The organism is Streptomyces sp. NPDC037401 (assembly GCF_055602345.1).
On record NZ_JBVJWO010000038.1, the window covers coordinates 1 to 55,125 of the forward strand.

Here is a 55,125-nt window from a genome sequence, read left to right on the forward strand (position 1 = left end):
CTCTTCCTCTCCCCGCCCCCCCCCCAGGCCCCCCCCCCCCCCCCCCCCACCTCTCCCCCCCCCCCCCCCCCCCCCCCCCCCCCCACGACCACTGTGGCTATCCCACCTGTGGCTATCGCGCCCGCGCCGCCGCTCATGCGACCGGCAGCTTCGGTGCGTCGACCGGGAGCTTCGGGGCTTCCACGGGGAGCTTCGGTGCCTCCACCGGGAGCGCGGGCGGCTCCACGGGGAGCGGCGGCACCGGCACCGGGGCGTCCACCGGCAGCTTGGGCAGCGTGGGCAGACCCGGCAGGTTGGGCAGCGGCAGACCCGCGCCGAGGACCAGCGCCACCACCGTGTTGACGAGGCCGGTGACCACGTCGGTCGCCTTGCCGGTGACGTCGGAGACACAACCGCACGGCCCGGCGGCCTTCGTCAGCGCTTCGACGGACTTGAGCAGACCGTCGAGGGCGCCGGTGACCAGGTCGAGCGGAGCGGCCGCCCTGGCCGCGACGGGCAGCTTGGGCGCCTCCACCGGCAGCTTGGGCGCCTCCACCGGCAGCTTGGGCGCCTCGACCGGCAGCTTCGGGGCTTCCACCGGGAGCTTGGGGGCCTCGACGGGCAGCTTCGGAGCCTCGACCGGGAGCTTCGGGGCTTCCACGGGCAGTTGCGGCGTGTCCACCGGAAGCTTCGGCGGCTCCACGGGCAGGGCCGGCGGGTCGACGGGCAGGGCCGGCGGGTCGACCGGGAGGTCCACGGGCGGCTTCGGCAGCTCCACCGGCGCCTTCGGCAGCGATGCCTTGAGCTTGTCGACGGCCGCCTTGATCGCCGCGAGGTGCTTGTCCAGGTCCGCCTGCGGGAGCTTGCCTTCGGGTGCCTTGAGGACCGCCTCCAGCAGTTCGGTGACCGGTTTGAGCACATCGCCGACGGCACCCAGCGACTGCACCTGCTGGAGCAGCGCCTCCGTGCCCGGGATCTGCTTGGCCTTCGCGGCCTGCACGGCCGACTGGACCGCCGCGGTGTGCCGGTCGGGCGCGTTCGCGGCACCGGCCAGACCGGGTGAGGCACCCAGCAAGGCCATGGACACCACGGCGGGGACGACGAAGCGGGTTGTGGGACGCAACTGCTTCTCCTTCACGGGAGTGGGGACGGGGACTACCCCACCCACTACTGATCAGCCGTCAGCTGCCCGCAACCGGAGCCCGCTCCCGCTACTGCACCCGTGAGTGCCCGTCACCCACCTCGCCGCACGAGCCGCTTCAGCCCGAGCACCACCACCGTGGCCACCGCCAGCGCGATCGCACCGACGGTGAAGTTCCCGCCTTCGACGGCCGCCTGCCCCTGCGTCTGCCCCTGTCCCTTCGACGCGCCGCCGGAACCGGACGCCCCGGCCTTCCCCGCGTCCCCTTGACCGTCGCCCTGCTTCTCGCCCGGCTCCCCGCCCGTCTTCTCCACGGGCACCGCCACCACCCGGCTCCCCGCGCCCTCCGAGCCGAACATCAGCGCCGAGCCGTCCGGCGCGTACGCGACCGACTCCGCCTGCGCCTGGAAGGGCGCGGACTCGCGCGTGGGCTCGCCCGACGGCCTGCCGCCCCGCCACGCGTACGTCTCGGCGAAGAAGTAGCCGCGCACCGTCAGCCGCTTCCCGTCCGGCGAGAACGCCCCGTCCGTCACCCACGGCAGGTCCGCCACCCGGCGGAACACGTTCGGCCCCGAGGTACTCAGCCGGGCCGGGCCCTCGTACAGCCCGCCCCGGTCCTCGTTCTTGCTCGCGATGTACACCCGGCCCGTCACCGGATGCACCATCAGGCCCTCGGCGTTGCGCGCCCCGTCGGCGTAACGGACCGTGAACTGAGTGGCCTTGACGGTCACGTTCCCCAACTCGGCCGGTTCCGGGAGCCGGTAGATCCAGACGCGGTCCCAGGAGCCGTCCTTGTTGTCGCCGATGTCGCCGACGTACAGATTCCCGTCCGGGCCCAGCGAGACCGCCTCCACGTCACGCGGGCGGCCGACGCCCGTCATGGTGATCCGGGCCACCGTCCGCCCGGTCGCCGAGTCGACCCCGTACAGATAGGGGCCGTCCGCGCTGTCGTTGTGCGTCCAGTACACGCCGGGGTGCGCCCTGCTCGCCGCCAGGCCGCTGGACTCCGTGATCCGCGGGTCCGCGATCGTGAAGGAGGAGGTGCCCGGCCCTTCGGCCGCCGCGGCGGCCCCGGCCGGCACCCACAGGAGTCCGGGCACGGCGAGGAGGGACAGGACGGCGGCACTCGGTACGGGTCGCAGGCGCATACCCCCCAGACTGCCACCCCCGCCGCCGGCGAACCCCGCGTGGTCAGGCTCACAGCAGCGCGCGTCTGCCGATCCCCGCGCATCCAGGATGATGACCGGATGCGTTTCATGTTCGTCGGGGACTCCATGACCATCGGACGCGCCGGCGACTACACCTGGCGCTACCGCATGTGGCAGCACCTCAATGCCAGTTTCGGCGGCCCGTACAAGATCGTCGGGCCGCGCACCGAGGTGTACGACACCTTCGCCGACGCGCCCGTCTCCCAGGAGTACGCCGACTCGGCCTTCCCCGCGCACGCCCGCCGCCACCTCGCGGGCTGGGGCGAGGGCTGGCAGCACATGGCCCCGCTGATCGGCGAGACCGTACGGACGCACAAGCCGGACGTGCTGCTGATCTCGCTCGGCCTGATCGACCTCGGCTTCTACACGGCCGCGGACGAGACCGCCGAGAACGCCCGCCGCTTCGTGGCGGAGGCGCGCGCGACCCGTCCCGGGATCCGCATGGTCATGCTCCCGGTGATACCCAACGTCCGCGCCGAGTCCGACGAGCCGTTCGCGGCGGAGTGCGCGCGCTTCAACGAGCTGCTGGCCAAGGCGGTCGCCGACCTGTCGACGCCCGCCTCGCCCCTGCTGCTGGCGGCGCGCCCGAAGGACTACGACGTCCACTACGACACGTACGACGGCACGCACCCGAACGCCTCGGGCGAGTGCCGTCTGGCGGGCGAGTTCGCCGATGCCCTCCACCAGGCCTGGGGCATCGGCGCCCCGTACGAGTTCCCCGCCTGAGCCCCCCGGGGCGGGGCCTGGAACCACTACGGGTCCGCAGGCCCGGACCGCCGCGGACCTCAGTGGTCCGGATCTCCGAACCGGTAGTGGTTCCCAGGCCGACCGTGAATGCGGCGACCGTCACAGCGGCCGGCGCGCTCCTGCGGAGACCGCGCTGTGGTCCGTGCACGTTCTGTACCCCCGTGTGTGGTGCTGATGGTCTGCCGGTGAGACCGCCGGGGGGTTCGGATGGTTGTACGGACGCAGACGCAGACGGCTACGTGCTCACCAGGCGAAGGCCTCCGGCGAGGGACCCGGGCCGGGGAAGATCTCGTCCAGCGCCGCCAGCACCTCTTCGCCCAGCTCCAGCTCCAGGGCGCGCAGGGCGCTCTCCAGCTGCCCGGCCGTACGCGGCCCGACGATGGGACCGGTGACTCCGGGCCGGGTCAGCAGCCAGGCCAGGGCCGTCTCCCCGGGCTCCAGACCGTGCTTGTCGAGCAGGTCCTCGTACGCCTGGACCTGTGCGCGCACCGTGCTGTTGGCGAGCGCGTCCGCCGATCGCCCGCCGGCGCGGCGGCCGCCCTCCGACTCCTTCTTGATCACTCCGCCGAGCAGTCCGCCGTGCAGCGGGGACCAGGGGATCACCCCGAGCCCGTAGTCCTGCGCGGCCGGGATGACCTCCATCTCGGCGCGCCGCTCGGCGAGGTTGTACAGGCACTGCTCGCTGACCAGTCCGACCATCCCGCGGCGGGCCGCCGTCTCGTTCGCCTGCGCGATCTTGTAGCCCGGGAAGTTCGAGGACCCGGCGTAGAGGATCTTGCCCTGCCGGATCAGTACGTCGACCGCCTGCCAGATCTCCTCGAACGGGGTCCGGCGGTCGATGTGGTGGAACTGGTAGACGTCGATGTAGTCGGTCCGGAGCCGCTTGAGGCTGGCCTCGACGGCCCGGCGGATGTTCAGCGCGGACAGCCGGTCCTCATTGGGCCACGTGTCGCCCTCGCGGGACATGGAGCCGTAGACCTTGGTCGCGAGCACCGTCTTCTCGCGCCGGCCGCCGCCCTGGGCGAACCACGTGCCGAGGATCTCCTCGGTGCGGCCCTTGTTCTCACCCCAGCCGTAGACGTTCGCGGTGTCCACGAAGTTCAGGCCCGCGTCGAGCGCGGCGTCCAGGATCGCGTGGCTGGCGGGTTCGTCCGTCTGGGGGCCGAAGTTCATCGTGCCGAGTACGAGTCGGCTGACCTTGAGTCCGGTGCGTCCGAGCTGTGTGTACTTCATGGGGCACAAGCCAACTGCTTCGAGCGCACTCGAGGCAAGGGTGCCCGGGAGTGACGGGTTACGGGTTACTGGCCGACCGCGGCTGCCACGGCGACGACGACGAACATGAGCACGAGTACACCGGCCATTACGCGGTTTCTGGTCTTCGGATCCACGTATCGAGCGTAACGAACCCCTCGGGTCACTCGTGCCCGGCCCCTTCCAGGGGCCAGGAGCCCACGACCTCGTACCGCGGCTGCTCGCCGGGCACGCCGCTCACGGGCAGGTTGCTGCGGACCAGGCTCACCTCTGCGACCTGCCAGGACGTGCCCTCGAAGGCGGCGAGCCCCTCGGTGTACGGGTGCAGGGGGATGTCGGTGCGGCTGCGGGCGACGGTGAGGTGCGGGGTGTAGCGCCGGTGCTGGTCCATCGGGATCCCGGACCGGCGCGCCGCGGCGTCGGCGCGGTCGGCGAGCAGCCGCATCCGGTCGAGCCCGCCGGCCGCGCCGACCCACAGGGCGCGGTGGCCGAAGTGGCCGGAGCCGTGCAGCCGCAGCGGGAAGGGCTCGGTGCGGTGGGCGGCGCGGGCGAGGCGGACGTGCAGCTCGTCGAGGAGCCCCGGGTCCACCTCGCCCATGAAGGCGAGGGTGAAGTGCCAGCCCGGCTCGCCGGTCCAGCGGAGGCGGTCGTCGGGCGGCAGCTCCTGCCGCAGGCCGGCGAGGGCGGACCGCAGTTCGGCGACTGCGGCCGGGGGCGGCAGGACGGCGGCGAACAGTCTCATGATCCGAGGTTAGGGCCTGACCCGTCGTCGCCTCGGCGTTCTGCCGGATCAGGCCCCCGGCTGCTTCGTCCTACGCCGCCGCCAGCACCTCCGGGGCGGTCCTGCGCGGTACGAGGGCCACGTGGGGGTGGCCGGGGCGCAGGTCCACGCGCAGGCGCAGGCCGCCGACCCGGGCCAGTACGAGGCCGACCGCGAGGGCCGCCAGTACGGACGCCAGCCCGCCGGCCGCCATGCCGATCCGGGCGCCGTACGTGTCCGTGATCCAGCCGACCAGGGGCGCGCCCAGCGGGGTGCCGCCGGTGAACACCATCATGAAGAGGGCCATGACCCGGCCCCGCATCTCGGGGTCGGTGGCCATCTGCACGCCGGAGTTCGCGGTGACGTTCACCGTGAGCCCGAACATGCCCAGGGGCACGAGCAGGGCGGCGAAGACCCAGAAGCTCGGCGCGAACGGCGCCAGGGTCAGCAGCGCGCCGAAGGCGACGGCCGCGGCGACGAGCACCCGCAGGCGTGCGGTGCCGCGCCTGGCGGCGAGCAGTGCGCCCGCGAGGGAGCCGGCCGCGAGCAGGCTGTTGAGCAGTCCGTACGTGCCGGCGCCGCTGTGGAAGACGTCGTCGGCGAACGCCGACAGCCAGACGGCGAAGTTGAAGCCGAAGGTGCCGATGAAGCCGATGAGCACGATCGGCCAGATCAGTTCCGGGCGCTGCGAGACGTACCGCAGGCCTTCCCGCAGCTGGCCCTTCGCGCGCGGCACCTGCTCGACGCGGTGCAGCTCGGCCGGGCGCATCATCAGCAGGCCGGCGATCGGTGCGAGGAACGACAGCCCGTTGAAGAGGAAGGCGTAGCCGCTGCCGACGGCGGCGATCAGCACGCCGGCGACGGCGGGGCCGACGAGCCGGGCGGACTGGAAGTTCGCGGAGTTCAGCGAGACGGCGTTGGCGACCTGCGCCGGGCCGACCATCTCGTGCACGAACGACTGCCGGGCCGGGTTGTCCACGACGGTGACGAGTCCGGCGAGGAAGGCCGTCAGGTAGACGTGCCAGACCTGGACCTGTCCGGACAGGGTCAGGGCGGCGAGGGCCAGGCCGGTCAGGGCCATCGCGGACTGGGTGGCGATCAGCAGCGGCCGCTTGGGCAGCCGGTCGGCGAGTACGCCGCCGTAGAGCCCGAAGAGCAGCATCGGCAGGAACTGGAGGGCGATCGTGATGCCGACGGCGGAGGCGGATCCGGTCAGCGAGAGGACGAGCCAGTCCTGCGCGATGCGCTGCATCCAGGTGCCGGTGTTGGAGACGACCTGGCCGGTGGCGAAGAGCCGGTAGTTCCGGATCTTCAGCGAGCTGAACATCGAGTTCTTGCGCGCGGTGCCCGTGCGGGCGGGTGGGGTAGGGGTGGGTGTCGGTCCGGGGGCGGAGTCTGCTCCGGTTCCCGTACTCAAGGGCGTTCGCCTCCTTGTGTGCTGCTTACAGGTGGGCGAGCTTCTCCAGGACGGGTGCGGCTTCGCGGAGCTTGGCCCATTCGTCCTCGTCGAGCTCGGCCGCGAGCCGGGCCAGGAAGGCGTTGCGCTTGCGACGGCTCTCTTCGAGCATCGCTTCGGCCTCCTCCGTCTGGCTGACCACCTTCTGGCGGCGGTCGTCCGGGTGCGGCTCCAGCCTGACCAGTCCCTTGGCCTCCAGCAGCGCCACGATGCGGGTCATCGACGGGGGCTGGACGTGCTCCCTGCGGGCCAGCTCACCGGGGGTGGCCGAGCCGCAGCGGGCGAGGGTGCCGAGGACCGACATCTCGGTCGGGCTCAGCGATTCGTCGACGCGCTGGTGCTTCAGGCGCCGGCCCAGCCGCATGACGGCGGAGCGGAGATCGTTCACGGCGGCTGCGTCGTCGCCATGGGAAAGGTCACGCATGTTCCTTAGCGTAACTCATTACTCAGTCTAAATACCACGGGATTCCCCGGAGCCCCGTGCGCGCGGGGCCCGACCCACCCGCCGGCGCGCATCAGCGGCCCGTCTGCACGTGTCACCCGTACGGGTGAGAGACCGCCGGAAAGTGACGCACCGTACGCCTGTCTGCCCCGACCCTGTCCGCATGGGGACACACGTGCTCAGCATGCGGATAGACGGGGAGCTGCTGGACCGGCTCCGGCACCACGCCGCAAAACGCGGAATGAGCGTCCAGGACTACGTGGTCCGGACGCTCATTCGCGATGACTTCGACGAGCGCTTCAAGGCGGCGGTCGACGAGACGGAGAAGTTCTACGGGCTTACGTGAGGCCGAGGGCCGGCATCGCGTAGTAGAAGACGAACACCGCCGACACGACGTACATCGCCGCGGGGACCTCACGGCCCCGGCCGGTCGCCAGCCGCAGCGCGCAGAAGGCGATGAAGCCGGTGCCGATGCCGTTGGTGATCGAGTACGTGAACGGCATCATCAGCATCGCCAGGAACGCCGGCACCGCGATGGTGAAGTCGCTCCAGTCGATGTCCTTGACCGAGCCCGCCAGGATCAGGAAGCCGACCGCGACCAGGGCCGGGGTGGCCGCCTGGGACGGGACCATCGTGGCCAGCGGGGTGAGGAAGAGCGCCACGGCGAAGAGCGCGCCGGTCACGACGCTCGCCAGGCCCGTACGGGCACCCTCGCCGACTCCGGCCGTGGACTCGACGAAGCACGTGTTCGCGGAGGCGGAAGTGGCGCCGCCGGCCGCGACGGCGATGCCGTCCACGATCAGGACCTTGTTGATGCCCGGGAAGCCGCCGTCCTCCTTCATCAGCTTGGCCTCGTCGCCGACGCCGAGGATCGTGCCCATGGCGTCGAAGAAGCAGGACAGCAGCACGGTGAAGACGAAGAGCAGGCCGGTCAGCAGGCCGACCTTCCCGAAGCCGCCGAACAGGCTGACCTCGCCGATCAGTCCGAAGTCCGGCGCCGCGACCGGGTTGCCCGGCCACTCCGGGACGGTCAGGCCCCAGGCCTGACCCGGGAGCGCGGCGATCAGCTGGATGGCGACCGCGATCACCGTCATGACGACGATGGAGATGAGGATCGCGCCCGGCGTCTTGCGGATGATCAGCGCGAGGGTCAGCAGTACGCCCAGGACGAAGACCAGGACGGGCCAGCCGTGCAGGTGGCCGTTGCTGCCGAGCTGGAGCGGGACCGTGGTGTGCGCGGCGTCCGGGATCCGGGAGACGAAGCCCGAGTCGACCAGGCCGATCAGCATGATGAAGAGGCCGATGCCGATCGCGATGCCCTTGCGCAGGCCCAGCGGGACGGCGTTCATGACCCGCTCGCGCAGGCCGGTGGCCACCAGCAGCATCACCACGAAACCGGCGAGCACCACCATGCCCATCGCGTCCGCCCAGCTCATCCGGGGGGCGAGCTGGAGGGCCACGACGGTGTTGACGCCGAGACCGGCGGCCAGCGCGATGGGGACGTTGCCGATCACGCCCATGAGGAGGGTGGAGAAGGCCGCGGTCAGCACGGTGGCGGTGACCAGCTGGCCGCCGTCGAGCTGGTGGCCGTACATGTCCTTCGCGCTGCCGAGGATGATCGGGTTCAGCACGATGATGTAGGCCATCGCGAAGAAGGTGGCGAAGCCGCCCCGGACCTCGCGGGCGACCGTGGAACCGCGCTCGGAGATCTTGAAGTAACGGTCCAGAGCCGTCACCCCCTGCGGGGACGGGGGCTCGGGGGCAGTCGCCGCAGCGGCGGGGGCCGAGGTGCTCATTCGGTCCTCAATGTGGTTCGTTTGGTGGGTTCGTACGATCGAATCCCGTCACAGGCAAACCGTTTCAGTATGAACACATGAACGAGAGCCAGTCCATCTCCGCGCGTAGACCCCCGCGGACGCCACCTAGACTGGCCGTATGGCGAAGTGGACCCCCCAGCACGAGGCACCCGAGCCCCTCGAGGGGCCCGTGGTCGCGACCATCACCGGCGGGACGATCCTCTACTTCGTCCTCTTCCTGGCGCAGCTGCCGTTCTACGGCTGGTTCGCCGAGCACGGACACCTGTGGTGGCTGTGGACCTTCGCGGCCGGCGGCGGCCTCGGCCTCATCGGCATCTGGTACGTCCGCGGGCGCGACGCCGCCCTCAAGCGGCACGCGGCGGAACAGGCCCTCGCGGGAGAGCAGGACCACGCCGCCGGACAGCCCGGCTAGCTCCGGCGGCGGCCGGCCCCGGGCGCACCCCGGCCGGTCCGGGTGGCACCACCGGACCCCCGGACCACCCGAGGGGCTACCAGGGGAGGACTTCCCCTCATCCCCTGGTCGGATCTTCCGGCCACTCGGCGGGTGAAGCGTTCGAACCGCCCGTACCGTCGAATGCATGACCCAGCGGGCGAAGATCAACACCGAAGGACCGGAGCCGGGCGGAGGCACCGGAACCGCCTCCATCGACGCGGGTGCGGAGCTCGACCCGGTGCATCCGGTCGCGCCACCCGCCCCCCGCTTCCGGCCCGGCGGCCTCGGCACCGCCGAGGTGGCCGAACGCGTCGCCCGCGGCGACGTCAACGACGTCCCCGTCCGCAGCAGCCGCTCCACCGCCGACATCGTCCGCGGCAACGTCTTCACCCGCTTCAACGCCATCATCGGCGTCCTCTGGGTGATCATGCTGATCGTCGCGCCGATCCAGGACAGCCTGTTCGGCTTCGTGATCATCGCGAACACCGGCATCGGCATCATCCAGGAGCTGCGCGCCAAGAAGACCCTCGACGGGCTGGCCGTCATCGGCGAGGCCAAACCCAGCGTCCGCCGCGACGGATCGTCCGTCGAGCTCTCCACCTCCGAGATCGTCCTCGACGACGTCATCGAACTCGGCCCCGGCGACAAGGTCGTCGTCGACGGCGTGGTCGGCGAGGCCGACGGACTGGAGATCGACGAGTCGCTGCTGACCGGCGAGGCCGACCCCGTCCTGAAGAAGCCCGGCGACCAGGTCATGTCCGGGTCGTTCGTGGTCGCCGGCGGCGGCGCCTTCACCGCCACCAAGGTCGGCCGCGAGGCCTACGCGGCCCAGCTCGCGGAGGAGGCCAGCCGCTTCACCCTGGTCCACTCCGAACTGCGCAGCGGCATCTCCACCATCCTCAAGTACGTCACCTGGATGATGATCCCGACCTCCATCGGCCTGATCATCAGCCAGCTCGTCGTCAAGGACAACAACCTCCGCGACGCCATCGCCCGCACCGTCGGCGGCATCGTCCCGATGATCCCCGAGGGCCTGGTCCTCCTCACCTCCGTCGCCTTCGCCATCGGCGTCATCCGCCTCGGCCGCAAGCAGTGCCTGGTCCAGGAGCTCCCCGCCATCGAGGGCCTCGCCCGCGTCGACGTGGTCTGCCTCGACAAGACCGGCACGCTCACCGAAGGCGGCATGGACGTCACCGAGCTGCGCACCCTCGGCGGTGCCGAGCCCGCGTACGTGAAGAAGGTCCTCGGCGCCCTCGGCGAGTCCGACCCCCGCCCCAACGCCAGCCTCCAGGCCGTCATCGACGCCTACCCCGACAGCGACGAGTGGCGCTGCACCGAATCGCTGCCCTTCTCCTCCGCCCGCAAGTACAGCGGCGCCAGCTTCAGCGAGGGCGACGGCGAGAACTCCACCTGGCTGCTCGGCGCCCCCGACGTCCTGCTCGCCACCGGCGACCCGGCCCTGCAGGAGATCGACCACCTCAACCAGCAGGGCCTGCGCGTCCTGCTGCTGGCCAGGTCGGCCCGCGAACTGGACGACCCCCAGGTCGCCCACGGGGTGCGCCCCACCGCACTCGTCGTCCTCGAACAGCGGCTGCGCCCCGACGCGGCCGACACCCTGCGCTACTTCGACGAGCAGAACGTCCACGCGAAGGTCATCTCCGGTGACAACGCCGTCTCCGTCTCCGCGGTCGCCGGGAAGCTCGGACTGCCCGGCGCGGAGAACACCGTCGACGCCCGGCAGCTGCCCACCGAGCAGTCCGCGATGGCCGACGAGCTCGACAGGAACGCCGTCTTCGGCCGGGTCACCCCGCAGCAGAAGCGGGACATGGTCGGGGCGCTCCAGTCCCGCGGCCACACGGTCGCGATGACCGGCGACGGCGTGAACGACGTCCTCGCGCTCAAGGATGCCGACATCGGCGTCTCGATGGGCTCGGGCTCCGAGGCCACCCGGGCTGTCGCCCAGATCGTGCTGCTGAACAACAGCTTCGCGACCCTGCCGTCGGTGGTCGCCGAGGGCCGCCGGGTGATCGGCAACATCACCCGGGTGGCGACGCTCTTCCTGACGAAGACGGTCTACTCCGTCCTCCTCGCCGTCCTGGTGGTGTGCTCGCAGGTGGAGTATCCCTTCCTGCCCCGCCACCTCACGCTGCTGTCCACGCTCACCATCGGCGTCCCGGCCTTCTTCCTCGCCCTCGCGCCGAACAAGGAGCGCGCCAAGCCGCACTTCGTGAAACGCGTGATGCGGTACGCCATCCCCGGCGGCGCCATCGCCGCCACGGCCACCTTCCTGACGTACCTGGTCGCCCGCCACCACTACACCGGCGCGGGCTCCCTCGAGGCGGAGACCAGCGCGGCGACCCTGACGCTGTTCCTGGTGTCGATGTGGGTGCTCGCGATCATCGCCCGGCCGTACACCTGGTGGCGGGTGGGCCTGGTCGGCGCGATGGGCTTCGGGTTCCTGCTGGTCCTGGTCGTCCCGTGGCTCCAGGACTTCTTCCAGCTCAAGCTGGTGGGCACGACGATGCCGTGGACGGCCGTGGCCATCGCGGCGGCGGCGGCCGTCCTGCTGGAGTTCTCGTTCCGCTGGGTGGACCGCAAGTTCCCCGCGTGAGCCGCGTGACCCGCCCGGGCCGTGCGACCCGCGTGAGCTAGTCGAACCACCGGTCCCGGGCCAGTTCCTCGGTCCGGGACGGGTCCTCCAGGAGGGCCGCCACCTCGAACCGGCGGGGCCACTGCCCGGCCGACCAGGCCAGGCCCGCCGCCACGCCCTCCAGGGTGGCCGCGTGCAGCACCCCGTCCGCCGTCACGCGCCAGTCCAGCTCGGTACCGCCCGCGACCAGCTCCTCGTGCTCCACGTACGAGGCGGGCGTGGCGGGCCCCAGCAGGATCCGGACGGCGTCCGGGACCTCGTGGGTCTCCCCCGGGGTGCTGACCTCGGCCGGTACGGTCTCCGACAGCCGCCGCACCTGCAGCAGCTCGGCGAGGTCGGCCGCGCCCGTCGGCGCGACGGGCAGCAGCGGCAGGTCCGCGGCCAGCGGCAGCAGGTCGGGGGCGTCCGCGACGACGGCGTCGGCCGCGTCGACGACCCGCACCTCGCCGTTCACGACGGCCCGCAGCTCGTCCGGCAGGGTGACCTGCTCCGGATCGAGGTCGGCCAGCGCCCCGTACAGGGCGTGCAGCTGGCGCGCGGAGACCTCGCGGTCCGGGTCGCCGAGGCGGCCCAGCAGCTCGGCGGCGCCGCCCGGCTCGTCGAGGAGGGCGGCCACGGAGGTGCGGACGCCGAGGGCGCGCAGCACCTGCTCGTCCTCGAATCCGGTGGCGTCGGCGGAGGTGTAGAGGCCTTCGAGCAGCGGGTCGCCGCCCGCGGCGCGCAGACCGGCCGGGCGCCGGCCGTCGAGCACCGGGTGGTCGCGCAGCCACCAGGCGGTGTACGGGCGGACCGTCTGCGTGGTGCCGTCGGGCAGCAGGACCCGGACCGGCTGGGTCAGGGCGTCGCGCAGCGGGGGCTGGGCGAGCAGCGCGAGGGCCTGCGGCCAGGCGTCGTCGTCGACGAGGTCGAGGTCGCGTACGGCGACGATCTCGGTGGCGACGGGCGGTACCGGGGTGTCGGGCAGCTGGTCGAGCACGTCCTCGCACCAGACGTCTACGGCGTCGAGCAGTCCGGCGTCGTCGGGTTCGGCGAAGTCGCCCTCGCGCGGTTCCAGTTCGTCCGGGTCGAGGACGACGTCGGTGGCGCGGACCAGCTGGAAGTTGGCGAGCACCCCGCAGGCGGTGAGGGGCTGTTCGCCCCAGCGGTCGGCGAGTTCGGCGTCGCACAGGGCGAGTTCCCCCTCGCGCATCACCCGGGCGAAGGGGCTGCCGGGCAGGACGAGTTCGCCGGCGGGGGCGGGTTCGCCGTCCTCGTCGGGGAGGGCGAGCGCGGCGAGCCAGGGTTCGTCGCCGGCCTCCAGGCCCGCGTCCCGGGCCAGCCCGAGGACGATCTCGGCGAGTTCCTCCGGGTCGAGGGCGTCTTCCTCCCAGATCTCCCCGGCGTCCAGGGACGCGGCGACGGCGGCCCGTACCTGCGGGGTGGTCAGTACGGCCCGGGGGCTCGCGGGCAGCGCGCCGAGCTTCTCCAGCAGCGGGTGGGCGGCGTCCGGGTGGGCGACCTTCAGCCCGAGGCGGGCGAGGGAGGCGGGGGTGTCGGGGCCGGGCAGCAGGACGTGCCTGGGGCCGATGGTGGTGCGCCCGTCGGCGAGCGGTACGGGCAGTCCGGAGAGCCGGTCGGGGTCGACGCCCGCGAGGCTGTCGTACAGGCGGTGCCACCAGTCGGGGGTGCGCTCGATGCCGGCGATCCGCTCGATGGCGTCGCCCAGCGGGAGGCGGCCGACGCCGAGGGTGCGCAGCTCGGTGCGGCGCTCCAGCCCGGCGGGGAGCAGGGTGGGCAGTACCTCGGCGAGGACCCGTACGGTGTCGGCGCCGGCGCCCTCGACGACCTCGGCCTCGAAGGGACGCAGGGCGGCGCGCTCGCCGGTCTGTTCGGCGTCCTCACGCTGCTCGGGGGGTGCGGCGGGGGCCAGGAAGGCGGTCCGGGGCAGCCGGGCGATGATCTCGGACCGCAGGGCGCCGTCGAGTTCGCCCTTGCCGAGCGGGCCGGGTACGAGGTCGACGAGGGCGGTGCTCACCGGCTCCCAGGAGCCGAGGAGTTCGGCGTAGGCGTCGGCGGCGCGCTCGACGAGGAAGTCGGTGAGCGGTCCGGGTGCGGGGTGGCGGCGGGCGGTGTCCAGGGGCAGCGACGCGATGAGCAGGGCGGGGATGCCGAGGGGCTCGTCGGTGGGGGTGGGGGCGTGGACGACGGATGCGGTGCCGGGCCGTACGGGGGCGCCGTCGGCGCCCACGGGCACGGACCAGGACACCGTCCAGTGGGGCCGCAGCCGCTCTTCGACCGGGCGGTCGGCGAGCAGGGCGGGCTCGATGGCGCCGGTGTGGCGCACGGTCCGCCAGCGGGTGGTCTCCCCGGCGCTGTCGTCCACGGCGGTGTACGGGCCGTCTTCGCGGCGGCTCAGGGTGCGGGTGCCGTCGGGGGTCTCGACGACGACTTCGCGGAGCCCGGGCAGGGTGAGCAGCAGGGCGTCGTCGATGCCGGCGAGGAGGCGCTGCACGAGGTCTTCGGCGCCGCCGTCGCGCAGCGGCAGGATGACGACGGTGTCGTAGCCGTCGGGGGCGGTGCCTTCGGCCGGCAGCGGCAGGCGCAGCAGGGGGACGTGGCCGTCGCGGCGGCGCAGCTCGTCGCCGAGGCCGGGGCTGAACTGGGCTGCTTCGCGCGCCGCCTCCCGGGCTTCGGCGAGGGACCAGCGGACACCGCCGTGGCGGCCGACGACGGCGGGTTCGTCGCTGACGGCGAGGACGGCGGCGAAGCCGACGCCGAAGCGGCCGACGGAGGCGGGCTGGGCGGGAGTTCCGGGGGCGTCGCGCTTGGCGGAGGCCCGCAGGGTGGAGAGGGACTCCACGCCGGTGGCGTCGAGGGGGGCGCCGGTGTTGGCGACGGCGAGGACGCCGGGGCGCAGGGTCAGCCGGAGCCGGCCGGGGACGCCGGCGCGGGCGGCGGCGTCGGCGGCGTTCTGGGCGAGTTCGACGACGAGCCGGTCTCGGTAGCCGCCGAGGGCGAGGTCTTCCTCGGCGTTGGCGTCCTCGCGGAAGCGGGCCGGGCTGGTGGCCCAGGAGTCGAGTACACCGCGGCGCAGTCTTGCGGTGGCGAAGGGGTCGACGCCGCTGCCGTCTTGCGCTGCCGTCGCTCTCACGGTGCCTCCGTTCTCGCCCGGGGCTGGTTCCCCGCGCCCCGAAGGTACCGCGCGCCCACCCCACCCCCCGGTCACGGGTCCGCGCCCGGACGCCCCGTTCCCCCGCGGGGCGGGGGCGCGCCGGGGGCGCAGGGCGGCGCAACGCCCGCGGCACACCCCACCCGGCCACCGCCGCCGTCGCCGGACGAGCCCGCGCGGCACGGACGCCCGCCCCCGGACGCCGACCGGCCTGGGCGGCGCGCCCGGCACGGGGGGAGGGCGCGGGAACGACCGCGCAGCCGCCGACGGTGGGCCGCCGCCGCCCACTGGGGGACCTCAGCCGTGCCCACCGGCCCGCACGGGTGGTGAGGGTGGGTATCCCAGCCCGCGCGGAGCGCGGGCGCAGCCCCACCGGCCCGAATCGTTCCGACGGTCCGCCAGATGCGTGTGGCGGCACGGAAGATACGTGCCGGGGCCCGCATTCCACCGGGCGGCAGGCCCGGCACGCACGGCGGTGCGGCAGGTGTGCGCCCGCGCGGGTCTCACCGGCGGGCGGACGGCACGCGACGCGGGTGCGGGGTCCCGTCCGCGCCGGATGAGCGCGTACGGCGACCGGACCCGCGCCGGATGGCGCAGGGCCGGGGCGAACGGGAGGGGCGGCTCGTTGCGTTCGGCGGGCGGTGTCACCCGTCCGGGTGGGCTCGCTACGAGTGGCCGAGGTCCGCTTCGGCCGGTTCCGTGGCCGGGACGGAGCCCGTGTCGGGGGCCGGGCGCAGCGGGAAGTCGTCGGCGCGCATCGAGTCGAGGACCGGCGGTGCGGGGCGCGGCGGCTTCGGCATGACCGCGGCCTCCGAGTGGCCGCCGCAGCCGTACGCCAGGGAGACCAGCCGCCCGTCCGCCGGGCCGAATTCGTTCGCGCAGACACCGAACGCCTGGCCGAGCGATCCGCCGATGCGGACCAGGAAGCCGCAGGAGACGCAGGATGCGGGCGCCGCCTGTGCCATCGGCGTCTTCGCGCCGAAGGACTCGTCCCAGCGGTCCGCCGCGGTGTGCAACCCGTACCGGGACAGCACGCGGGCCCGCCGCATGCCCAGTTCTTCGGCGACCGCGGTGATGGAACCCCGCTCGGGTACCACGATCCGGTCGGTGACCTCGGCGTCCTCGGCCTCGACGAGCTCGGCCATCTCCTCGGAGACGAGGGAGTTCGGCGGCGGGGCGTCCTCGCCCGAGTAGCCGGGCTCCAGGCGCAGGTCCTCGGCGTCCGTGGGCAGCAGGTCGCCGGGGCCCATGTCACCGGGCCGCAGCCGCTCGCTCCACGGCACCCACTCGGGGGCGAGGAGCGCGTCGGAGCCGGGAAGCAGCACCGTTTCGTCGAGGGTGACGACCTTCGCGCGGGAGGCGCGGGCCACGGTCACCGCCCAGCGCCAGCCGCGGTAGCCCGCTTCCCGGCACTCGAAGAAGTGGGTGACTACACGGTCACCCTCCGCCACCACGCCGACGTGTTCGCCGACGACGCCCGGCGCGGCGGCTTCCTCCGCCGCAGCACGGGCGAGGTCGACCGCTTCGGCGCACAGGCGGTCGGGGGTACGGCTTCGCGTGGTCGCAGCACTCACTGGTCTCGTTCTCTCCTACGCCGTCTCACGAGTGCGCCGTCCGTCTGTCGTCGTAACAACCGTCGGTCCAGTCCGTACGTGGCGCGGGCGGAGCGGACCAGAGGGCCGCGTCGACGTCCGCGCCCGATCGGCCTCGGGCACACCTACTGCGTCCCATTCTGCGGGATCGCGGAGAGGCGCGCGGCCAAGAGCAACCGCCGGTGGCGCGCTACGCACGCTACCTCCTTCCCAGCCCTGGGCCCACCTGCACGTCCGATTCGCGGACTGCGGGACCGCCCGAATCGTGCCGAGACGGGTCTGCGGGGGTGGCTTGGGGCACTATGGCCAGGTGGCAGCCGCACGGTCTTCCGACGACGGCTCGGGCCGGGCCCGGCGGGCCGGACGGGCCTTGGGGCATGCCCTGCACCTACCGGTCACCGGTACGGCACGCCAGATCCGCAAGGCCACGCACGCCCACGGCGCCGGGGAATCCGGGCTCGGCAGGCTGATCGAGCTGCACGCCGTGAACGGCGCCGGCGACATGATGGTCACCGTCGCGCTCGCGTCCACCGTGTTCTTCTCGGTCCCCACGGACGAGGCGCGCGGCCGGGTCGCGCTGTACCTCGCGATCACGATGGCGCCGTTCACCCTGCTCGCCCCCGTCATCGGTCCCCTGCTGGACCGGCTGCCGCACGGCCGCCGCGCGGCGATGGCGGCCGCGATGCTGACCCGGGCGGTGCTGGCGGTCCTGATGTCGGGCGCGGTGGCGACCGGGGGGTTCGAGCTGTATCCGGCGGCGCTGGGCGTGCTGGTGGCCTCGAAGGCGTACGGCGTCGTGCGCAGTGCCGTAGTGCCGCGGCTGCTGCCGCCCAAGTTCTCCCTCGTGAAGGCGAACTCCCGGGTGACGCTGGCCGGGCTGCTGGCCACCGGCATCGCCGCGCCGATCGGCGCCGGGCTGCACCAGATCGGGCCGCAGTGGCCGCTGTACGGGGCCTGCGCGGTGTTCCTGGCCGGGACCTTCCTGGCCTTCACGATGCCGCCCAAGGTGGACTCGGCGAAGGGCGAGCGGCGGGCCCGGCTGTCCACGCACGAGCAGCGCTCGCCGCGGCCGTCGTTCCGTACGGTCAGCCGGTCGGTGCTGTGCGGGCTGTGGGCGAACGCCGCGATGCGCGGGCTCTCCGGCTTCCTGATCTTCTTCCTGGCCTTCCTGCTGCGCGAGCACCCGCTGTCGGGGCAGAGCGCGGCGGTGTCGCTGGGCATCGTCGGGGTGTCGGCGGGGCTCGGGAACGCCTGCGGCACGGCGGTCGGCGCCTGGCTGCGGGCCCGTGCGCCGGAGGCGATCGTGGCCTCGGTGCTGTGCCTCACGCTGGCCGCCGCGATCGTCGCCGCGGTCTTCTTCAGCGGGATCCTGATGGCGGTTCTGGGCGCGACCGCCGGCTTCTGCCAGGCCCTGGCGAAGCTGTCGCTCGACGCGATGATCCAGCGGGACGTGCCCGAGCAGGTCCGCACGTCGGCGTTCGCCCGGTCGGAGACGTTGCTCCAGATGGCGTGGGTGCTGGGCGGCGCGATCGGTCTCGCGCTGCCGCTGAACGGCACGGTGGGCATGTCGGTGGCCGCGGCGATCGTCGCCGCCGGCACCTCGATGGCGGTCCGCGGCTTCCTCTCGGCGCCCCGCCACCCCGGCGCCGGGAGCGCGCCCCGGCCCCGGGTGGCGTAGCCGTACGGCGGCCCCGGGTGGGGCATGGGAAGGGAAACGCAGCTCGCAGCGGCACCCCGTGCGCCGGGGCGGGGGCGCGACCGATAGCCTTCGGCTCATGACCGCACCGCTTTTCTCGGGTAGGGGCCGCCGCAGCGTCGCGGCCCTCGGAGCCGTGTCCGCCGGCCTCCTCGTCCTCTCCGCCTGCGACAAGCCGACGCCACTGGCGACGGTGACGGTCGGCACCTCGTCGGTGTCCGCCGAGGCCAAGTGCCAGAAGGGCAAGGACGCGGGCGAGCTGACCGCTGAGAAGGTCCAGGAGTGCCTCAGCAGCCTCAAGGCCACCAAGACCATCGAATACTCGCGCGGTGACACCCTGCGCCTCGGTGTCGAGCCGGACGTCGTCGAGGACGGCAAGCAGTGGCAGGCGATCCTCGACGGACAGCCGATCACCGAGCCCTCCGGCAACACCTACCGCAGCTTCCCCGGCGCCGACGTCTTCGCGACCGGCGGCCAGGGCGAGGCCCCGGAGTCCAAGAAGCTCGCCTTCGTCCAGCTGAGCAAGGACGGCAAGCCGCAGTCCGTGTGGACCTTCACCCTCAAGCTCAAGAAGTGACCACGTGCACGCACTCGTCGTGACGGCGGTGGCGGCGGAGGCAGACTCCGTCGCCGCCGGTCTGAGCCCGGTCCGCGATTCCGCAGGACCGGCCGGCGAGCCGCGTGCACTCCCGGGCGGTTACCTCATCAACCGCCTGGACCTGCCCGGCGTCGCCGTCGACCTCCTCGTCGGCGGCGTGGGGCCGGCGGCCGCCGCGGCCGCCACTGCCACCGCCCTGGCGGCGGCCCCCCGGCCGTACGGCCTGGTCGTCTCCGCCGGGATCGCCGGCGGGTTCCAGCCCGCCGCGCCCGTCGGCTCCCTCGTCGTCGCCGACGCGATCGTCGCCGCCGACCTCGGGGCGCAGACCCCCGACGGCTTCATGACGGTCGAACAGCTCGGCTTCGGGCACGCCCTGCACCTGCCGCCCGCCGAGCTCGCGGCCCGTGCCGCCGAGGCCACCGGCGGGCTGCTGGCCCCCGTCCTGACCGTGTCGACGGTCACGGGCACCGCCGCCCGCGCGGCGGAACTCGCGGCCCGCCACCCCCAGGCCGGCGCCGAGGCCATGGAAGGGTTCGGAGTCGCCGAAGCCGCCGCGGCCCACGGCCTGCCGGTGCTGGAGCTCCGCGCCGTCTCGAACGCCGTCGGGCCCCGGGACCGTTCCGGCTGGCGGATCGGCGACGCGCTGGCCGCGCTCGGCAAGGCCTTCCACCAGCTCGTACCCGTGCTCCAGGGCTTCCAGGGACTCCACGGAGGGAACCGCCATGGCTGACGCGCTGCGGATCGCGTACTCGCCCTGCCCGAACGACACCTTCGTCTTCGACGCCTGGGCGCACGGCCGGATCCCGGACGCTCCCGCCCTCGACGTCACCTTCGCGGACATCGACCTCACCAACGCGTGGGCGGCCGAGCCGGGCGGTTCGGACTTCGACGTGCTGAAGGTGTCGTACGCCGTGCTGCCGTGGGTGCTCGACGAGTACGCGCTGCTGCCGTGCGGCGGTGCGCTCGGCCGGGGCTGCGGCCCCCTGGTCCTGACCCGGGAGCCGGGCGCGGACCTGACGGGCCGGACGGTGGCGGTGCCGAGCGAGCGGTCGACGGCGTACCTGCTGTTCCGGCTGTGGGCGGCGGACGTGCTGCCGGACGGCGTCGGCTCGGTGATCGTGATGCCGTTCCACGAGATCATGCCCGCGGTGCGGGACGGCCGGGTGGACGCCGGCCTGGTGATCCACGAGGCCCGGTTCACGTACCGGGACTACGGACTGCACTGCCTCGCCGACATGGGCGAGCACTGGGAGTCCACCACCGGGCTGCCGATCCCGCTCGGCGCGATCATCGCGAAGCGGTCGCTCGGCACGCAGACCCTGCACGCGCTCGCGGACGCGGCCCGTACGTCGGTACGGATGGCCTGGGACGACCCGGAGGCCTCGCGGCCGTACGTACGGGCGCACGCGCAGGAGCTGGACCCGGCGGTGGCGGACCAGCACATCGGGCTGTACGTCAACGAGTTCACGGCCGGCCTCGGGGATTCCGGGTACGCCGCCGTGCGCGGGCTGCTGACCCGGGCCGCGGCCGAGGGGCTCGTACCGGCGGTGCGGCCGGACGCCCTCGCCTTCCCGTGACCGGCGCGGGCGCTTCGCCTCAAACACGTGTGCCCCGCCACACCTTCGGGTGGCGGGGCACGTCCGTGTGACGCGGGCGTCCGGCGGGCGGCTAGACGTCCAGCTGGTCGGCCACGGCCCGCAGCAGGCCGGCGATCTTCGCGCCCTGCACCTTGTCGGGGTACCGGCCGCGCTCCAGCATCGGCGTGATGTTCTCCAGCAGCGTGGTGAGGTCCTGGACGATCGAGGCGAGCTCGTCCGGCTTGCGGCGCTGGGCGGCGGCGACCGACGGGGTCGGGTCCAGCACCGTCACGGAAAGGGCCTGGTCACCGCGCTGTCCGGCGACGACACCGAACTCCACGCGCTGGCCGGGCTTGAGGGCGTCTACCCCGGCAGGGAGCACTGAGGAGTGGACGAAGACGTCGCCGCCGTCGTCCCGGGAGAGAAAGCCGAAGCCCTTCTCGCTGTTGAACCACTTGACCTTGCCGGTAGGCACGTCTGTTCCTCGTCCTTGTGCTCGTCGGGGTCCGTTTCGCCGTAAAACGGCTCTGGACAGCAGTACAGCGGGTCATGGTGACCCGCCACCTCCAGGCTAATGGTCCAGAGCCCGGTGACAAGACGTCTCCGGGTCCTTCCTGCGGGCTGCTCCGGTCAGGGAACTACCCTGGTCGGGTGACTGCTACTCCTGTTTCCGACGAACCCCGCCCCGGCGACGCGCTCGTGCGGGCCGGCGGCATCGTCTTCATCGTCGGGGCGGTCGCCACGCTCGTGACGATGGCGCCGCTGTTCCTGGGCACCGAGCCGTTCCCGCCGGTCGCCTACGCCGTGTGCATGCTCATGGGCGTCGGCTTCGCGATCTCGGGCGCGGGGGTCCTGCGGTCGGCCGCGGCCCAGCGCCGCGAGGCCCGGATCACCCAGGCCGCGCAGGGCGGCTAGGGCTTTCCGGGCAGATCGCGTCCGGGCCGTGGCGGCGCTACGCCGTCACGCCCACGTGGGCGGCCAGCCACTCCGGAAGTGCCGTCAGGTCCTTGAGGACCACGTCGGCACCGGCCGCGCGCAGCTCCGTCTCCGAGCAGGGTCCGGTCGGCACCGAGACCGCGAGCGCACCCGCCGTGCGGGCCCCGCGGACGTCGCCGACGTGGTCGCCGACGTACACCGAGGCGCCGTACTCGCGCAGCGCCTCCGCCTTGGCCTCCGCCCACAGCCAGCCGATCACGGCGTCCGGCCGCATGCCGAGGTGCTCGAGGTGCAGCTTGGCGTTCGGCTCGTGCTTCGCCGTGACGACGATCGCGCGGCCGCCCAGCGCGCGGACCGCTTCGATCGCCTCGCGGGCGCCCGGCATCGCGGGCGTCGGGCCGATCGCGTGTGTGGGGTAGATCTCGCGGTAGCGGTCGGCCACTTCCGGGATCCGGTCCTCGGGGAACCAGTACGCCAGCTCTTCGTCCAGCGGCGGCCCCAGCCGCCCGATCGCCGCGTCGGCGTCGATGTACGTCCCCGTCTCCGCGGAAAGCTCCAGGTAGGCGGCCTTGATGCCGGGGCGCGAGTCGATCAGCGTCATGTCGAGGTCGAAGCCGACCGTGAACGGATGGCGGGCTGCGGGGGCGTCGGTCGCGGTGGCGGCGTCGGGGCTCATACCCGCCATTGTGCCGAGGCGCGTGTCGAACGGGGGAACGTGCTCCGAGCATTCGTTTACCGGACTGCGACGTGCGTGAGGCGTGAGGCGTGGGCCGCAGCCCCGGGTGTCCGGAGCGCCCGGGTGTCCGGAGCGCCCGGGGTGCCCCCGGTCAGCGCCGGCGGGCCCGCCAGACCAGGTAGAGCGCGGAGGCCACCGCCGCACCCCGGACGATCCACGGCCACATCCCGCTGAACGCCGCCTCCGCCTGCCCGTCCGCCAGCTCCTCGCCCCAGCGGCCGTCGGCCCGCCCCCACAGCCAGACCACCGCACCGGCGAACACCGCGCCCGGCAGCCCGAACACCACGACCTTCTTCTCGGTGGGGCCGAGCACCCTCGATGCGTACGCGACGAGCCAGCCCAGCGCGAGCACCATCCAGGAGCCGCTGACCGCGCCGCCCACCAGGACCGCCGCGGCCAGCAGCAGGAACGCGTGCGGCTTCGGGCGGGGCGCGGCGGCCGTCTCGGCAGCGGGCGCGGGGGCGGCGGGGGCCCCTGCGGCCTTCACCTGGCGGCGGCGGTCGCGCAGCGCCCGGGCGACCGTCCGGGCCCGGCCGACGGGTTCGGCGGCCGTCTCCGGGGCCGCGCCCGCGGCCTTGCCCGGGGCTTCCTCCGTGTCCTCTCCGGCTTCAGCGGCTTTCCCATCTGCCTTGTCCGCTTTCCCGGTGGAGTCCCCGTCCTCCTCCGCGGGCGGCTTGCGCAGCAGGTCCGCGATCTCGATGCCGCCCGCGAAGCCGGGTACGTCGAGGCCGGCGCCGAACGGCACGGGGTCCACCCGCCACCAGTCGGGCTCGCCGCGCCCGGAGCCGAGTTCGTCCTCGCCCGCCAGGTGCGGGGGCAGCGCGGCGGTGCTCGGCCGGGGCTCCGGCACCGGGGGCGTCTTCCGGAACAGGCGCGGGCCGCGCTGGACCGGCACGGCGGGCGTGCCGGAAGCCGACGGCGCCCGGGAGGCGGGCCCGGAGGCGGAGCCCGGACGGGACGCCGTCGCCACGCCGCCGGCACCTGTACCCGTACCGCCGTCCGTACTGCCGCTCGCGCCGCCGCCCGCCGCGGCCGCCGCGAGGACCTCCTCGGGGCTGCCCATCCGCTCCAGGATCCGGCGCACCGCCGCCGGCGTGTCCGGGTCGTACTTGGCGCGCTGGCGGTCGATCTCGTTGCGGAGGGTCGACACCAGCCGCATCCGGTCCCCGGACGGCAGCTGCTGACGCTGCGCCAGATCGCCGACCCTGCTCAGGTAGTCGTAGACCAGCTGGTCGCTCTCGATCCCCACGCCCCCGCTCCCTCCCCAGCGCCGTCTCGCGCCAGACCCGACGTTAGCGCGTACCGCCCGGGGACAGGGGCTAACGTTGGCCGGATGGACCAGGAGGCGAACGTGTCCGAAGGAAGCAGCTCCCCGGCCGGTTCCCCCGGCGCAGCCGGCGCGGACGGCGCGGACGGCCGGTCCGGCGCACCCGCCGCGGGCGGCGCCGCACCGCGCTCCCTCGCCGAGGCGCTGCGCGCCCGAGACGACGCCTCCCTCGCCGGCCTGCTGCGGGCCCGCCCGGACCTGCTCGGCCCGGTGCCCGGGGACCTGACGCAGCTGGCCACCCGCGCGGGCACCCGTGCGTCGGTGGTGCGCGCGCTGGAGCGCCTGGACCGGTTCGCGCTGCAGACCGCCGAGGCGCTGGCCGTGGCCCCGGACCCCTGCCCGTACGACGTCCTCGAAGCGCTGCTGACGGGCGACGAGGACACCCCGACCGAGTCGGGGACGGGCACCGGAACGGGCACGGGCACGACCACGGCGGACATCCGCGGCGCCCTGCCCGCGGCCGTCGCGACCCTGCGCGACCAGGCCCTGCTGTGGGGGGACGACCAGCGGCTGCGGCTGGTGCGCACCGCCCGCGAACTGCTCGCGCCGTCCGCCGCCCGCCCCTCCCCCACGGGCCTCGGCCCGACCGTCGCCGAGGCCACCGCCGGGATGTCGCCGGGCCGCGTCCAGGAGATCGTCGCCGCGGCCGGACTCCCCGCCACGCACGATCCGGTGTCGGCGGTGACCGCGCTGACCTCGCTGTTCAGCGACCGGGACCGGATGTCGGCGCTGCTGGACCTCGCGCCCGCCGAAGCCCACGTGGTGCTCGGGCGGCTGGTGTGGGGACCGCCGTACGGCGAGGTCACCGCGGACCCGGCGCCGCCCGTGCGCTGGCTGCGCGACCGGGGGCTGCTGCTGCCCGTGTCCGCGCGGACGGTGGTGCTGCCCCGCGAGGTCGCGCTGTACCTGCGCGGCGGCCGGGCCCACCGCACGCCAGAGCCGCTGGCACCGCCCGTGCCGGCCGGGCGCGAGCACCGTCCACAGCTTGTGGACGCCAATGCGGCCGGCCAGGCGCTGGCCTCCATCTCGACCGTCGAGGAACTGCTCGGGTCCTGGGACCACGGCGGGCCGCTCGTCCTGCGCGCCGGGGGCCTGAGCGTGCGCGACCTCAAGCGCACGGCGACCACCCTGGACGTGCCCGAGTCCGTCGCCGCCTTCTGGATCGAACTCGCCCATGCTGCGGGGCTGCTGGCCAGTGACGGGCAGGCCGACGAGCGGTACGCGCCGACGCCCGCCTACGACGACTGGCTGGAGCTGCCCCCGCACGACCGGTGGGCGGTGCTCGCCGCGGCCTGGCTGCCCGCGACCCGCACCAGCGGACTGGTCGGCGAACAGGACGCCAAGGGGCGCACCCTGTCCGTCCTCGGCCCGGACCTGGACCGCTCGGCCGCGCCCGAGGTGCGGCGCCGCGTGCTGTTCCTGCTGGCCGCCCTGCCGGAGGGCGGCGCCCCCGACCGGGCGGCCGTGCTCGCCCGGCTGGCGTGGGAGCGGCCCGTGCGCGGCGGCAGCGACCTGCGGGCCCGGCTCGCGCATTGGACCCTCGACGAGGCCGAACTCCTCGGCGTGACCGGGCGGGGCGCGCTGGCCGCGCACGGCCGCGCCCTGCTGGGGCCGGCCGCACCGGACCCAGCGGCGGCACCGGCCGGGGCACCCGCGGGGACGCCCGCGGACACGGCGGCGGACACGGCGGCGGACCGGGCGCGGCAGGCCGCCGCACTCCTCGCCCCGCTGCTGCCCGAGCCCGTCGACCACGTCCTGCTCCAGGCCGACCTGACGGCAGTGGCGCCCGGTCCGCTGGAGCGCCATCTCGCGGACACGCTGGCCGTGCTGGCCGACGTGGAGTCCAAGGGCGGGGCGACGGTGTACCGGTTCACGCCCGGCTCGGTGCGCCGCGCCCTGGACGCCGGGCGGACCGCCTCCGACCTCCAGGACTTCCTGACCACGCACAGCCGCACGCCCGTACCGCAGCCGCTCGCCTACCTGATCGACGACGTGGCGCGGCGGCACGGGCACCTGCGCGTGGGCTCGGCTTCCTCGTACGTCCGCTGCGACGACGACTCGGTGCTCGGCGAGATCCTCGCCGACAAGCGGTCGGCGGGGCTGGGGCTGCGGCGGCTCGCGCCGACCGTCCTCGCGTCCACGGCCGAACCGTCCGCCCTGCTCGACGGGTTGCGTTCCCTCGGCTACGCCCCGGCCGCCGAGTCCGCCACCGGTGACGTGCTGGTCTCGCGTGCCGACGCCCACCGCACCCCGCCCCGCACGGCGCCCGTGCCGGTCCCCGAGGGCCCGCCGGTCCCGGACGCCACGCTGCTGTCGGCGGCCGTGCGGGCCATCCGCGCCGGCGACGTGGCGGCGAACGCCGTCCGCCGGGAGACGGGCCCCGCCGCCGCCACCCCGGGCGAACTCCCGCGCACGAGCGCGGCCGAGACCCTGGCCACGGTCCAGGCGGCGGCCCTGACCGGCACGGCGGTGTGGATCGGCTACGTGAACGCCGACGGCGCGGCGAGCCAGCGGGTGATCGCCCCGGTGCGGGTGGAGGGCGGCTTCGTGACGGGCTACGACCACACGGCGGACGAGGTCCGCACGTACGCCCTGCACCGGATCACGGGCGTCGCGGAGCTGGCCGAGGACCAGGTGTAGCCGGGCCCGTCAGCGGGGTGCGTACGCCACCCGCCGCGGGGCCGGCCAGCTGACCCCGTCCCAGCCGGGTGGCTGCTGATGATCGCTCATGCGCGCGAGCCTAGGCGGCGGTTAATTCACTGGCCACGGCATTTCCCCGGCCCGCACCCTGGGCGCATGTCAGAACAGAACCGTCAGATCCGCGCCCTGCACACCGACACCACCGTCACCGTCTACCAGGCCTACGCCCCGCACCTCGGCCTGCCCGCCGCCCGTGACGGCCGCTTCCCGGCGGCCTGGAAGCGCGAGCGCATGACGTGGATCAAGCCGTCGTTCCTGTGGATGATGTACCGCTGCGGCTGGGGCACCAAGACCGATCAGGAGACCGTGCTCGCCGTCGAGATCACCCGCGAGGGATTCGAGCACGCCCTGCGCCGCTCCTGCCTGTCCCACTACGAACCGGACCTCCACGCCGACCAGGCCGCCTGGAAGCAGCAGCTCGGCGAGAACCCGGCCCGGGTGCAGTGGGACCCCGAGCGCGATCTGCACCTGAACCCGCTGCCGTACCGGTCCCTGCAGCTGGGCCTGTCCGGCGAGCTGTCCCGCGCGTACGCCGACGAGTGGACCGTGTCCATCCGGGACGTCACCCCGCTGGCGCGGGAGGTCCACGCCCTGGTCCGCGCGGGCGAGGACGAGCGCGCCCACGCCCTGCTGCCCCGGGAGACGGCGTACCCGGCCGCCGACGCACTGCTCGCGCATCTGCGCTGACCGGCGGCGCGGTACGGCACACTGGAGGTTTGGCCGTACGCACCCGGACGGCCGCCCCGTGCCGGAAGGGATGCACGCCAGGTGAATGGTCCGCTGATCGTCCAGAGTGACAAGACGCTGCTCCTCGAAGTCGACCACGAACTCGCAGAAGCCTGCCGCCGCGCCATCGCGCCCTTCGCGGAGCTGGAGCGCGCCCCCGAGCACATCCACACCTACCGCGTCACGCCGCTGGGCCTGTGGAACGCCCGCGCCGCCGGGCACGATGCCGAGCAGGTCGTCGACGCGCTCGTCGAGTACTCCCGCTACCCCGTCCCGCACGCCCTGCTCGTCGACATCGCCGAGACCATGGCGCGGTACGGCCGCCTGACCCTCAGCAAGCACCCGGTCCACGGGCTGGTCCTGACCAGCACCGACCGGCCGGTGCTCGAGGAGATCCTGCGCTCCAAGCGGATCGCGCCGCTGGTCGGGACCCGGATCGACCCGGACACGGTCGCCGTGCACCCCTCCGAGCGCGGCCAGATCAAGCAGACCCTGCTGAAGCTGGGCTGGCCCGCCGAGGACCTCGCCGGGTACGTGGACGGCGAGGCGCACCCCATCGAGCTGGCCGAGGACGGCTGGTCGCTGCGCCCGTACCAGCGGCAGGCCGTGGACGGCTTCTGGCACGGCGGCTCCGGCGTCGTCGTCCTGCCCTGCGGCGCGGGCAAGACCCTCGTCGGCGCGGGCGCCATGGCCGAGGCGAAGGCCACCACGCTGATCCTGGTCACCAACACCGTCTCGGCCCGCCAGTGGAAGCACGAGCTGGTCAAGCGGACCTCGCTCACCGAGGACGAGATCGGCGAGTACAGCGGCACCCGCAAGGAGATCCGCCCGGTCACCATCGCCACGTACCAGGTGCTGACGACCAAGCGGAAGGGCGTCTACCCGCACCTGGAGCTCTTCGACTCCCGCGACTGGGGCCTGATCGTCTACGACGAGGTGCACCTGCTGCCCGCGCCCGTGTTCAAGTTCACCGCCGACCTCCAGGCCCGGCGGCGGCTCGGGCTGACCGCGACGCTGGTGCGCGAGGACGGCCGCGAGTCCGACGTCTTCTCGCTGATCGGGCCGAAGCGGTTCGACGCGCCGTGGAAGGAGATCGAGGCGCAGGGCTACATCGCGCCCGCCGACTGCGTCGAGGTCCGGGTCAACCTGACCGAGAGCGAGCGCCTCGCGTACGCCACCGCCGAGACGGAGGAGAAGTACCGCTTCTGCGCCACGACGGCGACGAAGCGCAAGGTGACGGAGGCTCTGGTCAGGAAGCACCAGGGCGAACAGACCCTGGTCATCGGGCAGTACATCGACCAGCTCGACGAGCTCGGCGAGCACCTGGACGCCCCCGTGATCAAGGGCGAGACCTCCAACGCACAGCGGGAGAAGCTCTTCGAGGCCTTCCGGCAGGGCGAGATCAACGTGCTCGTGGTGTCCAAGGTCGCGAACTTCTCCATCGACCTGCCCGAGGCCACGGTCGCGATCCAGGTGTCGGGCACGTTCGGCTCCCGCCAGGAGGAGGCCCAGCGGCTGGGCCGGGTGCTGCGCCCGAAGGCCGACGGCCACGAGGCCCGCTTCTACTCGGTCGTCGCCCGCGACACCATCGACCAGGACTTCGCCGCCCACCGGCAGCGCTTCCTGGCCGAACAGGGCTACGCCTACCGGATCATGGACGCGGACGAGCTGCTGTCCGGGAGCTGACCGGTCCGGGGCGGTCGGCGCTGGGCGGGGATCCCACTCCCGGGGTCCCGGGCGCCGGCCCGCCAGGCGACGGCCACCAGCAGCGCGAGCACCGGCAGCGGGTACGGCGAGGACAGCGCGTGGAGGTACCGGTCCGGGTCCGGATCCCAGGGCCGGGCCCCGCGCAGGGCGTCGGGGAGCTGCCGGGTCCAGAAGCCGTGGGACGCGGCGGGCAGGACGAGCACGCCGAGTGCCACGGTGCCGCCGAAGGCGGCGAGGCCCGTCAGCGCGGCCCGGATGCGGCCGGTGACGAGGAAGTAGCCGAGGAAGACGACCGGGGTGAGGCTGATCCCGGTGGCGACGCCGAGCGCGAAGCCCTTGCCGAGCGCGCCTTCGGCACGGCTGAGGTCCCAGAGCACCAGGCAGGCGAGGGCGACGCTGGCCTGCCCGAGCAGCAGGCCCTGGACGACGGTCTCCAGCCACAGGGCGGCGGTGGTCGCGGCGATCACGGGCCACGGGCGGGTGGCGGGCCGGGAGGGCCTGAGCGACCCGGGGCCCCGGGGGGACAAGGGCGGCAGGGGCGCCGCGGCAGGCAGGGTCCGCCGGGCGGCGGGGGACGGCGCGGGCGGCCTCACGAACCGGCGCGAGAGCAGCACCAGCAGGGCGAGCAGCGTGGCGTTCGCCGCGGCGACAAAGGCCGGCAGCAGGCCGGCGGGCAGCCAGGCGACCGGCAGGAACAGGATGGCGGCGAAGGGCGGGCAGCCGGCCGGCGGCTGCCACCCGGCGGCGTGGAACCCGGCGGCGTGGAACCCGGCGACCGGCAGCTGGGCGTCCGCCGCGGGGACCAGTGCCTGCTGGACGATGACCAGCGCGGCCGATGCGAGGAGCAGCCCTGCCGGCAGCACGCCCGCGAGGGACGGCAGCCGGTGGAGTGGCAGTGGGCTCCGGATCACGCGCGTGACCCTAGTGGATCAGCGAGGTGACCCGCCGGTACGGCGTTCCGCTTGCCCGGCGTCGCGAGATCCGGCGCTGCGAGATCCGGCGGCAGAGGGGCGGGGCGTCGGAAGGCCGGGGCGTCGGAAGGTCCGGCGTCAGCGCCGGACGATGCCCGCGTCCTCGGCGTACTCGCCGAGCAGGACCACGCTGAAGACGGCTCCGGCGAAGACCTTGGCGGCGCGCAGCGCGCTGCCGACGACGTGGCGGGGGTGGGTCTCGGAGGTGGCGGTGGCGCCGCTCGGGCGGCCGCCCTGGATCGGGGTGAAGGTTGCGGTGCTCATGTATCCATGGTGCGTTTCCGGCGCGGATATCACATCGGTCTCCGGGCGGAACCACGGACCTGCGGGTGTCCTCCTCACGTCCCATGGCATCCCCTAGGAGACCCATCGCAGGTCTCATACCCCAGGACCTCACTCCAGGGGCCCAGCTCCCGGCTCCCGGTTAATCCGTTCGCCTCCGTGCGCCGCGCTGACTACAATCTCCGCTCTTGCCGCCTCCCACGCACGCACGGGGAGAGCCGCCGCCCGGACGGAAACCGGCCGGCTCCTGTCGAAGACCTGATCCCGAGGACCGATCTCCCGAGCTGGAGGCAGACCGTGCCCGCGCACGCCCCCGAAGACCTGCACGACGACCCCGCGCACCTCGCCGACCCGCTCGCCCGCGAGCGGGCGCACCTGGCCGCTTCCCGTTCCGCCCTGCGCGCGATGCGCGAGGACGTCGAGGCGCTCGACATCCGGGACGTCACCGCGAACTGGGTCAACTCCCTGGTCCTGCAGGCCCAGATCGACGACCGCATCAAGGCGCTCGCGGACCTCGCGCACACCCCGCTCTTCTTCGGCCGCCTCGACTACCTGCACGCGCCGGGCGCGGACCGGGCCGAGGGCGCGGAGGGCGAGCAGTTCTACATCGGGCGCCGCCACGTGCACGACGCCGGGGGCGACCCGATGGTGATCGACTGGCGTGCTCCGGTCTCCCAGCCGTTCTACCGCGCCTCCAAGAAGGACCCGCAGGACATCGCGCTGCGCCGGCGCTTCGGCTACACGGGCGGCGAGCTCACCGCGTACGAGGACGAGCACCTCTCCGACCCGGCCGAGGCGGCCGCCGTCAGCAAGCTGCTCCAGCAGGAGATCGAGCGGCCCCGCGTCGGCCCCATGCGCGACATCGTCGCCACGATCCAGCCGGAGCAGGACGAGATCGTCCGCTCGGGCCTGTCCGGGTCGGTCTGCGTGCAGGGGGGTCCCGGCACCGGGAAGACCGCCGTCGGCCTGCACCGGGTGGCGTACCTGCTCTACGCGCACCGCGAGCGGCTCGCCCGTACCGGCACCCTGGTCATCGGGCCGAACCGTTCCTTCCTGCACTACATCGAGCAGGTCCTGCCGGCGCTGGGCGAGCTCGATGTCAAGCAGGCCACCGTCGACGACCTGGTGGCGCGGCCCGGCACGGAGGTGCGCGGCGAGGACCCGGCGGAGACGGCCGTCGTCAAGGGCGACGCCCGGATGGCCGAGGTGCTGCGGCGGGCGGTCCGCGCGCACGTCACACTGCCGACCGAGCCCCTGATGGTCGTGCGCGGCTCGCGCCGCTGGCGGATCCCGGCGTACGAGCTGGAGGAGATCGTCACCGAGCTCCAGTCCCGCGACATGCGGTACGGCGCCGCGCTGGCCGCGCTGCCGCAGCGCATCGCGCACGCGGTGCTGGTTCGGATGGAGCAGGCGGGCGAGGCCCCGGACGACCGGGTGCAGGACGCGGTGGCCCGCAACGCCGCCGTCAAGGCCGCGGTGAAGGCCGTCTGGCCGGTGGTCGACCCGGCGAAGCTGGTGCTGCGGCTGCTGTCGGACGCGGAGTTCCTCGCCGCGCACGCCGAGGGGCTGCTGTCGGCGGACGAGCAGAAGCTGCTGCTGTGGCCCAAGCCGTTCCGCAGCGTGAAGTCCGCGAAGTGGTCGGCGGCCGACCTGGTGCTCATCGACGAGGCCGCGGACCTCGTCGAGCGGACCCATTCGCTGGGCCACGTGGTCGTCGACGAAGCGCAGGACCTGTCCCCGATGCAGTACCGCGCGGTGGGCCGCCGCTGCACCACCGGCTCGGCGACCGTCCTGGGCGACCTCGCGCAGGGCACCACGCCCTGGGCCACCCGCAGCTGGTCCGAGGCGCTGACCCACCTGGGCAAGCCCGAGGCCGTGCTCGAAGAGCTCACGGCGGGCTTCCGCGTGCCGCGCGAGGTCATCGCGTACGCGTCCCGGCTGCTCCCCGCGATCTCGCCGGGGCTGGCCGCCGTCTCCTCCGTCCGTGAGACCCCGGGCTCGCTGGTCGTCGAGGAGGTCGCGGAGGCGGAGGCGCTCACGGCGTCGGTCGTCGGCGCGTGCCGGGCGGCCCTGCACCACGAGGGCTCGATCGGCCTGATCGCCGCGGACGCCCGGATCCCGGGACTGGCGGAGGCGCTGCTCGCGGAGGGGCTGCCGTACCTCTCTCCGGGCGAGGAGACCACGGCCGAGTCCCGGCTGACGCTGGTCCCGGCGTCCCTGGCCAAGGGTCTGGAGTACGACTACGTGGTCCTGGACGAGCCCGCGGCCATCGTGGACGGCGAACCGGACGAGCGCACCGGCCTGCGCCGCCTCTACGTCTGCCTCACCCGAGCGGTCTCGGGCCTGACCACCCTCCACCACACCCCGCTCCCGGAAGCGTTGGCCACGGGCGGCGCGGGGGCCGCGTGAACGACTACCGTGAGCGCATGACTGCCATGCCCGAGTGGATGTACCCGCCGCGCGCGGAGGGGTGGTTCGCGGAGGACCTGGACCACCTGCCCGACGCCCCCCGCCACACGGAACTCATCGACGGAGCGCTCGTCTTCATGATGTCCCCCCAGAGGTGGTGGCACGGTGAGATCGTCACCGACCTCACCATCGCGCTGAGGCAGCAGGTCCCCGAAGGGCACCGTGTCGGCCGCGAGATGACCATCCGCCTCGACGAACGGAACCGCCCCGAGCCGGATCTGCTGGTCACGGACGCCGAGTACTCGCGCGACCGCACGTGGTTCGCACCCGAGGAGATCCGGCTCGTGGTCGAGGTGGTCTCCCCGGAGTCGGCCCACCGCGACCGGACCGTCAAGCTCCGCAAGTACGCCGAGGCCGGCATCCCGCACTACTGGTGCGTCGAGGAAGAGGACGGGGCGCCGGTCGTGCACGTCTACGAACTGGACCGGCCGACCGGTGGCTACGTCGCCTCGGGGATCTTCCGCGGGGTGCTCAAGCGGCCCGTGCCCTTCTCTGTCGAGCTGGACCTGGACGGGCTCACGCCGTGAGCCCGTCCGGGCCGGGCCGGGGCCGGGGGAAAGGCCAGGGTCAGTCCAGGGCCGTGCGCCAGTCCGCGACCGCGGACTGCGAGACCGGGCGGTCCCAGCCGTCGGGGCGGGCCGCGCCGCCGATGTGGAAGGCGTCGATGCCGGCCGCGCGCAGCTGCGGCAGGTGCTCCAGCTGGAGTCCGCCGCCGACGAGGATCTGCGGCTCGTAGCCGGGCTCGCCGCGGCGGGCGGCCTCGGCGAGCAGGACGGGGAGGCCGTCGGCCACGCCCGACGCCGATCCGGCGGTCAGGTAGGTGTCGAGGCCGGGCAGGTCGGCGAGCGACTTGCGCAGCTGGTCGCGGTCGGCGGCCCGGTCGATGGCCCGGTGGAACGTCCACCGGCAGCCCGTGAGCTCGGCGGCGAGGGTCTCCACGGCGGTCAGGTCCGGGGTGCCGTCCGGGTGCAGGAAGCCGAGCACGAACTCCTCCGCGCCCTCGGCCCGCAGTCCGCGGGCCGCCTCGACCAGCCGGTCGAGGTCGCCGGCGGCGAAGCCGTCGGACAGCCGGAGCATCACGCGCAGCGGGATGTCGACGGCGGCGCGGATCGACGCGAAGGTCTCCCGCGACGGGGTCAGCCCGTCCGCGGCCATGTCGGTGACCAGTTCCAGACGGTCCGCCCCACCGGCCTGGGCCGCGATCGCGTCCTCGGCGTTGAGGGCGATCACCTCCAGGACTGCACGGATGCTCATATGGCCTCATTCCTTGGGAAGACCGGTAAACCGGGAAAGCTGCTGATATGGAAAATAGGTCTAGTCCAATTACAGGGTACGGGCGCCGCCTCGCGTTCCACCAGCACATTCACGCCACCGCCACCCGTCCCACACCGAGCCGCACCGCGCCACCAGGACAATGACCGCATGCCTACCGACACCGCGCAGCTCGAATCCCGCTGGCACGAGACCGTGACCGCCGCCCGCGCGGAGGGCGCGGGCCCCGACCCGGCTCCGTACGCCGCCCGGCTGCTCGCGGCCTGGGGCGAGCCGCAGCGCCGGTACCACACCACCGCCCACCTCACGGCGGTGCTCGACCACATCGACGTACTCGCCGGGCACGCCGCCGACCCCGCGGCCGTTCGGCTGGCCGCGTGGTTCCACGACGCCGTCTACAGACCGGACCGCTCCGAGAACGAGGAGCGCAGCGCCGCCCTCGCCGAGCGCGCCCTGCCCGAGCTCGGAGTCGACGCGGCCACCACAGCCGAGGTCGCCCGCCTGGTGCGGCTCACCGTCACCCACCACCCGGCCCCCGGCGACACCAACGGCGAGGTCCTCTGCGACGCCGACCTCGCCGTCCTCGCCGGCGACCCGGACGCGTACGCCGCCTACGTCGCCGCCGTCCGCGACGAGTACGCCTTCGTACCCGAGGAGGCCTTCCGCGAGGGCCGGGCCGGCGTCCTGCAGCAGCTGCTCGGCCTGCCGCGGCTCTTCCACACGCCGTACGGCACCGCCCACTGGGAGGCCGTGGCCCGCCGCAACCTCGCCGCCGAGCTCGCCACCCTCTGACCGGGCACTGTGAACAACGCGTGACACGGCGCCACCCCGGGGAATGTGCCGGACATCACCGGGGTTGATCCAGTTCATGCCCGCAGCTCCCGAACGCACCCGTATGCCCGTGGCCGTCTACATCCTCGGCCTGTCCGTCTTCGCACTCGGCACCAGCGAGTTCATGCTCTCCGGGCTGCTGCCACCCATCGCGCAGGACATGGGCGTCACGATCCCGCAGGCGGGCCTGCTCATATCCGCCTTCGCGATCGGCATGGTCGTCGGTGCCCCGCTGCTGGCCGTCGCCACCCTGCGGCTGCCCCGCCGCACCACCTTGATCGCCCTGATCAGCGTCTTCGGGCTCGGCCAGGTCGCCGGCGCGCTGGCGCCCTCGTACGAGCTGCTGTTCGCCTCCCGGGTGCTGAGCGCCCTCGCCTGTGCCGGGTTCTGGGCCGTCGGCGCGGCCGTCGCCATCGCGATGGTGCCGCAGAACGCCCGCGCCCGCGCCATGGCCGTGATGATCGGCGGCCTGTCGATCGCGAACGTCCTCGGCGTGCCGGCCGGCGCCTTCCTCGGCGAGTACTGGGGCTGGCGCTCCGCGTTCTGGGCCGTGGGCGCCGCCTCCGCGATCGCCCTCGTCGGCGTCCTGCTGCGGATCCCGCACATCGCGCTGCCCGACGAGAAGCCCACCCTCCGGCGCGAGCTGCGGATCTACCGCGACCGGCAGGTGTGGCTGTCCGTCGCCGTCACCGCGCTCGCAGCGGGCGGCGTCTTCTGCGCGTTCAGCTACCTGGCCCCGCTGCTCACGGACGTCGCGGGTCTCAACTCGTCCTGGGTGCCGTGGATCCTCGGGCTCTTCGGCCTCGGCGCCCTGGCCGGCACGGCCATCGGCGGGCGGTACGCCGACGCGCACCTGTTCGGCGTGATGGTGGGCGGCACCTCCGCCTCCACGGTCTTCATGGTCGCGCTGGCCCTGCTCGGGCACGTCCAGGTCGCGGCCGTCGTCCTGGCCTTCCTGCTCGGCGTCTCGGCCTTCTTCACCGCGCCGGCGCTCAACGCCCGGATGTTCAACGTCGCCGGCGCGGCCCCCACCCTGGCGGGCGCGACCACGACGGCCGCGTTCAACCTGGGCAACACCGGCGGCCCCTGGCTCGGCGGCACGGTCATCGACGCGGGCTACGGCTTCTCGTCGACCGCCTGGGCGGGCGCCGCGATGACGGTGACCGCGATCGCGCTGGCCGCGGTCTCGCTGCGACTGCACCGCCGCAGCACCCCGAGCCGCGTGGTCACCACCTCGTCCGCCGCCCCGGCCGCGGAACTGACCCGGAGCTGACCCGGAGCCAAGTCACGCCGGAAGGAAGTCGATCTTTCCGTACAACCATTCGAACTGCCCGGCGGTCCAACCCCCGATCACTGCGCTTCAGGGGAAGGAACTGCCACATGGGCGCACACGCCCGCACTCGCGGCCGTCTCGCGGCCGCCGTCACGACCGTCGCGCTCGTCGTCGCCGGCGGCGCGGTCACCCCGCTCCTCACCGCTGCAACGGCCGCAGCAACGACCGGGACCGCTGCCGCAGCCGCAACTGCTGCGGCCGGGCCCCAGCTGGCGTGGGAAGGGGCCGTCGACGTCGGCAGCAGCCGCGGCGGTCCCACCGCCCTGGCCATTGCCTCCAACGGCTCGGAAGTGGCCGCGTGGGTGGACGAGGAGCCGGGGCGGCACCCCGCCCAGGGCATCGTCAAGGCGGCGGTGCGGCCGGCGAACGCCGATGCGTGGGGGCCGACGGTCGAGCTCGCCTCGACCGAGGTCGGTCTGGGCGCGGTGGGCCTGGTCGCGGGCGACGACGGTACGGTGACCGCCCTGTGGTCCGAGTCCCCCGAGCCGCCCGGCCGGTGGTTCTTCGAGCCGGCGGCCCGGCTCTTCACGGCCACCCTGTCCACGGCCACCGGCACCTGGTCCGAGCCGACGGAACTGATCGGCTTCGACGACTCGCTCTCCGTCCGGTCGTACAACGTGGCCACCGGACCGGACGGCTCCTACACGGCCGTGTGGAACCAGCGCCCCAAGGGCTCCGACACGAACGCGGGCTGGTCCGTCGCCACCGCCACCCGGGCCGCCGACGGCACCTGGTCCGCTCCGACGACGCTCGCCGCCCCCGGAGCCGAGGGTGATTCGTACACCCATCCCGATGTCGCGGTGGATCACCAGGGCACGGTCCACGCGTCCTTCCTGCACAAGAAGGCCACGGGCCCGTCCGTCGTCACGACCGTCAGCCGCGCCGCGGGGGCCGGGGCCTGGGGTGCCCCCGTGGCCGTGGCCGAAGGCAAGAACATGATGAGCCTCCGCATCGGCGCGGGCCGCGGCGGCGCCCTCGCCCTGGTCTGGGGCCAGGACGACGACGGCATCGGCGGCCCCACCCAGGTCCGCCACCTCACCACCAGCGTCCGCACCTCCCCTTCGGGGGCATGGGGACCGGCCCTGAAGGTGCCGGTGGGACGGCTCGCAGGGATCGGCGGTACGTGGAAGCCGCTCGTCGGTCCCACCGGGGACGTCACCCTGGTCTGGGACGAGGCGGTGGAGTGGGACAACGACAACGACGACTATGCCCGCCATGTCTACACCTCGACCCTGACCGCCGGCGCGGAGGCGTGGCCCGCCCCGCGCGACCTCTCCCCGGGCAGCGGGAACAGCTCGTCCCAAACCGTCATCGGTCCGGACGGCACCGTGCGCACGCTGTGGGTGGACAAGACCTACAAGCTCTTCAGCGCAGCCCGCAGTGCGTCCGACGGCGCGTGGAGCGCAGCGGCTTCGGTGCCCGGACACGGCTCCGACTCCAATCTCCGCATCGCGGCCGGTCCCGGCGGCACCGCGGCCGCCCTGTCCGGGAACCTCCGCTCCACGCGCACGACCACCGCGCCTCCGCTCGCCCTGACCGGTTCCACCGTGCCCGGCAGCGCGGCGCTCGCCGGGACCACTGCCACCAGCAAGGTCTGGGCCCCGGTCTGGAACGTCAACCTGCCCGCCGCCCAATGGTCCCTCACCCTGGCCGACACCTCCGGCCGGGTGGTGCGCACCCTGACGCAGTCCACCGCCGCGAGCTCCTTCAAGCCCGTCTGGAACGGCCGCACCGACGCCGGCGCCGTCGCCCCGAACGGCCCGCTGACCTGGACCGTGAAGGCCACCGCCGTCCGCGGCCCGTGGCCGGTCACCCTGGCCTCCGGCAAGCTGACGGTCACGGGCGGCGCGGCCGTGCACCGCGACTTCGGCGCCCGGACGGTCACCCCGGACGGCACCGGCGACCTGTTCCAGACCACCGCCTCGGGTTCGCTGGGGATCGCGTACGGGCACGCGGCTACGGCCAACTTCAGCGGCAGCAGCACGACGACGGGCTGGCCCAAGGGATTCCGCCCGGTCCCCTTCGGCGACACGAACGGCGACCGCTGCAACGACACCCTGGTGCGCCTCGCCACCGGTGAAATGCGCCTCTACACCCCTGCTTGCGGGGCGGCGCTGAAGCCCACCAGCCCGTACAAGGTCCTCGGCAAGGGCTGGAACGTCTACGACCAGCTCACCTCGGTCGGCGACGTCAACAAGGACGGCCGCCCCGACCTGATCACCCGCGACCCCAGCACCGGCGGCCTGTACCTCTACACCACCACCAAGACGGGCATCCTGTCCGCCCGGATCGGGCTGAGCAGCAGGTTCAAGGACTACAAGCACATCGTCGGCGCCGGGGACCTCAACGGCGACGGCATCGGAGACCTCCTCCTCCAGAACACCTCGAACGAGCTGTGGCGGATGTACGGCACCGGCGACGGCAAGTTCCATGTCGGTGCCCGGCTCGCGACGAACTGGGGAGCCTCGTACAACGCCCTGGTCGGGCTCGGCGACCTGACCGGCGACGGCCGCGCCGACCTCGTCGCCCGCGACACCAGCGGAGCCATCTGGCGCTGGTCCGGCACGGGCACCGGCAAGTTCACCGCCAAGACGCAGATCGCCACCGGCTGGCAGGTCTACAACGGCATCCACTGACGCCGAACGCACTGACCGCGCGCCGCAGGCAGCCGTACGCGGCCCTACGGCGCGCGGCGGGCCCTAGGGCGCGCGGTGCTTCGGGCGGCGCAGGCCCGCCTCAGTGAGCCGCCGGACCAGCTCCTTGCTGCCGATCTCCACCGCCCCCGCCGCCACCGCCGCGTCGTAGTGTTCCGACGGCACGTCGTAGTGGTCCCGCTCGAAGGCCCGCGGCGGGCACCCGATGCCCGCCGCGAAGGCGTGCAGCTCGTCGTACGAGACGTCGCTGACCAGGTGCGACCACATGCGGCCATGGCCCGGCCAGGTGGGCGGGTCGATGTACAGCGTCATACGGCGCTCACCGGCCGAACACCCCGCCGAGCGTTCCGACCGACGCCACCTTCACCCGGGCCTTCCCGCACACCCAGTGCGGATCGGGCCCCAACTCCGGTTCCACGTCCAGGGCGTGGGGGTCGCCGTGCTCACACACGGGGCACAGCGGCCAGCGCCCGTACTTCTCCAGCAGCGCGTCCTGCACGTCCTGGGCTATCAGCCCGGACAGGTAGTCGATTCCCTCCGGCCACTGCTCCACCCACCAGCGGCGGTGTGCGACCGAATCCTCGACCAGCGAGACGACATCGGCATCGGCGACCTCGCCCGCGACGAGATCGGCGATGACCAGGGCACGGGCGGCGTGAAGCGCCTTCTCCAACGGGGTCGCATGGTCCATGCGGCAATTGTGACCCTTGGGGCGGCCCGTGGTGAAGGGCCTCCTTTCCCCCGGCCGAAGGACACCCCCTTTGTCATGGCCTATGGCGTCTTGACCCCCCTCCCCGCTGAAAATACCTTTCAAAGGTGAGCGCCGATCGGAAGAAAACCTTCAGCCCGCCGCCCAGGCCGCCCGGCGGACCCTCCCCCGCCCCGGCCCCCGCCCCGCTCCCCGCCTCGCCCGCCGCCCTCCGCGTCCGGATCCGCAGCCTCGCCCCCTCCCTGACCCGCTCCATGCAGCCCGTCGCCGAGGCCGTCGCCGCCGACCCCGCCGGCTGCTCCGCACTGACCGTCACCGCCCTCGCCGCACGCACCGGCACCAGCGAGGCGACCGTCGTCCGCACCGCCCGCCTCCTCGGCTACCCCGGCTACAAGGACCTGCGCCTCGCCCTCGCCGCGCTCGCCGCCCAGCAGGAGTCCGGCGCCGCCCCGGCCCTCACCGCCGACATGGCCGTCGACGACCCCCTCGCCGACGTCCTCGCCAAGCTCGCGGCCGACGAACGCCAGACCCTCGCCGACACCGCCGCCGCCCTCGACCTCACCGCGCTCGGCGGCGCCGTCACCGCCCTGGCCACCGCCCGCCGCATCGACGTCTACGGCGTCGGCGCCTCCGCCCTCGTCGGCCAGGACCTCGCCCAGAAGCTCCTGCGCATCGGCCTGATCGCGCACGCCCACGGCGACGCCCACCTCGCGCTGACCAGCGCCGTCCAGCTCCGCCCGGGGGACGCCGCCGTCGCGATCACCCACTCCGGCGCCACCGGCGACGCGGTCGACCCCCTCCGTACGGCCTTCGAGCACGGCGCGACCACCATCGCGATCACCGGCCGCCCCGAGAGCCCGGTCGCCCGCTGCGCCGACCTGGTCCTCGCCACCTCGGCGTCCCGCGAGAGCGAGCTGCGCCCGGCCGCCATGTCCAGCCGCACCAGCCAGCTGCTCGTCGTGGACTGCCTGTTCGTCGGCGTCGCCCAGCGCACGTACGCCACCGCCGCACCCGCCCTCGCAGCCTCCTACGAAGCCCTCGCCCCCCGCCACACCGCCCGATAGGAGCCCGTACGCCCATGGCCACCCCGCACACCGGCTACGCAGCAGAACTCCGCGCCCAGCTCGACACGCTCACCACCGAGGCCTTCCGCCCCGAACTCGCCGAGATCGACCGGCAGTCCACCCTCGACATCGTCCGCACGATGAACGCGGAGGACGCCTCCGTCCCCGTCGCCGTCGCCACGCAGCTGCCGCAGATCGCCGCCGCGATCGACGCCATCGCCGAGCGGATGGCCCGCGGCGGACGGCTCGTCTACGCGGGCGCCGGCACCGCCGGGCGGATGGGCGTCCTGGACGCCAGCGAGTGCCCGCCGACCTTCAACACCGACCCCGCGCAGGTCGTCGGCCTCATCGCCGGAGGCCCGGCCGCGATGATCAGGGCCGTCGAAGGGGCCGAGGACTCGAAGGAGTTCGCCGCGGCCGACCTCACCGCCCTCGACCTGACCGAAGCCGACACCGTCGTCGGCATCTCGGCCTCCGGCCGCACCCCGTACGCCGTCGGGGCCGTCGAGTACGCCCGCAGCCGGGGCGCCCTGACCGTCGGACTGTCCTGCAACGCCGGCAGCGCCCTCGCCGCGGCCGCCGAGCACGGCATCGAGGTCGTCGTCGGCCCCGAACTGCTCACCGGATCCACCCGCCTGAAGGCCGGTACGGCGCAGAAGCTCGTGCTCAACCTGCTCTCGACCGTCACGATGATCCGGCTCGGCAAGACGTACGGGAACCTGATGGTCGACGTCCGCGCCTCCAACGAAAAGCTGCGGGCCCGCTCCCGGCGCATCGTCGCCCTCGCGACCGGCGCCCCCGACGAGGAGATCGAGGCGGCACTCGCCGCCACCGGCGGGGAGGTCAAGCACGCCATCCTCGTCGTCCTCGGCGCGGTCGACGCCCCCACCGCAGCCCGCCTGCTGGACGAGAACCACGGCCACCTGCGCGCCGCCCTCGCCCACGGCCACACCCGCTGACACAGCCGCTGGCACGCCCCGCCGTACCGCCCCGCTCCCCCCACAGCAAGGCACCCCCACCATGGCCACAGACAAGAACCGCGCCACCGCCGCCGCGATCCTCCCCCTGGTCGGCGGCCCCGACAACATCACCTCGATCGCCCACTGCATGACCCGCCTGCGGATCGGCCTGCGCGACCGCAGCCTGGTCCAGGACGCGCCGCTGCGGGCGCTGCCCGCCGTGCTGGGCGTGGTCGAGGACGACACGTTCCAGATCGTGCTGGGGCCGGGCACGGTCTCCCGCGTCACCCCCGAGTTCGAGGCCCTCGTCGAAGCGGGCCGCACCGCCGCCGCCACCCGGGAAGCCACCCAGCCGCTCACCGCCGAAGGCCTCGCCGCACAGGGAGCCGCCCTCAAGGCCGCGCAGAAGGCGAAGAACGCCACCCCCTTCAAGCTCCTCCTGCGCCGGATCGCGAACATCTTCGTCCCGCTGATCCCCGCCCTCATCGGCTGCGGCATCATCGCGGGCCTGAACGGCCTGCTCACCAACCTCGGCCGGGCCCCCGCGATCGTCCCCGCCCTCGCCGCCATTGCCTCCGGCTTCATGTCCCTCATCGCGGTCTTCGTCGGCTACAACACCGCGAAGGAGTTCGGCGGCACCCCGGTCCTCGGCGGTGCGGTCGCCGCCATCATCGTCTTCCCCGGCGTCGCCAAGATCACCGCCTTCGGCCTGGCGCTCTCCCCCGGCCAGGGCGGCGTCCTCGGCGCCCTCGGCGCGGCCCTGCTCGCCGTGTACGTGGAGAAGTGGTGCCGCCGCCGGGTCCCCGAATCCCTCGACGTCCTGGTCACCCCGACCCTGACCGTCCTGATCTCCGGACTCGTCACGATCTTCGGCCTGATGTTCGTCGCCGGCGAGGTCTCCCAGGCCATCGGCACGGCCGCGAACTGGCTCCTCGCCCACGGCGGCGCCCTCGCCGGCCTGATCCTCGGCGGCCTCTTCCTCCCGCTGGTGATGCTGGGCCTCCACCAGGCCCTCATCCCCATCCACACCACGCTCATCGAACAGCAGGGCTACACCGTCCTCCTGCCGATCCTCGCCATGGCGGGCGCGGGCCAGGTGGGCGCGGCCGCCGCCGTCTACCTCCGCCTCCCCCGCAACGGCTCGATCCGCACCACCATCAAGTCGGCGCTCCCGGCCGGCCTCCTGGGCGTCGGAGAACCCCTCATCTACGGCGTCTCACTCCCCCTCGGCCGCCCGTTCGTCACGGCGTGCGTCGGCGGCGCGGCGGGCGGCGCGCTCCTCGGCCTCTTCAACCAGCTCGGCCTGTCCTTCGGCTCCACCGCCATCGGCCCTTCCGGCTGGGCCCTGTTCCCCCTGCTCGACGGCTCGCGGGGCGTGCTCACCACGATCGCCGTCTACGCCGCCGGCCTGGGCGCTGGCTACCTCGTCGGCTTCCTGGCCACGTACTTCTTCGGCTTCACGCGGGAGATGCTGACCGAACTGAACGCGGAGGCCGGCCCCCCGGCCCCGGAGGACGCGAAGCAACCGGCCTTGACCTGACCCGACCCGGCCGTTCACCAGCTGGTGGGCGGCCCCTCGTGGACGTCGCGCTCCCACAGCTTCGTCCGGTGGCCGCCCAGCCTCTTGGCCGTCTCCAGCGCCTCGTCGTCGATGTCGACGTGCGTCAGGGGGACATAGCGGCCTCCCCGGCTGTACATGAAAGGACCCGTCCAGACCCCTCGAACCTACATACGGCACCGGCCGCCCGCCCGGGAGTGCGCGTCATGCGTGCGCCTTCGCGTGCAGTACGGCGGCCAGCCGCAGCGCGGTGTCGAGGTTGCACCGGCCCAGGTCGATCAGCGGCAGCCCGTACGTTCCCGCCGCCGAGACCTGGTCCATGCCCAGCGACGGCAGGACGACGCCCACTCCGTCCAGGGCCTCCTTCAGCTGCCCCAGGGCCTCTTGGACCGCCTGGAACCGCTCGTGTGCCGTGAGCACCATGCCATGTCACCTTCTACTCTGAGTGTTCGCTTTCTGCACACAGAGTGGCGACGGGCTCGCTAGCCTTTCAAGGACGGCCGCGAAACAACCGCACCTGTTGGCCTTGGAGTTGCCATGGCAGGGAAGAACCTCGACCCGTCCGCCTCACCACGCGCCCTGCTGGGCGCAGAACTGCGCGTCGCACGCGAGCGCGCAGGCCTCAGTCAGGCCGAGCTCGGCGAACCGCTCTTTGTCAGTGGATCGTTCATCGGCCAGCTGGAGGCCGGCACCCGCCGGATGCACCTCGAATTCGCCCGGCAGATCGATGAACTCCTCGACACCGGCGGCTTCTTCGAGCGCAACTGCGGCGCTGCCGCCAAATCCAAATACCCGGACCACTTCGCGGCGGCGGCCGAAGCCGAAGCCCTGGCGAAGGCCATCCGGGAGTACGCGCCGCTGATCATCCCGGGACTGCTCCAGACGGAGGCGTACGCGCGGGCCGTCTTCCGCGCGTACCAGCCGACGGCCCCGGAGGAGGTGATCGACGAGCTGGTCACGAACCGGCTGGCACGGGCCGCACTGCTGAGTGATCCAACAACCCCGCTGTTGTGGTGCGTGCTTGACGAGGCAGTTCTCCGACGATCGGTTGGAGGCCCCGCGGTGATGGCAGAGGCACTCACCCATCTCGTAGCCTTGGCGCGATCCCACCGGACCATCGTCCAGGTGATGCCGTTCAAGGCCGGCGCTCACGCATCAATGGGCGGATTCCTTCAGCTCATGTCCTTCGAGGACGCACCTCCTCTCGCCTACGTCCAAGGCAACGGAACCGGGCTGCTCTTCGACGATCCGGCGGAAGTATGCCGTCACTCCCTGTCCTACGATCTGCTCACGGCCACCGCGCTGTCACCCAGCGAATCCCTGGCCTTGATCGAGTCCGTGGCGGAGGATTACGCACATGACCAGCACGCCTGAGTACGACCTGTCGGCAGCCACGTGGCACAAGTCCAGCTACAGCGATGGCAGCGGCGGTAGCTGCGTCGAGATGGCCACCTGGCGCAAGTCCACCCACAGCGATGCAAGTGGTGGCAACTGCCTCGAAGTCGCGGACGGACACCCCCGTATAGTCCCCGTCCGCGACTCCAAGCGGCCCGAAGGCCCCCACCTGGTGTTCCGGCACCAGGCGTGGTCGGCCTTCGTGACCGCGCTCTAGGAGCGCCTAGGCGCCCTGGCGCTTCCGGCGGCGGGACACCGCGAGGAGTCCCGCTCCGGCAGCCAGGGCCACGGCGGCCGCGCCACCCGCGTACAGGGCGGTGGTGCCGGTGACCGCGAGGTCGCCACCACCGCCGCCCGAGCCGCGCGTCGTACCGGTGGAGCCCGCCGTACCCCCCGTGGCGCCGCCGGTCGTACCCGTCGTGCCGCCGGTGGAACCGCCCGCCGTGCCGCCGGTCGTGCCCGCGGAGCCGCCCGTCGTACCGGCCGTGTTGCTGCCCGACGTGCCGGTCTCGGCCGGGTTCACCAGGAGCTTGGCGGTGTCGTTCGCGGTCACCCGGTCGAAATCGCCGTCCTCGACCACCCGGGTCGTGAACGTGCCGGCCGCGTCCTTGAGTTCCTCGTCCAGCTTCAGCGTGAAGGTGTACGTCCAGGCGTCGCCCGGCTTCAGGAAGTTCCGGTCCTCACCCGTCACCTTGCAGCGGTACGTCGGCACCGGGCCCGGGTCCGGCTCGGCGTCCCCGTCCTCGCCGCGGTCGCCCTCCCACAGCGGGCAGCCCGGGTCGGTCTCCACCATCGAGACCCCGTCCGGCAGCCGGAGGTTGGCGATCGCGCCGCCCTCGCCCGCGATGAACCACGCGGAACCGTTGTAGCGCACGCCCAGCGTGGCCTTCACCGTGTCGCCGGCCTTGCCGCGGACCGTGCCGCCGACCGCCTCGAAGTCGGTCGTGGTGCCGGGGATGCGGAGGGTCACGCGCTGCCAGTTGTTGAACGGATTGGTGTCGTCGCCGGAGCGGCCGCTCGTGGCGCTGCGCGCGGCCGGCACCTCCTTGAGGCTCAGCGCGGCGCCCTTGCCCTGGCGGACCTCGCGGCCCTCCTGCCAGTCCTTGCGGTGCGCCGGGGTGTCCGCGTGCACCTCAAGGGCGACGTCCTCGCTGCTCCGCGCCCAGGCCGCGACCTTCAGCGCGGTCGGGGTGGCCAGCTCGTAGGTCTTGCCCGGGAGGAAGGTGCCCTTGATCCGGCACATGTAGGTGGTGGTGCTGTCGCTGCCCGTCCAGCCGATGGATCCCTTGCCGTACTGGCAGTTGGAGTACTCGCCGAGGCGCTCCAGGCCGTACGAGCTGTCCCCCTTCAGCAGCACGTCGGTGACGGGCTCGGTGCCCTGGTTGCGGAAGGTGAACGGCAGCTCCAGGCGGTCGCCCGGCTTGGCCTGCCGGTCGTCGGACCCGCCCGGGACCATGGCGAGGTCGGGGCCGCCGACCACGACCTCCGTCGACGCGGACTCGACGACCCGGCCCTCGACCTCGAGCGTGGCCTTCAGGGTGCCGCGGTCGCCGAGCTTCGCACCGGGCAGGGCGCGGATGTCCAGGTCGGAGAGCTGACCGCGGGTGTGGGCCCGGAACCTGCCCTCCGTCTCGCAGACGACCTTCGTGCCCACCGTCGGGCAGTCGTCGTGCGGGAAGCCGATGGAACCCACCGCGAACCCGGCGATGCCGGTGTAGTCCAGGACGTAGGTGAACTTGCCCTCGTATTCCTCGCCCTGGTTGTCGACGTACGCCCGCAGCTCTTGCCATCCGCCGACGCCCAGGCTCAGCGAGCCGGGCAGCAGCTCCACGCGGATCGGCTTGTCGGCCTCGGCTGCAGGGGCCGTGAGGGCGGCGGGGGCGGTCAGGAGCGCGGGCGCGGCCTGCGCGGCAGCCGGTGCCGACAGCCCGAGGGCCACCAGACCGGCCGCGGCCAGCAGAGGGAGACGAGACTTCATGAACGCTTCGACCCGCACGGGCGTACGAGAGTTGTACGCCCGTTGATCACGAACCGGACACGCCTACCGGATCAGCGCGCTCCGGGAGGTCAGAGGCCGTTGGTGAACAGCAGCCTGTTCGGGCTGGACTTGCTGACACTGGTCAGCACGTCCTTGGTGGACTCGTCGTCCAGGTACTCGGCGATCTCGGCCGGCGCCGCGTCCGGGTGCGCCTGCTTGTAGAGGACGGCGACGCCCGCGACGTGCGGCGAAGCCATGGAGGTGCCGTCCTCGGAGATGCTGCCGCCGCCGAGCTTGGCCGAGACGATGTCCTGCCCGGGCGCGTAGAGGGAGACGCAGCTGCCGTAGTTGGAGAAGTCGGTCTCCTCGTCGTAGCGGTTGCTCGCCGCGACGGTCACCACGCGCGGCGCGGACGCGGGCGAGATGTTGCAGGCGTCGGTCGCGGAGTTGCCCGCCGCGACGACCGGCAGGACGCCGGCGTCGGACAGGGCCGTGGCGGCGTTGTTCACGGCCTCGGACCTGTCCCCGCCCAGGGAGCCGTTCAGCACGGCAGGCTGCTTGGCGTTCTTGGCGACCCAGTCCATGCCGGCGATGATGCCCGACCAGGTGCCCTTGCCGTCACAGCCCAGGACGCGGACGCTGACCAGGGAAGCCTTCCGCGCCACCCCGTACGTCGCGCCGCCGACCGTGCCGGCGACGTGCGTGCCGTGGCCCTGGCAGTCCTGTCCCTGCCGGCCGTCCCCGATGGCGTCGAAGCCGAACTTCGCGCGGCCGCCGAACTCCGTGTGCGCGTAGTCGATGCCGGTGTCGAGGATGTACGCGGTCACCCCGGCGCCGTTGCCACCGGTGGTGAAGTTGTTGTCGAGCGGCAGCTCCTGCTGGTCGATGCGGTCCAGGCCCCACGCCGAGGACGGCGCCCGGGTGGCGGGCCGGGCCGGGACCGGCGGGGCCTCGACCCGTGCGTCCTCCTCCACCGACGTCACCCCGGGCAGCAGCCGGGCGACCTTGAGCTGCGTGGCCGTCAGGGGCGCGGCGAAGCCGCGCATCGCCTTCGAGTACGTGAACGTCGGCTTCACCCCGACGGTCGAAGCGATCTTCGCCGGGTCGGCGGTCTTGTCCAGCGAAACGATGTACTGGCCGGGGACGGCGTTCGCGGCGGTGTACAGCGGGGCCGGGGTCGGCTCCGGCGCCACCGCCGAGGCCGTACCGGCCGTGACGGGCGTCATGGTGAGGAGGGCAGCCGTCGTCAGACGTGCGAACAGACGCATGCGGGAACTCCCTGAAGGGGGTGGTCGTCATGACAGAGCCGCCCCTCTCGGACGGGTGCGTCCCCGGGTGCGGCCTCCCCTTGCATCGGGCGCCCGCCTGGCGTGGCTTGAACCGCCCGCCCCGCTCGGCCCATGCCCCCGGCGCGGCCCGAACCGCTCGTCGCACAAGCTGCAGAAAGGATCAGCCCCTGCTGTCGCCGGGGCTCCGGGTCCCCGGTCCGGGCCCGCGACGGCCCGGCAAGATCACCCGTACGGGCCGCAACCCCTCCCGGGGGGCGCATTCGCCGTTCACCACCACGGCCGCCCACCACACCGCGGGGCGTCGTTGCCCTGCACCGATCCGCGTGATGCCCTCGGTCCCATGCGCAACCCCCTGAGGTACGCCCTGCCCGCCGCGCTCGCCGCCGCTCTGGCGTCCGTAGCCGCCCTGCCCGCCGCCGCCGACCAGCCGCCGGCCGCCCACACCCAGCGCGAACAGGCCCGCGCCGACTGGCCGACGTACATCGTCACCGTCCACGAGGACCTCGACCCGGCCGCCGTGGCCCACGCCCACGGGATCACCCCGCTGCACGTCTACCGCACGGCCCTCAACGGATTCGCCGCCCGCCTCTCCCCCGGACAGGTCGCAGCCCTGTCCACCGTCTTGGGCGTGGAGTCGGTCCAGCAGGACGGCACGGTCACCACGGGCGACCCGGTTCAGACGGGGAACCCGGACGTGTCGACCGACACCCCGAACGGCTCGGGAAGCTCCATCGACTCCCCGAACGCCACCCGGTGGACGTCCTTGTAGACGCCGTTCTCCGGGTGGGTGAAGAGGGTCGCCGCAGGCCCGTGCGGATCGAAGCGGTCGATCAGGAGGTAGACGGGCACAGGCGCGTGGGCGTACGCCCACAGCTTCTTCTTCCGGTCGTCATCGGCGTTGCTCTTCGAGGTGATCTCCACGACGAGCAGCGCCCCGGCCGCGTCGACGGGCAGAGCGACGTCGGGGTCCACACCGGTCACGAACCGGCGCGGCACGAGGGCGATGTCGGGAACGTAGAGCTTGCCGAGCGAGCTGACACGGATGCCTAGTGTCTGGTAGAGGCCGATCTCCATTGGAAGCACGCCGTACAGCGTGCGCTGGAGGAGTTCTGCGATCTCGTTGTGAAACGGATGGGGCGGCGGCACCAAGTGAATCTGTCCTCCGTCGATCTCGGCGCGCCAGCCCTCCGGCACGTCCAGCTCACGCCAGCTCTGCAGCAGGTACTCCCACGCACGGCCACCGGCATTTCGGCCGGGCTCGACCATGGCAGCGGTCATTGCGGGTCCCCTCTCCTGTGGCCCATGGCGTGAATCCAGATCGACGGTCAGGCGGTACGGGACCGCTTCCCCCTCAGCGTCCCACGATCGTGGGGCGCACGCAGCAACCTCGGCTGCGGACGTCACCAGGGGGCCGAAGGCCCACCCCCGTGGAGCCTTCGGCCATCCTGGTCCCGGAAACGAAGTCCGGGGGGGACATGCAGATGTACGAGACACCCACAGATCCGCCGCAGGCGCTGAGGGAAGCCGCTCAGTCGCTGACCGAGCTGGCACTCCGCCTCACCGCTCACGCCGACGGCCTCGCGGCCGCCGGTACGGGCCCTGGAACGGGCCCGGGTCCGGTGGCCGGCCCGGAGCCGGCGTCGTCACCACAGACGCCACCGGACGGGCCGGGGTTCCACTACGTGCACGGCAAGCCCGAGATCCTCGCCGCCATGCAGGAGCACCTCGACGCCGCCGAGCTGGAGATCATCACCGCCCAGCCCGAGGGGCCCCGGCCCGGCCGCGTGCTCCAGGCCGCGCTGGAGGCCGTACGCGGCCGGATCTCCGCCGGGGTCGCCATGCGGACGCTGTACCAGCACAGCACCCGCTTCGACGAGGCGACCAAGGACTACGTCCGGCTGGTGACCGGGTACGGAGCCCAGATCCGCACGCTCGACGAGTTCTTCGACCGGCTGATCATCGTCGACCGCAAGACGGCGTTCCTGCCCGCCAACGCCGACCGCTCCATCGCCGCCGTCGTCACCGAACCAGCCGTCGTCCGCTTCCTCACCGACACCTTCGAACGGGCCTGGGACCGCGCCGCACCCCACCCCTTCGTACCGGTGCGCGCCGCGGAAGCCGCCGCCGAGATCGTCCCCGCCATCCGCGAGGCCATCGTCAAACTGCTCGCCGAAGGCCGTACGGACCGCGAGATCGCCCGCAGGCTCGGCCTGAGCCTGCGCTCCCTCCAGTCGCACGTCGCCCATCTGAAAGAGGAGTACGGCGCCGCACACCGCTTCCAGCTGGGATTCCTCATCGCCCGGACCGCCGACCCGGACGCCGGTACCGGCGTCAGTCGAAGCTGAGGCTGCCGGTACGGGTCCGCTTCAGCTCGAAGAAGTCCGGGAAGCGGGCCAGCGTCTGCGCCGCATCGAAGAGCTCCGCCGCTTCCTCCCCCTTCGGGATCGAGTTGAGCACGGGCCCGAAGAAGGCCACGCCGTCGATGTGGATCGTGGGCGTCCCCACCTCGCCGCCGACCGCCTCCATCCCGTCCTGGTGGCTGCGCCGCAGCGCCTCGTCGTACCCGTCCGTGTCGGCCGCCTCGATCAGCTCGGCCGGCAGGCCCGTCTCGGCGAGGGCCTGCGCCGCGACCTCCATGAAGTCCTTGTTGCCACCGTTGTGGATCCGCGTGCCCAGCGCGGTGTAGAACGCGGGCAGCACCTGCTCGCCGTACCGCAGGGCGGCCGCCGTGCAGATCCGCGTCAGCGCCAGCGACCGGTCGACCAGGTCCCGGTACCAGTCCGGCAGCTCCCGGCCCTCGTTCAGCACGTACAGGCTCATCACCCGGAAGCGCAGGTCGAGTTCGCGGTGGGCCTGGACTTCCAGGATCCAGCGCGAGGTGATCCAGGCGAACGGACAGGCAGGGTCGAAATAGAAGTCGACTTCGGCGGACTGCTGATCAGATGCGGTCGTCACCCCTCGACTCTGCCATCCGCTTTCACACCCGGACCACCCGCCCCATGGCTCGGGTCGCCGCAGTGCACATTTCTCCGGGGTCGCCCTGCCGGTGGGCAGAAGGCGTACGTACGTCAAAATGCTTGTACGGTGAGGCAGTTGACCGTTCATGGCCACTGGGGGGACGTCATGAGCACGGAAGCAGCAGGCGATGCCACGGCGGCGGCCGCACCGGAACGCGCGGCCGCACCACGGGCACCCGGGCGGCTCCGGCGCACCTGGCACCGGTTCCGCGCCACGAGCGCGGCCAACCAGATCGCGCTGCTTACCCTCACCGTCGGGCTTCTACCGCTCCTAGCCCCGCTGGCGACCGCCACCTACGAGGCCGCGTTCGGGGACGACCCGCTGTCGGTCCACACAGCTCTGGCCAACGACAACTGCTACAGCAATTGGCTGATCAACTCCGGGAACGAGCACCTGCGCGCACGCGTAGAAGACATCAACACCGAAACCCGGCTCTACACCCGCTGGGAGCGCGAACGCCGGATCACCCATCACAACAGGGTGGAAGCCACGATCACCGTGCGGGCGAACATCCCCCGGCCCATCCAGTTGCAGGACGTCAAAATCACCGTGCTGCGCCGGGAGGACCGACTGCCGGGGGCGCCCGTCGAGCCACCTGGCTGTGGCGGCGCGCTCCCGCCGGCCCTCTTCGTCGATCTCGACACCCTTCCGCTCAACAAACCCGTGCCCCTGCGCCACCTGCAGACCAGCCCCCTCCAGAAGGCAGCCAGGGAAGAGACTCTGCGCTGGAACACCGCTCCGCTGAACCTACCGATCGACATCACACCGTCGAGGTTCTCCAGCATGCTCCTCTCGGGCCGGACCCAGCGGCACTACACGGAATGGCGCGCCACCCTCACCTGGTGGGACGGGGAGAAGGTCCACGAAACGGAGATCAGCGACGAAGGCCGCCCGTTCCGGGTCTCGGCCTCGGGCCGATGAGCACGACTACGGGGCCTGCCCGGCCGACGACAGCCCGGCGACTGCTGCGGTCCCCGTACGGTGCGGCCGCTCTGGCCGTCTCCACGGTGCACTCCTTCGGAGCACTGCCGTTTCAGCTCGACTGGGCGGACGCCCTCCGCGAGCCCTCCGTCGCGGACCTGGCCCGGCTCCTCACGGTTTCCCCGACCCTCCACAACAACGAGCTGACCGGCCTCCCGGCAGTCGCCGCGGAAGCCATGTGGCTGATGGCCTTCCTCGTCTTCCTGACCGTCCCGGCGGCACTACTCGGCCGTCAGGCCGCCGAGGGCCTGGACCGCGGCAACGCGCTGCAATTGTGCTATCCGGCCCTCGCACCGTTCGCCGGCCTGCTCGCCCTGGCCCTGACCCGCATCGGCGACCTGTCGGCCCTGTCCCCTGACCGGGGGGTCGAGACCGTGCAGCTACTGACCGATGCCCGGAACTGGAGCGGCCACGCCGTGCTCCTGGGCGTGGCCGGCGGCGTGACCGCGGCGGTCACCCACCTCGTACGGCACCACGCCCACTGGCAGGCAGCCGCCACTCCACCGAGCTTCCGGAACGCCGGCGGCTGGGGGCGGGCCGTCCTGGGCCCTTACGAAACCTTCCCGGCCCGCCTCGGCACCTCCCTCGCGGCCACCGCGGGTGGCACGCTCCTGCTCTGCCTGCTCGCCCGGGGCACGATCGGCACCTGGCTCGCCCCCTGGGGCGAATGGTGGTGCGCCTGGGATCCCGACACGGGCCACTGCGCTGCCGCGCTCAGCGCGCAGACGGCAATGCCCCTGCCCGACCCGGCCGCCCTGTTCGGTACGCCGCTGCTGAGCCGCCTCGGCCTCATCCACGGCCTGGCGGGCTTCGCGATCTCGTTCTTCTGCTTCCACTTCCTCGCACAGCGGTACCTGCGCACCATGCCCCGGCTCCCGCGCGCGGCCCTGTCGGCCTGGCTCGGCTACGGATTCGGGGCGGTCGTCTACTCCGCCGCCCTGCACAGACTGACCGCGGACGACGTCCCCACCGCCACGTGGGCGCTGCGCCGGCTCCTCGCTCCCGACTCCTTCTCACACTTCCTGTACGGGGCTCCGGCCTCGGCTGCCCTGTGCGTAGGGGCTGCCGTTCTCTGGAAACGCGTACGGCCCCCACTGGCGCGCGACCACCACGCGGGGGACTGACCCCCGGGGGTCGGGAAACGCCCGAGGGCGGCACCCCCGTGATGGGGGTGCCGCCCTCGGTGAGAACAGCCGATCGACCAGGGGTCGATCAGAAGTCCATGTCACCGCCCGGCATGCCGCCCGGAGCGGCAGCAGCCTTCTCCGGCTTGTCGGCGATGACGGCCTCGGTGGTCAGGAACAGCGCGGCGATCGACGCGGCGTTCTGCAGCGCGGAGCGCGTGACCTTCGCCGGGTCGATGATGCCCTCGGCGATGAGGTCGACGTACTCGTTGGTCGCGGCGTTCAGGCCGTGGCCGACGGGCAGGTTGCGGACCTTCTCCGCCACGACGCCGCCCTCGAGGCCGGCGTTGACCGCGATCTGCTTCAGCGGGGCCTCGAGCGCCAGCTTGACGATGTTGGCACCGGTGGCCTCGTCGCCCGTCAGGTCCGCCTCGAGCTTCTCGAAGACCGAGGAAGCCTGGAGCAGGGCCACGCCACCGCCGGCGACGATGCCCTCCTCGACGGCCGCCTTCGCGTTGCGAACGGCGTCCTCGATGCGGTGCTTGCGCTCCTTGAGCTCGACCTCGGTCGCGGCACCGGCCTTGATGACCGCCACGCCGCCCGCGAGCTTCGCCAGGCGCTCCTGGAGCTTCTCGCGGTCGTAGTCCGAGTCGGAGTTCTCGATCTCGGCGCGGATCTGGTTCACGCGACCGGCAACCTGGTCGCTGTCACCGGCACCGTCGACGATCGTGGTCTCGTCCTTGGTGATGACGACCTTGCGGGCGCGGCCGAGCAGGTCCAGGCCGGCGTTGTCGAGCTTGAGGCCGACCTCCTCGGAGATGACCGTGCCACCGGTGAGGATGGCGATGTCGCCGAGCATGGCCTTGCGGCGGTCACCGAAGCCCGGAGCCTTGACGGCGACGGACTTGAAGGTGCCGCGGATCTTGTTGACGACCAGGGTCGACAGGGCCTCGCCCTCGACGTCCTCGGCGATGATCAGCAGCGGCTTGCCGGACTGCATGACCTTCTCCAGCAGCGGAAGGAGGTCCTTCACGTTGCTGACCTTGGAGTTGACGATGAGGATGTACGGGTCCTCCAGCGAGGCCTCCATACGCTCCATGTCGGTGGCGAAGTACGCCGAGATGTAGCCCTTGTCGAAGCGCATGCCCTCGGTGAGCTCCAGCTCCAGACCGAAGGTCTGGGACTCCTCGACGGTGATGACGCCTTCCTTGCCGACCTTGTCCATCGCCTCGGCGATGAGCTCGCCGATCTGGGTGTCGGCGGCGGAGATGGAGGCCGTGGAAGCGATCTGCTCCTTGGTCTCGACATCCTTCGCCTGCTCGAGCAGGGCGCCGGAGACGGCCTCGACGGCCTTCTCGATGCCGCGCTTGAGGGCCATCGGGTTGGCACCCGCGGCGACGTTGCGCAGACCCTCGCGGACGAGCGCCTGGGCGAGAACGGTGGCGGTGGTCGTACCGTCGCCGGCGACGTCGTCCGTCTTCTTGGCGACTTCCTTGACCAGCTCGGCGCCGATCTTCTCGTACGGGTCCTCCAGCTCGATCTCCTTGGCGATGGAAACACCATCGTTGGTGATCGTGGGGGCGCCCCACTTCTTCTCAAGGACGACGTTGCGACCCTTGGGACCAAGGGTGACCTTGACGGCGTCGGCGAGCTGGTTCATGCCGCGCTCGAGACCGCGCCGGGCCTCCTCGTCGAACGCGATGATCTTGGCCATGTGAAGTGGTCCTCCCGGACTGGGGTGGATTGCTCCGGACCGCGCCTGGCGCCCGCGACGGACGGCCTGCGTACCCGGCGGTTCCTTCCCGCCGGACCCGCGGACCTCACCGACTCGGTCCTCGTTTTTGTCACTCTCACCCGGAGAGTGCTAACGCCAATGATTAGCACTCGACCCCCTCGAGTGCAAGCGCCTCTCACGACTCGGAGCCGGGGAGTCCGTACGCACGGCCGTACGCACGAGGGGCCCGCATCCCTGTGGGATGCGGGCCCCTCGTGCGTGATGCGTCGGTGGCCGATCGCGCCGTGCTCAGCCGGCGAGCTTGACCATGTCCGCCTGCGGACCCTTCTGGCCCTGCGAGATCTCGAACTCGACTCGCTGACCTTCTTCAAGGGTGCGGTAGCCGTCCATCTGGATCGCGCTGTAGTGGACGAACACGTCCGCACCACCGTCGACCGCGATGAAGCCGTAGCCCTTCTCCGCGTTGAACCACTTGACGGTGCCCTGAGCCATGCCTAACTCCCCTGTTACTGGCCCTTGCGCAGGACCGCACTTCGCGGTCCCGGGTCAGAACTTGCGCCGGAACGCTTCGACCGCGGCTGAATGTATCCGGACCGACGCTGTCTGCAACAGGTCATTCCGACGAGAATTCAGGACACGCGGATACGTCGACATCCTGCGAAAACTCAGCAGATTCCCGGTCAACTCGGACGGGGCAAATCCCGCCCCAAGCCCCATACCGTGCACGCACTTTGGCCCAATGTCGCCCATCCGGTGACCCGCTCATATGCCGGAGGCACAAACAGCGGAGGGGACTACCCCAACCCTACCGCGCCCAACCAAGCAGAATTGCCCCCTCCGCTTTATGCGGAGGGGGCAATTCGGAAGAACTCCCGG

Annotated in this window: 51 protein-coding genes; 26 read left to right on the top strand and 25 right to left on the bottom strand. The window is 72.8% G+C overall.

The genetic code is table 11. The features are described from left to right. Positions 1–133: 133 nt before the first annotated feature. Together ACZ7H1_RS30865 and ACZ7H1_RS30870 are read right to left on the bottom strand one after the other, a co-directional pair. The gene (locus ACZ7H1_RS30865) at positions 134–1,102 is read right to left on the bottom strand and encodes a hypothetical protein (RefSeq protein ID WP_470791071.1); all 969 of its coding nucleotides are present in this window, start codon (positions 1,100–1,102) and stop codon (positions 134–136) included. 110 nt (positions 1,103–1,212) lie between these two features. Then, positions 1,213–2,268, bottom strand: coding sequence for a WD40 repeat domain-containing protein (locus ACZ7H1_RS30870; protein ID WP_470791072.1), 1,056 nt, complete (start codon positions 2,266–2,268; stop codon positions 1,213–1,215). A 99-nt stretch (positions 2,269–2,367) separates the two neighbouring features. Here ACZ7H1_RS30870 and ACZ7H1_RS30875 point away from each other — a divergent pair, with 99 nt between their 5' ends. Continuing rightward, entirely contained in the window at positions 2,368–3,054 is a 687-nt protein-coding gene (locus ACZ7H1_RS30875; RefSeq protein WP_470791073.1) for a GDSL-type esterase/lipase family protein, read from the top strand. A 264-nt stretch (positions 3,055–3,318) separates the two neighbouring features. Here the strand turns inward: ACZ7H1_RS30875 and ACZ7H1_RS30880 are convergent, their stop codons facing one another. From ACZ7H1_RS30880 to ACZ7H1_RS30895, 4 genes are all read right to left on the bottom strand, one after another. Further along, positions 3,319–4,308 (bottom strand): aldo/keto reductase, encoded by a 990-nt coding sequence (locus ACZ7H1_RS30880; protein ID WP_470791074.1) that lies wholly within the window; start codon positions 4,306–4,308, stop codon positions 3,319–3,321. Positions 4,309–4,489: 181 nt separating this feature from the next. Continuing rightward, positions 4,490–5,068 (bottom strand): RNA 2',3'-cyclic phosphodiesterase, encoded by a 579-nt coding sequence (thpR, locus tag ACZ7H1_RS30885; RefSeq protein ID WP_470791075.1) that lies wholly within the window; start codon positions 5,066–5,068, stop codon positions 4,490–4,492. Between the two features lie 70 nt (positions 5,069–5,138). After that, positions 5,139–6,503 carry an MFS transporter gene (locus ACZ7H1_RS30890; protein WP_470791076.1) on the bottom strand — a complete coding sequence of 455 codons (1,365 nt, stop codon included), beginning with the start codon at positions 6,501–6,503 and terminating at the stop codon, positions 5,139–5,141. Positions 6,504–6,528: 25 nt separating this feature from the next. Continuing rightward, on the bottom strand, positions 6,529–6,966 hold the full coding sequence (locus ACZ7H1_RS30895) for a MarR family winged helix-turn-helix transcriptional regulator (RefSeq protein ID WP_470791077.1): 438 nt from the start codon (positions 6,964–6,966) through the stop codon (positions 6,529–6,531). Positions 6,967–7,147: 181 nt separating this feature from the next. Between ACZ7H1_RS30895 and ACZ7H1_RS30900 the strand changes: the two genes are divergently transcribed. Beyond that, positions 7,148–7,330, top strand: a complete 183-nt coding sequence (locus ACZ7H1_RS30900) for a BrnA antitoxin family protein (RefSeq protein ID WP_249767154.1) — start codon at positions 7,148–7,150, stop codon at positions 7,328–7,330. On the opposite strand, the gene ACZ7H1_RS30905 is transcribed toward ACZ7H1_RS30900, so the two are convergent. Then, positions 7,323–8,780, bottom strand: a complete 1,458-nt coding sequence (locus ACZ7H1_RS30905) for an NCS2 family permease (RefSeq protein ID WP_470791078.1) — start codon at positions 8,778–8,780, stop codon at positions 7,323–7,325. The genes ACZ7H1_RS30900 and ACZ7H1_RS30905 overlap by 8 nt on opposite strands. Positions 8,781–8,919: 139 nt before the next feature. On the opposite strand from ACZ7H1_RS30905, the gene ACZ7H1_RS30910 reads away from it, so the two are divergent. Further along, complete coding sequence (locus ACZ7H1_RS30910; RefSeq protein WP_470791079.1) at positions 8,920–9,213, top strand: DUF2530 domain-containing protein; 294 nt, start codon at positions 8,920–8,922, stop codon at positions 9,211–9,213. A gap of 166 nt (positions 9,214–9,379) precedes the next feature. Then, complete coding sequence (locus ACZ7H1_RS30915; RefSeq protein WP_470791080.1) at positions 9,380–11,845, top strand: HAD-IC family P-type ATPase; 2,466 nt, start codon at positions 9,380–9,382, stop codon at positions 11,843–11,845. Between the two features lie 37 nt (positions 11,846–11,882). Here ACZ7H1_RS30915 and ACZ7H1_RS30920 read toward each other — a convergent pair whose 3' ends face one another. Both ACZ7H1_RS30920 and ACZ7H1_RS30925 read right to left on the bottom strand, forming a co-directional pair. Continuing rightward, complete coding sequence (locus ACZ7H1_RS30920) at positions 11,883–15,014, bottom strand: sacsin N-terminal ATP-binding-like domain-containing protein (RefSeq protein ID WP_470791081.1); 3,132 nt, start codon at positions 15,012–15,014, stop codon at positions 11,883–11,885. A 683-nt stretch (positions 15,015–15,697) separates the two neighbouring features. Beyond that, a complete protein-coding gene (locus ACZ7H1_RS30925; RefSeq protein WP_470791082.1) occupies positions 15,698–16,606 on the bottom strand; it encodes a DUF3027 domain-containing protein in 909 nt (302 codons plus the stop codon). Between the two features lie 310 nt (positions 16,607–16,916). On the opposite strand from ACZ7H1_RS30925, the gene ACZ7H1_RS30930 reads away from it, so the two are divergent. The 4 genes from ACZ7H1_RS30930 to ACZ7H1_RS30945 all read left to right on the top strand — a co-directional run bounded on the left by ACZ7H1_RS30930 (position 16,917) and on the right by ACZ7H1_RS30945 (position 20,495). After that, complete coding sequence (locus tag ACZ7H1_RS30930) at positions 16,917–18,302, top strand: MFS transporter (protein ID WP_470791083.1); 1,386 nt, start codon at positions 16,917–16,919, stop codon at positions 18,300–18,302. A 97-nt stretch (positions 18,303–18,399) separates the two neighbouring features. Next, a complete protein-coding gene (locus ACZ7H1_RS30935) occupies positions 18,400–18,897 on the top strand; it encodes a DUF2771 domain-containing protein (protein ID WP_470791084.1) in 498 nt (165 codons plus the stop codon). Positions 18,898–18,901: 4 nt separating this feature from the next. After that, on the top strand, positions 18,902–19,648 hold the full coding sequence (locus ACZ7H1_RS30940; RefSeq protein ID WP_470791085.1) for a futalosine hydrolase: 747 nt from the start codon (positions 18,902–18,904) through the stop codon (positions 19,646–19,648). Then, complete coding sequence (locus ACZ7H1_RS30945; protein WP_470791087.1) at positions 19,641–20,495, top strand: 1,4-dihydroxy-6-naphthoate synthase; 855 nt, start codon at positions 19,641–19,643, stop codon at positions 20,493–20,495. The genes ACZ7H1_RS30940 and ACZ7H1_RS30945 overlap by 8 nt, the downstream gene beginning before the upstream one ends. Positions 20,496–20,586: 91 nt before the next feature. On the opposite strand, the gene ACZ7H1_RS30950 is transcribed toward ACZ7H1_RS30945, so the two are convergent. After that, positions 20,587–20,970 carry a cold-shock protein gene (locus ACZ7H1_RS30950; protein WP_385144761.1) on the bottom strand — a complete coding sequence of 128 codons (384 nt, stop codon included), beginning with the start codon at positions 20,968–20,970 and terminating at the stop codon, positions 20,587–20,589. A gap of 176 nt (positions 20,971–21,146) precedes the next feature. On the opposite strand from ACZ7H1_RS30950, the gene ACZ7H1_RS30955 reads away from it, so the two are divergent. Further along, entirely contained in the window at positions 21,147–21,410 is a 264-nt protein-coding gene (locus ACZ7H1_RS30955) for a hypothetical protein (protein ID WP_470791088.1), read from the top strand. A gap of 37 nt (positions 21,411–21,447) precedes the next feature. On the opposite strand, the gene ACZ7H1_RS30960 is transcribed toward ACZ7H1_RS30955, so the two are convergent. Both ACZ7H1_RS30960 and ACZ7H1_RS30965 read right to left on the bottom strand, forming a co-directional pair. Next, positions 21,448–22,107 (bottom strand): HAD family hydrolase, encoded by a 660-nt coding sequence (locus ACZ7H1_RS30960; RefSeq protein WP_470791090.1) that lies wholly within the window; start codon positions 22,105–22,107, stop codon positions 21,448–21,450. Positions 22,108–22,258: 151 nt separating this feature from the next. Then, the gene (locus ACZ7H1_RS30965) at positions 22,259–23,416 is read right to left on the bottom strand and encodes a hypothetical protein (protein ID WP_470791091.1); all 1,158 of its coding nucleotides are present in this window, start codon (positions 23,414–23,416) and stop codon (positions 22,259–22,261) included. A gap of 84 nt (positions 23,417–23,500) precedes the next feature. On the opposite strand from ACZ7H1_RS30965, the gene ACZ7H1_RS30970 reads away from it, so the two are divergent. From ACZ7H1_RS30970 to ACZ7H1_RS30980, 3 genes are all read left to right on the top strand, one after another. Next, a complete protein-coding gene (locus ACZ7H1_RS30970) occupies positions 23,501–26,134 on the top strand; it encodes a helicase-associated domain-containing protein (protein ID WP_470791092.1) in 2,634 nt (877 codons plus the stop codon). A 156-nt stretch (positions 26,135–26,290) separates the two neighbouring features. Next, positions 26,291–26,881 carry a DUF4291 domain-containing protein gene (locus ACZ7H1_RS30975; RefSeq protein WP_470791094.1) on the top strand — a complete coding sequence of 197 codons (591 nt, stop codon included), beginning with the start codon at positions 26,291–26,293 and terminating at the stop codon, positions 26,879–26,881. A gap of 81 nt (positions 26,882–26,962) precedes the next feature. Beyond that, complete coding sequence (locus ACZ7H1_RS30980) at positions 26,963–28,606, top strand: DNA repair helicase XPB (RefSeq protein WP_470791095.1); 1,644 nt, start codon at positions 26,963–26,965, stop codon at positions 28,604–28,606. Here ACZ7H1_RS30980 and ACZ7H1_RS30985 read toward each other — a convergent pair. Both ACZ7H1_RS30985 and ACZ7H1_RS30990 read right to left on the bottom strand, forming a co-directional pair. Then, a complete protein-coding gene (locus tag ACZ7H1_RS30985) occupies positions 28,564–29,538 on the bottom strand; it encodes a glycosyltransferase family 87 protein (protein WP_470791096.1) in 975 nt (324 codons plus the stop codon). The genes ACZ7H1_RS30980 and ACZ7H1_RS30985 overlap by 43 nt on opposite strands. 138 nt (positions 29,539–29,676) lie before the next feature. Beyond that, a complete protein-coding gene (locus ACZ7H1_RS30990) occupies positions 29,677–29,862 on the bottom strand; it encodes a hypothetical protein (protein ID WP_470791097.1) in 186 nt (61 codons plus the stop codon). 315 nt (positions 29,863–30,177) lie between these two features. Between ACZ7H1_RS30990 and ACZ7H1_RS30995 the strand changes: the two genes are divergently transcribed. Together ACZ7H1_RS30995 and ACZ7H1_RS31000 are read left to right on the top strand one after the other, a co-directional pair. Then, positions 30,178–32,289, top strand: a complete 2,112-nt coding sequence (locus tag ACZ7H1_RS30995) for a HelD family protein (RefSeq protein WP_470791099.1) — start codon at positions 30,178–30,180, stop codon at positions 32,287–32,289. A gap of 17 nt (positions 32,290–32,306) precedes the next feature. After that, positions 32,307–32,876 carry a Uma2 family endonuclease gene (locus tag ACZ7H1_RS31000; RefSeq protein ID WP_470791101.1) on the top strand — a complete coding sequence of 190 codons (570 nt, stop codon included), beginning with the start codon at positions 32,307–32,309 and terminating at the stop codon, positions 32,874–32,876. 40 nt (positions 32,877–32,916) lie between these two features. Here ACZ7H1_RS31000 and ACZ7H1_RS31005 read toward each other — a convergent pair whose 3' ends face one another. Then, complete coding sequence (locus ACZ7H1_RS31005; RefSeq protein WP_470791102.1) at positions 32,917–33,603, bottom strand: copper homeostasis protein CutC; 687 nt, start codon at positions 33,601–33,603, stop codon at positions 32,917–32,919. A 168-nt stretch (positions 33,604–33,771) separates the two neighbouring features. On the opposite strand from ACZ7H1_RS31005, the gene ACZ7H1_RS31010 reads away from it, so the two are divergent. From ACZ7H1_RS31010 to ACZ7H1_RS31020, 3 genes are all read left to right on the top strand, one after another. Then, complete coding sequence (locus tag ACZ7H1_RS31010) at positions 33,772–34,413, top strand: HD domain-containing protein (protein ID WP_470791104.1); 642 nt, start codon at positions 33,772–33,774, stop codon at positions 34,411–34,413. A 103-nt stretch (positions 34,414–34,516) separates the two neighbouring features. Then, positions 34,517–35,725: a Cmx/CmrA family chloramphenicol efflux MFS transporter gene (locus ACZ7H1_RS31015; RefSeq protein ID WP_470791161.1), complete on the top strand. Its 1,209-nt coding sequence runs from the start codon at positions 34,517–34,519 to the stop codon at positions 35,723–35,725. A gap of 107 nt (positions 35,726–35,832) precedes the next feature. Continuing rightward, positions 35,833–38,421, top strand: coding sequence for an FG-GAP-like repeat-containing protein (locus tag ACZ7H1_RS31020; RefSeq protein WP_470791105.1), 2,589 nt, complete (start codon positions 35,833–35,835; stop codon positions 38,419–38,421). 63 nt (positions 38,422–38,484) lie between these two features. Here ACZ7H1_RS31020 and ACZ7H1_RS31025 read toward each other — a convergent pair whose 3' ends face one another. Further along, positions 38,485–38,751: a DUF4031 domain-containing protein gene (locus ACZ7H1_RS31025; protein WP_470791106.1), complete on the bottom strand. Its 267-nt coding sequence runs from the start codon at positions 38,749–38,751 to the stop codon at positions 38,485–38,487. Between the two features lie 7 nt (positions 38,752–38,758). Beyond that, a complete protein-coding gene (locus ACZ7H1_RS31030) occupies positions 38,759–39,130 on the bottom strand; it encodes a hypothetical protein (RefSeq protein WP_470791108.1) in 372 nt (123 codons plus the stop codon). 239 nt (positions 39,131–39,369) lie between these two features. Between ACZ7H1_RS31030 and ACZ7H1_RS31035 the strand changes: the two genes are divergently transcribed. The 3 genes from ACZ7H1_RS31035 (at position 39,370) to ACZ7H1_RS31045 (ending at position 42,711) form a co-directional block, all read left to right on the top strand. Beyond that, positions 39,370–40,212, top strand: a complete 843-nt coding sequence (locus ACZ7H1_RS31035; RefSeq protein WP_470791163.1) for a MurR/RpiR family transcriptional regulator — start codon at positions 39,370–39,372, stop codon at positions 40,210–40,212. A 14-nt stretch (positions 40,213–40,226) separates the two neighbouring features. Beyond that, positions 40,227–41,171, top strand: a complete 945-nt coding sequence (gene murQ / locus ACZ7H1_RS31040) for an N-acetylmuramic acid 6-phosphate etherase (protein WP_470791109.1) — start codon at positions 40,227–40,229, stop codon at positions 41,169–41,171. A gap of 61 nt (positions 41,172–41,232) precedes the next feature. Then, entirely contained in the window at positions 41,233–42,711 is a 1,479-nt protein-coding gene (locus ACZ7H1_RS31045; protein ID WP_470791111.1) for a PTS transporter subunit EIIC, read from the top strand. Between the two features lie 14 nt (positions 42,712–42,725). On the opposite strand, the gene ACZ7H1_RS31050 is transcribed toward ACZ7H1_RS31045, so the two are convergent. Together ACZ7H1_RS31050 and ACZ7H1_RS31055 are read right to left on the bottom strand one after the other, a co-directional pair. After that, a complete protein-coding gene (locus ACZ7H1_RS31050; protein ID WP_470791113.1) occupies positions 42,726–42,869 on the bottom strand; it encodes a hypothetical protein in 144 nt (47 codons plus the stop codon). A 64-nt stretch (positions 42,870–42,933) separates the two neighbouring features. Continuing rightward, the gene (locus ACZ7H1_RS31055) at positions 42,934–43,152 is read right to left on the bottom strand and encodes a hypothetical protein (protein ID WP_470791114.1); all 219 of its coding nucleotides are present in this window, start codon (positions 43,150–43,152) and stop codon (positions 42,934–42,936) included. Positions 43,153–43,266: 114 nt separating this feature from the next. Here ACZ7H1_RS31055 and ACZ7H1_RS31060 point away from each other — a divergent pair, with 114 nt between their 5' ends. Further along, positions 43,267–44,103, top strand: a complete 837-nt coding sequence (locus ACZ7H1_RS31060) for a helix-turn-helix domain-containing protein (RefSeq protein ID WP_470791115.1) — start codon at positions 43,267–43,269, stop codon at positions 44,101–44,103. After that, a complete protein-coding gene (locus ACZ7H1_RS31065; RefSeq protein WP_470791116.1) occupies positions 44,087–44,341 on the top strand; it encodes a DUF397 domain-containing protein in 255 nt (84 codons plus the stop codon). The genes ACZ7H1_RS31060 and ACZ7H1_RS31065 overlap by 17 nt, the downstream gene beginning before the upstream one ends. Positions 44,342–44,347: 6 nt before the next feature. Here the strand turns inward: ACZ7H1_RS31065 and ACZ7H1_RS31070 are convergent, their stop codons facing one another. Together ACZ7H1_RS31070 and ACZ7H1_RS31075 are read right to left on the bottom strand one after the other, a co-directional pair. Then, positions 44,348–46,102 (bottom strand): hypothetical protein, encoded by a 1,755-nt coding sequence (locus tag ACZ7H1_RS31070; RefSeq protein ID WP_470791117.1) that lies wholly within the window; start codon positions 46,100–46,102, stop codon positions 44,348–44,350. 89 nt (positions 46,103–46,191) lie between these two features. After that, the gene (locus ACZ7H1_RS31075; protein WP_470791118.1) at positions 46,192–47,370 is read right to left on the bottom strand and encodes a S8 family peptidase; all 1,179 of its coding nucleotides are present in this window, start codon (positions 47,368–47,370) and stop codon (positions 46,192–46,194) included. Positions 47,371–47,731: 361 nt separating this feature from the next. On the opposite strand from ACZ7H1_RS31075, the gene ACZ7H1_RS31080 reads away from it, so the two are divergent. After that, complete coding sequence (locus ACZ7H1_RS31080; RefSeq protein ID WP_470791120.1) at positions 47,732–48,160, top strand: protease inhibitor I9 family protein; 429 nt, start codon at positions 47,732–47,734, stop codon at positions 48,158–48,160. Here the strand turns inward: ACZ7H1_RS31080 and ACZ7H1_RS31085 are convergent. Next, the gene (locus ACZ7H1_RS31085; protein ID WP_470791122.1) at positions 48,067–48,669 is read right to left on the bottom strand and encodes a Uma2 family endonuclease; all 603 of its coding nucleotides are present in this window, start codon (positions 48,667–48,669) and stop codon (positions 48,067–48,069) included. The two genes, ACZ7H1_RS31080 and ACZ7H1_RS31085, sit on opposite strands and share 94 nt — an antisense overlap. Positions 48,670–48,872: 203 nt before the next feature. On the opposite strand from ACZ7H1_RS31085, the gene ACZ7H1_RS31090 reads away from it, so the two are divergent. Beyond that, a complete protein-coding gene (locus ACZ7H1_RS31090) occupies positions 48,873–49,736 on the top strand; it encodes a LuxR family transcriptional regulator (protein ID WP_470791123.1) in 864 nt (287 codons plus the stop codon). Here the strand turns inward: ACZ7H1_RS31090 and ACZ7H1_RS31095 are convergent. After that, on the bottom strand, positions 49,723–50,346 hold the full coding sequence (locus tag ACZ7H1_RS31095) for a mycothiol-dependent nitroreductase Rv2466c family protein (protein WP_470791125.1): 624 nt from the start codon (positions 50,344–50,346) through the stop codon (positions 49,723–49,725). The genes ACZ7H1_RS31090 and ACZ7H1_RS31095 overlap by 14 nt on opposite strands. A 168-nt stretch (positions 50,347–50,514) precedes the next feature. Here ACZ7H1_RS31095 and ACZ7H1_RS31100 point away from each other — a divergent pair, with 168 nt between their 5' ends. Together ACZ7H1_RS31100 and ACZ7H1_RS31105 are read left to right on the top strand one after the other, a co-directional pair. Further along, positions 50,515–51,330: a hypothetical protein gene (locus ACZ7H1_RS31100; RefSeq protein WP_470791127.1), complete on the top strand. Its 816-nt coding sequence runs from the start codon at positions 50,515–50,517 to the stop codon at positions 51,328–51,330. Beyond that, on the top strand, positions 51,327–52,514 hold the full coding sequence (locus ACZ7H1_RS31105; RefSeq protein ID WP_470791128.1) for a hypothetical protein: 1,188 nt from the start codon (positions 51,327–51,329) through the stop codon (positions 52,512–52,514). Before ACZ7H1_RS31100 ends, ACZ7H1_RS31105 begins: the two co-directional genes overlap by 4 nt. A gap of 88 nt (positions 52,515–52,602) precedes the next feature. Here the strand turns inward: ACZ7H1_RS31105 and groL are convergent, their stop codons facing one another. Both groL and ACZ7H1_RS31115 read right to left on the bottom strand, forming a co-directional pair. Beyond that, positions 52,603–54,228, bottom strand: coding sequence for a chaperonin GroEL (gene groL / locus ACZ7H1_RS31110; RefSeq protein WP_470791129.1), 1,626 nt, complete (start codon positions 54,226–54,228; stop codon positions 52,603–52,605). A 309-nt stretch (positions 54,229–54,537) separates the two neighbouring features. Further along, the gene (locus ACZ7H1_RS31115; RefSeq protein ID WP_031073244.1) at positions 54,538–54,741 is read right to left on the bottom strand and encodes a cold-shock protein; all 204 of its coding nucleotides are present in this window, start codon (positions 54,739–54,741) and stop codon (positions 54,538–54,540) included. Positions 54,742–55,125: the final 384 nt, after the last annotated feature.

What these genes read in the sequence shown, in the direction of transcription:
- ACZ7H1_RS30910 (WP_470791079.1), top strand. Translation starts at nt 8,920, where the DNA reads ATGGCGAAGTGGACCCCCCAGCACGAGGCACCCGAGCCCCTCGAGGGG.
- ACZ7H1_RS30970 (WP_470791092.1), top strand. Translation starts at nt 23,501, where the DNA reads ATGGACCAGGAGGCGAACGTGTCCGAAGGAAGCAGCTCCCCGGCCGGT.
- ACZ7H1_RS31055 (WP_470791114.1), bottom strand. Translation starts at nt 43,152, where the DNA reads ATGGTGCTCACGGCACACGAGCGGTTCCAGGCGGTCCAAGAGGCCCTG.
- ACZ7H1_RS31075 (WP_470791118.1), bottom strand. Translation starts at nt 47,370, where the DNA reads ATGCGTCTGTTCGCACGTCTGACGACGGCTGCCCTCCTCACCATGACG.
- murQ (WP_470791109.1), top strand. Translation starts at nt 40,227, where the DNA reads ATGGCCACCCCGCACACCGGCTACGCAGCAGAACTCCGCGCCCAGCTC.
- ACZ7H1_RS31085 (WP_470791122.1), bottom strand. Translation starts at nt 48,669, where the DNA reads ATGACCGCTGCCATGGTCGAGCCCGGCCGAAATGCCGGTGGCCGTGCG.
- ACZ7H1_RS30935 (WP_470791084.1), top strand. Translation starts at nt 18,400, where the DNA reads ATGACCGCACCGCTTTTCTCGGGTAGGGGCCGCCGCAGCGTCGCGGCC.
- ACZ7H1_RS30875 (WP_470791073.1), top strand. Translation starts at nt 2,368, where the DNA reads ATGCGTTTCATGTTCGTCGGGGACTCCATGACCATCGGACGCGCCGGC.
- ACZ7H1_RS30880 (WP_470791074.1), bottom strand. Translation starts at nt 4,308, where the DNA reads ATGAAGTACACACAGCTCGGACGCACCGGACTCAAGGTCAGCCGACTC.
- ACZ7H1_RS31050 (WP_470791113.1), bottom strand. Translation starts at nt 42,869, where the DNA reads ATGTACAGCCGGGGAGGCCGCTATGTCCCCCTGACGCACGTCGACATC.
- ACZ7H1_RS31000 (WP_470791101.1), top strand. Translation starts at nt 32,307, where the DNA reads ATGACTGCCATGCCCGAGTGGATGTACCCGCCGCGCGCGGAGGGGTGG.
- ACZ7H1_RS31060 (WP_470791115.1), top strand. Translation starts at nt 43,267, where the DNA reads ATGGCAGGGAAGAACCTCGACCCGTCCGCCTCACCACGCGCCCTGCTG.
- ACZ7H1_RS30975 (WP_470791094.1), top strand. Translation starts at nt 26,291, where the DNA reads ATGTCAGAACAGAACCGTCAGATCCGCGCCCTGCACACCGACACCACC.
- ACZ7H1_RS30945 (WP_470791087.1), top strand. Translation starts at nt 19,641, where the DNA reads ATGGCTGACGCGCTGCGGATCGCGTACTCGCCCTGCCCGAACGACACC.
- ACZ7H1_RS31090 (WP_470791123.1), top strand. Translation starts at nt 48,873, where the DNA reads ATGTACGAGACACCCACAGATCCGCCGCAGGCGCTGAGGGAAGCCGCT.
- ACZ7H1_RS30915 (WP_470791080.1), top strand. Translation starts at nt 9,380, where the DNA reads ATGACCCAGCGGGCGAAGATCAACACCGAAGGACCGGAGCCGGGCGGA.
- ACZ7H1_RS31080 (WP_470791120.1), top strand. Translation starts at nt 47,732, where the DNA reads ATGCGCAACCCCCTGAGGTACGCCCTGCCCGCCGCGCTCGCCGCCGCT.
- ACZ7H1_RS31100 (WP_470791127.1), top strand. Translation starts at nt 50,515, where the DNA reads ATGAGCACGGAAGCAGCAGGCGATGCCACGGCGGCGGCCGCACCGGAA.
- ACZ7H1_RS31010 (WP_470791104.1), top strand. Translation starts at nt 33,772, where the DNA reads ATGCCTACCGACACCGCGCAGCTCGAATCCCGCTGGCACGAGACCGTG.
- ACZ7H1_RS31105 (WP_470791128.1), top strand. Translation starts at nt 51,327, where the DNA reads ATGAGCACGACTACGGGGCCTGCCCGGCCGACGACAGCCCGGCGACTG.
- ACZ7H1_RS30900 (WP_249767154.1), top strand. Translation starts at nt 7,148, where the DNA reads ATGGGGACACACGTGCTCAGCATGCGGATAGACGGGGAGCTGCTGGAC.
- ACZ7H1_RS31025 (WP_470791106.1), bottom strand. Translation starts at nt 38,751, where the DNA reads ATGACGCTGTACATCGACCCGCCCACCTGGCCGGGCCATGGCCGCATG.
- ACZ7H1_RS30990 (WP_470791097.1), bottom strand. Translation starts at nt 29,862, where the DNA reads ATGAGCACCGCAACCTTCACCCCGATCCAGGGCGGCCGCCCGAGCGGC.
- ACZ7H1_RS31020 (WP_470791105.1), top strand. Translation starts at nt 35,833, where the DNA reads ATGGGCGCACACGCCCGCACTCGCGGCCGTCTCGCGGCCGCCGTCACG.
- ACZ7H1_RS31115 (WP_031073244.1), bottom strand. Translation starts at nt 54,741, where the DNA reads ATGGCTCAGGGCACCGTCAAGTGGTTCAACGCGGAGAAGGGCTACGGC.
- groL (WP_470791129.1), bottom strand. Translation starts at nt 54,228, where the DNA reads ATGGCCAAGATCATCGCGTTCGACGAGGAGGCCCGGCGCGGTCTCGAG.
- ACZ7H1_RS30895 (WP_470791077.1), bottom strand. Translation starts at nt 6,966, where the DNA reads ATGCGTGACCTTTCCCATGGCGACGACGCAGCCGCCGTGAACGATCTC.
- ACZ7H1_RS31015 (WP_470791161.1), top strand. Translation starts at nt 34,517, where the DNA reads ATGCCCGTGGCCGTCTACATCCTCGGCCTGTCCGTCTTCGCACTCGGC.
- ACZ7H1_RS30905 (WP_470791078.1), bottom strand. Translation starts at nt 8,780, where the DNA reads ATGAGCACCTCGGCCCCCGCCGCTGCGGCGACTGCCCCCGAGCCCCCG.
- ACZ7H1_RS31070 (WP_470791117.1), bottom strand. Translation starts at nt 46,102, where the DNA reads ATGAAGTCTCGTCTCCCTCTGCTGGCCGCGGCCGGTCTGGTGGCCCTC.
- ACZ7H1_RS30870 (WP_470791072.1), bottom strand. Translation starts at nt 2,268, where the DNA reads ATGCGCCTGCGACCCGTACCGAGTGCCGCCGTCCTGTCCCTCCTCGCC.
- ACZ7H1_RS31045 (WP_470791111.1), top strand. Translation starts at nt 41,233, where the DNA reads ATGGCCACAGACAAGAACCGCGCCACCGCCGCCGCGATCCTCCCCCTG.
- ACZ7H1_RS31005 (WP_470791102.1), bottom strand. Translation starts at nt 33,603, where the DNA reads ATGAGCATCCGTGCAGTCCTGGAGGTGATCGCCCTCAACGCCGAGGAC.
- ACZ7H1_RS30960 (WP_470791090.1), bottom strand. Translation starts at nt 22,107, where the DNA reads ATGAGCCCCGACGCCGCCACCGCGACCGACGCCCCCGCAGCCCGCCAT.
- ACZ7H1_RS31065 (WP_470791116.1), top strand. Translation starts at nt 44,087, where the DNA reads ATGACCAGCACGCCTGAGTACGACCTGTCGGCAGCCACGTGGCACAAG.
- ACZ7H1_RS31030 (WP_470791108.1), bottom strand. Translation starts at nt 39,130, where the DNA reads ATGGACCATGCGACCCCGTTGGAGAAGGCGCTTCACGCCGCCCGTGCC.
- thpR (WP_470791075.1), bottom strand. Translation starts at nt 5,068, where the DNA reads ATGAGACTGTTCGCCGCCGTCCTGCCGCCCCCGGCCGCAGTCGCCGAA.